Origin of the sequence: Paracoccus sp. R86501 (assembly GCF_042466435.1) — a bacterium.
In the GTDB taxonomy this organism is placed as follows: domain Bacteria; phylum Pseudomonadota; class Alphaproteobacteria; order Rhodobacterales; family Rhodobacteraceae; genus Paracoccus.
Genome location: NZ_JAXHPZ010000001.1, coordinates 1855000 through 1910881, shown reverse-complemented (window position 1 = coordinate 1910881; position 55882 = coordinate 1855000). Strand labels below are relative to the sequence as shown.

60 protein-coding genes, 1 other RNA gene and 1 pseudogene (2 of these 62 running past the window's edge) are annotated in these 55882 nt (G+C 64.6%); 36 read left to right on the top strand and 26 right to left on the bottom strand.

Annotated features, from left to right (window positions below; translation table 11 throughout):
- On the bottom strand, positions 1-1251 hold the 5' portion of the coding sequence (locus SJY40_RS09255; RefSeq protein ID WP_378945390.1) for a penicillin acylase family protein. The gene continues 1152 nt to the left of window position 1, outside the view; 1251 of the gene's 2403 nt are visible here — the first part of the coding sequence; its start codon is at positions 1249-1251; its stop codon lies beyond the left edge, outside the window.
- Between the two features lie 142 nt (positions 1252-1393).
- On the opposite strand from SJY40_RS09255, the gene SJY40_RS09250 reads away from it, so the two are divergent.
- From SJY40_RS09250 to SJY40_RS09240, 3 genes are all read left to right on the top strand, one after another.
- Positions 1394-2257 carry an NAD(P)-dependent oxidoreductase gene (locus SJY40_RS09250; RefSeq protein WP_378945388.1) on the top strand — a complete coding sequence of 288 codons (864 nt, stop codon included), beginning with the start codon at positions 1394-1396 and terminating at the stop codon, positions 2255-2257.
- A 116-nt stretch (positions 2258-2373) separates the two neighbouring features.
- Positions 2374-2757, top strand: coding sequence for a PaaI family thioesterase (locus tag SJY40_RS09245; RefSeq protein WP_378945385.1), 384 nt, complete (start codon positions 2374-2376; stop codon positions 2755-2757).
- Positions 2758-2862: 105 nt separating this feature from the next.
- Positions 2863-4491, top strand: a complete 1629-nt coding sequence (locus SJY40_RS09240; protein WP_378945382.1) for a long-chain fatty acid--CoA ligase — start codon at positions 2863-2865, stop codon at positions 4489-4491.
- On the opposite strand, the gene SJY40_RS09235 is transcribed toward SJY40_RS09240, so the two are convergent.
- The 11 genes from SJY40_RS09235 to ectA all read right to left on the bottom strand — a co-directional run bounded on the left by SJY40_RS09235 (position 4488) and on the right by ectA (position 12496).
- Positions 4488-4922, bottom strand: coding sequence for an acyl-CoA thioesterase (locus SJY40_RS09235; protein ID WP_378945379.1), 435 nt, complete (start codon positions 4920-4922; stop codon positions 4488-4490). The two genes, SJY40_RS09240 and SJY40_RS09235, sit on opposite strands and share 4 nt — an antisense overlap.
- Positions 4923-4926: 4 nt before the next feature.
- Positions 4927-5163: a ribbon-helix-helix domain-containing protein gene (locus SJY40_RS09230; protein WP_378945377.1), complete on the bottom strand. Its 237-nt coding sequence runs from the start codon at positions 5161-5163 to the stop codon at positions 4927-4929.
- Complete coding sequence (locus tag SJY40_RS09225; protein WP_378945375.1) at positions 5156-5332, bottom strand: DUF4169 family protein; 177 nt, start codon at positions 5330-5332, stop codon at positions 5156-5158. The genes SJY40_RS09230 and SJY40_RS09225 overlap by 8 nt, the downstream gene beginning before the upstream one ends.
- 55 nt (positions 5333-5387) lie before the next feature.
- Positions 5388-6782, bottom strand: coding sequence for a class II fumarate hydratase (gene fumC / locus SJY40_RS09220; RefSeq protein ID WP_378945372.1), 1395 nt, complete (start codon positions 6780-6782; stop codon positions 5388-5390).
- An 85-nt stretch (positions 6783-6867) separates the two neighbouring features.
- Positions 6868-7746, bottom strand: a complete 879-nt coding sequence (locus tag SJY40_RS09215; protein WP_378945369.1) for a dihydrodipicolinate synthase family protein — start codon at positions 7744-7746, stop codon at positions 6868-6870.
- 17 nt (positions 7747-7763) lie between these two features.
- The gene (locus SJY40_RS09210) at positions 7764-8249 is read right to left on the bottom strand and encodes an SspB family protein (RefSeq protein WP_378945366.1); all 486 of its coding nucleotides are present in this window, start codon (positions 8247-8249) and stop codon (positions 7764-7766) included.
- Positions 8250-8324: 75 nt separating this feature from the next.
- Positions 8325-8681: a transfer-messenger RNA gene (gene ssrA / locus SJY40_RS09205) on the bottom strand.
- Positions 8682-8768: 87 nt separating this feature from the next.
- Complete coding sequence (locus SJY40_RS09200; RefSeq protein ID WP_378945364.1) at positions 8769-10208, bottom strand: aspartate kinase; 1440 nt, start codon at positions 10206-10208, stop codon at positions 8769-8771.
- A gap of 3 nt (positions 10209-10211) precedes the next feature.
- On the bottom strand, positions 10212-10604 hold the full coding sequence (locus SJY40_RS09195) for an ectoine synthase (protein ID WP_378945361.1): 393 nt from the start codon (positions 10602-10604) through the stop codon (positions 10212-10214).
- A 4-nt stretch (positions 10605-10608) separates the two neighbouring features.
- On the bottom strand, positions 10609-11904 hold the full coding sequence (ectB, locus tag SJY40_RS09190; protein WP_378945358.1) for a diaminobutyrate--2-oxoglutarate transaminase: 1296 nt from the start codon (positions 11902-11904) through the stop codon (positions 10609-10611).
- 55 nt (positions 11905-11959) lie between these two features.
- Positions 11960-12496 (bottom strand): diaminobutyrate acetyltransferase, encoded by a 537-nt coding sequence (gene ectA, locus SJY40_RS09185; protein WP_378945355.1) that lies wholly within the window; start codon positions 12494-12496, stop codon positions 11960-11962.
- Between the two features lie 228 nt (positions 12497-12724).
- Here ectA and SJY40_RS09180 point away from each other — a divergent pair, with 228 nt between their 5' ends.
- The gene (locus SJY40_RS09180; RefSeq protein ID WP_378945352.1) at positions 12725-13228 is read left to right on the top strand and encodes a MarR family winged helix-turn-helix transcriptional regulator; all 504 of its coding nucleotides are present in this window, start codon (positions 12725-12727) and stop codon (positions 13226-13228) included.
- Positions 13229-13243: 15 nt separating this feature from the next.
- On the opposite strand, the gene gndA is transcribed toward SJY40_RS09180, so the two are convergent.
- From gndA to SJY40_RS09165, 3 genes are all read right to left on the bottom strand, one after another.
- Positions 13244-14644, bottom strand: coding sequence for an NADP-dependent phosphogluconate dehydrogenase (gene gndA / locus SJY40_RS09175; RefSeq protein ID WP_378945349.1), 1401 nt, complete (start codon positions 14642-14644; stop codon positions 13244-13246).
- Between the two features lie 39 nt (positions 14645-14683).
- Positions 14684-15157, bottom strand: a complete 474-nt coding sequence (locus tag SJY40_RS09170) for a PaaI family thioesterase (protein WP_378945347.1) — start codon at positions 15155-15157, stop codon at positions 14684-14686.
- A gap of 154 nt (positions 15158-15311) precedes the next feature.
- Positions 15312-15857 (bottom strand): biotin transporter BioY, encoded by a 546-nt coding sequence (locus SJY40_RS09165; RefSeq protein ID WP_378945344.1) that lies wholly within the window; start codon positions 15855-15857, stop codon positions 15312-15314.
- A 250-nt stretch (positions 15858-16107) separates the two neighbouring features.
- On the opposite strand from SJY40_RS09165, the gene SJY40_RS09160 reads away from it, so the two are divergent.
- The 8 genes from SJY40_RS09160 (at position 16108) to rnd (ending at position 23093) form a co-directional block, all read left to right on the top strand.
- Positions 16108-18396, top strand: a complete 2289-nt coding sequence (locus tag SJY40_RS09160; protein WP_378945342.1) for a putative monovalent cation/H+ antiporter subunit A — start codon at positions 16108-16110, stop codon at positions 18394-18396.
- Between the two features lies 1 nt (position 18397).
- The gene (locus SJY40_RS09155; protein WP_378945339.1) at positions 18398-18817 is read left to right on the top strand and encodes an MnhB domain-containing protein; all 420 of its coding nucleotides are present in this window, start codon (positions 18398-18400) and stop codon (positions 18815-18817) included.
- A gap of 2 nt (positions 18818-18819) precedes the next feature.
- Positions 18820-19182, top strand: coding sequence for a Na+/H+ antiporter subunit C (locus SJY40_RS09150; RefSeq protein WP_378945336.1), 363 nt, complete (start codon positions 18820-18822; stop codon positions 19180-19182).
- The gene (locus SJY40_RS09145; protein ID WP_378945333.1) at positions 19179-20678 is read left to right on the top strand and encodes a Na+/H+ antiporter subunit D; all 1500 of its coding nucleotides are present in this window, start codon (positions 19179-19181) and stop codon (positions 20676-20678) included. Before SJY40_RS09150 ends, SJY40_RS09145 begins: the two co-directional genes overlap by 4 nt.
- Entirely contained in the window at positions 20675-21151 is a 477-nt protein-coding gene (locus SJY40_RS09140; protein WP_378945330.1) for a Na+/H+ antiporter subunit E, read from the top strand. Before SJY40_RS09145 ends, SJY40_RS09140 begins: the two co-directional genes overlap by 4 nt.
- Before the next feature lie 5 nt (positions 21152-21156).
- Positions 21157-21471 carry a cation:proton antiporter gene (locus SJY40_RS09135; RefSeq protein ID WP_378945328.1) on the top strand — a complete coding sequence of 105 codons (315 nt, stop codon included), beginning with the start codon at positions 21157-21159 and terminating at the stop codon, positions 21469-21471.
- Positions 21468-21824, top strand: coding sequence for a monovalent cation/H(+) antiporter subunit G (mnhG, locus tag SJY40_RS09130; RefSeq protein WP_378945325.1), 357 nt, complete (start codon positions 21468-21470; stop codon positions 21822-21824). The genes SJY40_RS09135 and mnhG overlap by 4 nt, the downstream gene beginning before the upstream one ends.
- A gap of 102 nt (positions 21825-21926) precedes the next feature.
- Positions 21927-23093: a ribonuclease D gene (rnd, locus tag SJY40_RS09125; RefSeq protein WP_378948342.1), complete on the top strand. Its 1167-nt coding sequence runs from the start codon at positions 21927-21929 to the stop codon at positions 23091-23093.
- Between the two features lie 6 nt (positions 23094-23099).
- On the opposite strand, the gene SJY40_RS09120 is transcribed toward rnd, so the two are convergent.
- Positions 23100-23846, bottom strand: coding sequence for a PAS domain-containing protein (locus SJY40_RS09120; protein WP_378945322.1), 747 nt, complete (start codon positions 23844-23846; stop codon positions 23100-23102).
- A 260-nt stretch (positions 23847-24106) separates the two neighbouring features.
- On the opposite strand from SJY40_RS09120, the gene gmk reads away from it, so the two are divergent.
- From gmk to SJY40_RS09065, 11 genes and pseudogenes are all read left to right on the top strand, one after another.
- On the top strand, positions 24107-24736 hold the full coding sequence (gene gmk, locus SJY40_RS09115; RefSeq protein WP_378948339.1) for a guanylate kinase: 630 nt from the start codon (positions 24107-24109) through the stop codon (positions 24734-24736).
- Complete coding sequence (locus SJY40_RS09110; protein WP_378945319.1) at positions 24736-25257, top strand: gamma carbonic anhydrase family protein; 522 nt, start codon at positions 24736-24738, stop codon at positions 25255-25257. Before gmk ends, SJY40_RS09110 begins: the two co-directional genes overlap by 1 nt.
- Positions 25257-26360, top strand: coding sequence for a sensor histidine kinase (locus tag SJY40_RS09105; RefSeq protein ID WP_378945316.1), 1104 nt, complete (start codon positions 25257-25259; stop codon positions 26358-26360). The genes SJY40_RS09110 and SJY40_RS09105 overlap by 1 nt, the downstream gene beginning before the upstream one ends.
- Before the next feature lie 68 nt (positions 26361-26428).
- Complete coding sequence (gene rpiA / locus SJY40_RS09100) at positions 26429-27184, top strand: ribose-5-phosphate isomerase RpiA (RefSeq protein ID WP_378945313.1); 756 nt, start codon at positions 26429-26431, stop codon at positions 27182-27184.
- A gap of 4 nt (positions 27185-27188) precedes the next feature.
- The gene (gorA, locus tag SJY40_RS09095) at positions 27189-28568 is read left to right on the top strand and encodes a glutathione-disulfide reductase (RefSeq protein ID WP_378945310.1); all 1380 of its coding nucleotides are present in this window, start codon (positions 27189-27191) and stop codon (positions 28566-28568) included.
- 107 nt (positions 28569-28675) lie between these two features.
- On the top strand, positions 28676-29869 hold the full coding sequence (hflK, locus tag SJY40_RS09090) for an FtsH protease activity modulator HflK (protein ID WP_378945308.1): 1194 nt from the start codon (positions 28676-28678) through the stop codon (positions 29867-29869).
- A pseudogene (gene hflC / locus SJY40_RS09085) lies at positions 29869-30742 on the top strand (protease modulator HflC); the annotation flags it as partial. The gene hflK and the pseudogene hflC, both read left to right, overlap by 1 nt.
- Before the next feature lie 370 nt (positions 30743-31112).
- Positions 31113-31280 (top strand): hypothetical protein, encoded by a 168-nt coding sequence (locus tag SJY40_RS09080; protein ID WP_378945305.1) that lies wholly within the window; start codon positions 31113-31115, stop codon positions 31278-31280.
- Positions 31281-31456: 176 nt separating this feature from the next.
- Positions 31457-32872, top strand: coding sequence for a Do family serine endopeptidase (locus tag SJY40_RS09075; RefSeq protein WP_378948336.1), 1416 nt, complete (start codon positions 31457-31459; stop codon positions 32870-32872).
- A gap of 102 nt (positions 32873-32974) precedes the next feature.
- Complete coding sequence (locus SJY40_RS09070) at positions 32975-33298, top strand: 2Fe-2S iron-sulfur cluster-binding protein (protein ID WP_378945302.1); 324 nt, start codon at positions 32975-32977, stop codon at positions 33296-33298.
- A gap of 208 nt (positions 33299-33506) precedes the next feature.
- Complete coding sequence (locus SJY40_RS09065) at positions 33507-34430, top strand: bile acid:sodium symporter family protein (protein ID WP_378945300.1); 924 nt, start codon at positions 33507-33509, stop codon at positions 34428-34430.
- Between the two features lie 7 nt (positions 34431-34437).
- Here SJY40_RS09065 and SJY40_RS09060 read toward each other — a convergent pair whose 3' ends face one another.
- From SJY40_RS09060 to SJY40_RS09030, 7 genes are all read right to left on the bottom strand, one after another.
- The gene (locus SJY40_RS09060) at positions 34438-35262 is read right to left on the bottom strand and encodes a RibD family protein (protein WP_378945297.1); all 825 of its coding nucleotides are present in this window, start codon (positions 35260-35262) and stop codon (positions 34438-34440) included.
- Positions 35263-35264: 2 nt separating this feature from the next.
- Positions 35265-36035, bottom strand: a complete 771-nt coding sequence (locus SJY40_RS09055; protein WP_378945295.1) for a class I SAM-dependent methyltransferase — start codon at positions 36033-36035, stop codon at positions 35265-35267.
- Between the two features lies 1 nt (position 36036).
- Positions 36037-36429, bottom strand: a complete 393-nt coding sequence (locus SJY40_RS09050; RefSeq protein WP_378945292.1) for a 6-pyruvoyl tetrahydropterin synthase family protein — start codon at positions 36427-36429, stop codon at positions 36037-36039.
- A gap of 15 nt (positions 36430-36444) precedes the next feature.
- Entirely contained in the window at positions 36445-37392 is a 948-nt protein-coding gene (locus tag SJY40_RS09045) for a zinc-binding alcohol dehydrogenase (RefSeq protein WP_378945291.1), read from the bottom strand.
- Positions 37389-38513 carry a GTP cyclohydrolase II gene (gene ribA / locus SJY40_RS09040; RefSeq protein WP_378945288.1) on the bottom strand — a complete coding sequence of 375 codons (1125 nt, stop codon included), beginning with the start codon at positions 38511-38513 and terminating at the stop codon, positions 37389-37391. Before ribA ends, SJY40_RS09045 begins: the two co-directional genes overlap by 4 nt.
- 109 nt (positions 38514-38622) lie before the next feature.
- Positions 38623-39414 carry an inositol monophosphatase family protein gene (locus tag SJY40_RS09035; protein WP_378945286.1) on the bottom strand — a complete coding sequence of 264 codons (792 nt, stop codon included), beginning with the start codon at positions 39412-39414 and terminating at the stop codon, positions 38623-38625.
- Positions 39415-39467: 53 nt separating this feature from the next.
- The gene (locus tag SJY40_RS09030) at positions 39468-40103 is read right to left on the bottom strand and encodes a GntR family transcriptional regulator (RefSeq protein WP_378945283.1); all 636 of its coding nucleotides are present in this window, start codon (positions 40101-40103) and stop codon (positions 39468-39470) included.
- 63 nt (positions 40104-40166) lie between these two features.
- On the opposite strand from SJY40_RS09030, the gene ggt reads away from it, so the two are divergent.
- The 9 genes from ggt (at position 40167) to SJY40_RS08985 (ending at position 52128) form a co-directional block, all read left to right on the top strand.
- Positions 40167-41771: a gamma-glutamyltransferase gene (ggt, locus tag SJY40_RS09025; RefSeq protein WP_378945281.1), complete on the top strand. Its 1605-nt coding sequence runs from the start codon at positions 40167-40169 to the stop codon at positions 41769-41771.
- Between the two features lie 14 nt (positions 41772-41785).
- Positions 41786-42772 carry a bile acid:sodium symporter family protein gene (locus tag SJY40_RS09020; protein ID WP_378945278.1) on the top strand — a complete coding sequence of 329 codons (987 nt, stop codon included), beginning with the start codon at positions 41786-41788 and terminating at the stop codon, positions 42770-42772.
- 117 nt (positions 42773-42889) lie between these two features.
- Positions 42890-43348 (top strand): MarR family winged helix-turn-helix transcriptional regulator, encoded by a 459-nt coding sequence (locus tag SJY40_RS09015; RefSeq protein WP_378945276.1) that lies wholly within the window; start codon positions 42890-42892, stop codon positions 43346-43348.
- Complete coding sequence (locus SJY40_RS09010; protein ID WP_378945273.1) at positions 43345-44985, top strand: MFS transporter; 1641 nt, start codon at positions 43345-43347, stop codon at positions 44983-44985. The genes SJY40_RS09015 and SJY40_RS09010 overlap by 4 nt, the downstream gene beginning before the upstream one ends.
- Positions 44982-46022, top strand: coding sequence for an HlyD family secretion protein (locus SJY40_RS09005; protein ID WP_378945271.1), 1041 nt, complete (start codon positions 44982-44984; stop codon positions 46020-46022). The genes SJY40_RS09010 and SJY40_RS09005 overlap by 4 nt, the downstream gene beginning before the upstream one ends.
- Positions 46023-46096: 74 nt before the next feature.
- Entirely contained in the window at positions 46097-46621 is a 525-nt protein-coding gene (locus SJY40_RS09000) for a 2Fe-2S iron-sulfur cluster-binding protein (RefSeq protein ID WP_378945268.1), read from the top strand.
- Positions 46618-47580 carry an FAD binding domain-containing protein gene (locus tag SJY40_RS08995; protein WP_378945265.1) on the top strand — a complete coding sequence of 321 codons (963 nt, stop codon included), beginning with the start codon at positions 46618-46620 and terminating at the stop codon, positions 47578-47580. Before SJY40_RS09000 ends, SJY40_RS08995 begins: the two co-directional genes overlap by 4 nt.
- Positions 47581-47583: 3 nt before the next feature.
- On the top strand, positions 47584-49785 hold the full coding sequence (locus tag SJY40_RS08990) for a molybdopterin cofactor-binding domain-containing protein (protein ID WP_378945264.1): 2202 nt from the start codon (positions 47584-47586) through the stop codon (positions 49783-49785).
- A gap of 78 nt (positions 49786-49863) precedes the next feature.
- Positions 49864-52128: an FdhF/YdeP family oxidoreductase gene (locus tag SJY40_RS08985; RefSeq protein WP_378945262.1), complete on the top strand. Its 2265-nt coding sequence runs from the start codon at positions 49864-49866 to the stop codon at positions 52126-52128.
- Here the strand turns inward: SJY40_RS08985 and SJY40_RS08980 are convergent.
- The 3 genes from SJY40_RS08980 to SJY40_RS08970 form a co-directional block, all read right to left on the bottom strand.
- On the bottom strand, positions 52125-52610 hold the full coding sequence (locus SJY40_RS08980; RefSeq protein ID WP_378945259.1) for a MarR family winged helix-turn-helix transcriptional regulator: 486 nt from the start codon (positions 52608-52610) through the stop codon (positions 52125-52127). The two genes, SJY40_RS08985 and SJY40_RS08980, sit on opposite strands and share 4 nt — an antisense overlap.
- Positions 52611-52682: 72 nt before the next feature.
- On the bottom strand, positions 52683-53255 hold the full coding sequence (locus SJY40_RS08975; RefSeq protein WP_378945256.1) for a TIGR02281 family clan AA aspartic protease: 573 nt from the start codon (positions 53253-53255) through the stop codon (positions 52683-52685).
- Entirely contained in the window at positions 53252-53884 is a 633-nt protein-coding gene (locus SJY40_RS08970) for a MarC family protein (protein ID WP_378945254.1), read from the bottom strand. The genes SJY40_RS08975 and SJY40_RS08970 overlap by 4 nt, the downstream gene beginning before the upstream one ends.
- A 159-nt stretch (positions 53885-54043) precedes the next feature.
- On the opposite strand from SJY40_RS08970, the gene SJY40_RS08965 reads away from it, so the two are divergent.
- The 4 genes in view from SJY40_RS08965 to SJY40_RS08950 are tightly spaced (at most 21 nt apart) and all read left to right on the top strand, a layout consistent with a single transcriptional unit that may run on beyond the window.
- Positions 54044-54313, top strand: a complete 270-nt coding sequence (locus SJY40_RS08965) for a twin-arginine translocase TatA/TatE family subunit (protein ID WP_378945252.1) — start codon at positions 54044-54046, stop codon at positions 54311-54313.
- Between the two features lie 21 nt (positions 54314-54334).
- Positions 54335-54814: a Sec-independent protein translocase protein TatB gene (gene tatB / locus SJY40_RS08960; RefSeq protein WP_378945249.1), complete on the top strand. Its 480-nt coding sequence runs from the start codon at positions 54335-54337 to the stop codon at positions 54812-54814.
- A gap of 1 nt (position 54815) precedes the next feature.
- Positions 54816-55691, top strand: a complete 876-nt coding sequence (tatC, locus tag SJY40_RS08955) for a twin-arginine translocase subunit TatC (RefSeq protein ID WP_378945246.1) — start codon at positions 54816-54818, stop codon at positions 55689-55691.
- Positions 55688-55882: the 5' portion of an ATP-binding protein gene (locus SJY40_RS08950; RefSeq protein ID WP_378945244.1), read on the top strand. 648 nt of this gene lie beyond the right edge of the window; only the first 195 of its 843 coding nucleotides appear in the window; its start codon is at positions 55688-55690; the stop codon falls past the right edge of the window. Before tatC ends, SJY40_RS08950 begins: the two co-directional genes overlap by 4 nt.

The following is a 55882-nucleotide window of genomic DNA, read 5'->3' as shown; positions in this document are numbered from 1 at the left end:
CATCAGCGCCGACATGGTGGCATCCTGCCGCGACAGACCGGTCCAGCGCAGGGCCGGGACATGCCCGATGGGCGTCACGTCGCGAAGTCCGCCGTCCAGCGCCGGAACCACGGGACCGTTCTGCGTGTCGCGCAGCGTGATGGTGCGGGCAGGGGCGTCCAGCACGCGGATCACCTCGGTCCGGGTGCGGAAACTGGTCCAGCCCTGAGGCCCGCGATAGCGGTCGGCATTGCCCGGCTGGACCTCTTCGATGGCGATGTCGGCGTCGTCGATGGCGGTCGGGGTCACCGCCCATGACAGCTTGGACGACCGGCCCGACAGGACCAGCGGCATGCCGGGGATGGTCGCACCGATGATACCGCCCGAAGACAGCTGCACGCGTGCCAGATAATAAAGCGACGGCGCCGTCAGCCCGGCATGCAGGTCATTGGCCAGCAGCGTTCCGCCCGCGGCCGTACGATCGGGGGCTGCGGCAAAGGCATTGCCGCCCAGCACCATGCCGGGTCGCAGGAAGCCAAGCGGATGATCCGCATCCACCCGCTGACGGCGTTCGGGCGTTCCAAGACGCGCGCCGGGAAACAGCGAGGCATAGCTGGGCAGCGGATTGGCGGACACCACCTCGGGGCCGTGATCGGGCCATGCCAGCGACAGGCGGGCACGCAGGATCTCGGATTGGGCGGCCTCGCTGCTGGCGGCGGCGATCAGCTTCAGGATGGCCAGCGAATCGGCGGGCTGCCAATAGGCGATGGTGTCGGGGAACAGGAAGAACTCGGGCGCGCCGCGTCCCATGGCGCCGTCGTTGACGATGCGGATCCATTGGTTCACCCCCGCCGCATAGGCCGAGAGCGCCGCCTTGGTCGCATCGTCCTGCGACGGCAACGAGGCCTGCGCGTTGCGATACAGCCCCAGCCTGCGGACCAGATCGTCGGCGGCGATGGCGCGCGGGCCATGCACCTCGGCCAGACGCCCTTGGGCGGCGCGGCGCAGCAGCGTCATCTGGAACAGCCGGTCCTGCGCATGGGCCAGCCCCAGGGCGAAGAACACGTCCTCATCCGTTTCGCCGAAGATATGCGGCACATCCTCGGTCGATCGCACGATCTCGACGGGGGCCGAAATGCCCTCGACCTGATACGATGCATCGTAATCGGGCAGCGACCGGACGGCGAAATACCAGATCAGGGTGACGGTCAGGACCAGCAATACGATCAGCGCGACAGTCAGCCTGAGAAGCCAGCGGAACATGGTCAGCATGCGGGGGCGGTTCCTTGGGCAGGGTGGCGCGGCACGGGTTGACCCCGGGGCGCGCGGGTGATGGTGTGCTGCATAAGACAGGTCAGCGGCCAGTTCAACGCGCCGAGACCATCTGCAGCATAGCGACAGGCAGGAGGACAGCGTGGCACGAACGGCGTTTCTGGGATTGGGCGTGATGGGTTACCCGATGGCGGGGCATCTTGCGGGCGCGGGACATGAGGTGACGGTCTTCAACCGCACGGCGGCCAAGGCCGCTGCATGGACGGACGACCATCAGGGCAGGCACCAGCCGACGCCCCGCGAGGCTGCCGAAGGTGCCGAATTCGTGATGGCCTGCGTCGGCAATGACGACGACCTGCGGCAGGTCTGCCTTGGCCCCGATGGCGCATTCGCGGGCATGTCCAAGGGCACGGTCTTTGTCGATCACACCACAGTCTCGGCGCAGGTGACGCGCGAACTGGCGGAAAAGGCCGCCGAGGTGGGCATCGGATATGTCGATGCGCCGGTTTCGGGCGGGCAAGCGGGCGCGCAGAACGGTCAGCTGTCGGTCATGTGCGGCGGCGCGCAGGATGACTTCGACCGCGCCGCGCCGGTGATCGATGCCTATGCCAAGATTTGCCGCCTGATGGGCGAGGTCGGCGCGGGTCAGATGACCAAGATGTGCAACCAGATCGCCATTGCGGGTCTGGTGCAGGGCCTGTCGGAATCACTGGCCTTCGCACAGAAGGCGGGCCTTGATGTGTCGCAGGTGGTCGAGGTCATCAGCCAGGGCGCCGCAGGCAGCTGGCAGATGGTTAACCGCCATCAGACCATGGACAAGGGCGAATTCGAACACGGCTTTGCCATCGACTGGATGCGCAAGGATCTGGGGATCTGTCTGGCGACGGGGGACCAGATCGGGGCCTCGTTGCCGGTGACGGCATTGGTGGATCAGTTCTACAAGGATATCCAGAAGATGGGCGGCGGCCGGTGGGACACCTCGGCGCTGATCGCGCGTCTGGGATAATGCAACCGGAATGACCTGCCATGGACGCAATTTCGCGCAGGCAGGGCGGACCGATCGGCCCTTGGGGAACGTTGGGTTCCCAGCAGGCCCAAAGGCCCGGAAAAAGGAGAACCGGCATGGCAGAGCGCAGCCTATCAGGACAGATCCAGTTCGACATCATCGGTGTCAGCGATACCGAGGCGGAAGGCGAGATGCAGGTCCAGTCGGGCATTCTGAACCCCTTCGGCACCATCCACGCGGGCGCGCTTGTGTGGTTCGCGGATGTCATCGCCACCAATCTGGTGCTGGGCGGCGAACAGGTGCGCGAGGGCATGGATAGCTTCCCCGTCGCCGTGACCCTGAACGGTCAGCTGCTGGCCAACCGGCGTGACGGCGTGCTGACGGCCACGGCCCGATGGGTAAAACGCGGACGCCGAATGTCCACCGTGCGCACCGAGGTCCGCGATCAGGAGGACCGGCTACTGCTGGACCTGACCTCGACCCACATCAGCGCGACCTGACATCGGATTGACCCTGCGACATTCATGGGCGGCCCGCGCTTTGTCGGGTTGCACCCTGCGTCATTCCCGCCATCATGCGTCCCGAGGACGAAGGAGGAGACGCCCATGGATGGCATGATGATGAACCGCCCGCTGCTGCAAAGCAGCCTGCTGGATTTCGCCGCAGAGAGCTTCCCCGGATCAGAGATCGTCTCGCGCCGGGTCGAGGGCGATGTGCATCGTCAAAGCTGGGCGCAGACGCGGGGGCGTGCCGTACAGCTGTCGCTGGCCTTGCAGGATATGGGCGTCGGCATGGGCGACCGGGTGGCCACGCTGGCATGGAACGGCCATCGCCATCTGGAAATCTATCACGCCGTTCCGGCCATCGGGGCCATCTGTCACACGATCAATCCGCGGCTGTCGCCCGAACAAATGTGCTTCATCGCCCATCACGCGGGCGACGGGATGCTGTTCACCGATCTGACCTTTGTGCCGCTGCTGGAAAAGCTGAAGGACCAGCTGCCGCCGATGCGTTTCGTCATCATGACCGACCGCGCGCATATGCCGGAAAACACCCTTGATGCCCTATGCTACGAAGACCTATTGGAGGGGCGGGCCACCGACCGCGAATGGCCGGATTTCCCCGAAACCACGGCCTCGGGGCTGTGTTATACTTCAGGGACGACGGGTGATCCCAAGGGCACGCTTTATACCCACCGTTCCAACATGCTGCATTCGCTGGCGACGGCGGCGGTTCTGGGGCCCGATCTGGGCATCCAGCCGCGCATTCTGCCCGTGGTGCCGCTGTTTCACGTCAACGCTTGGGGGCTGCCCTTCACCGCGCCCCTGATCGGGGCCAGCCTGATCATGCCGGGGCCGAACCTCGACGGCGCCAGCCTGTGGGACCTGTGCCAGGCCGAGGGCGTGCAAAGCGCATGGGGCGTGCCGACCATTTGGCAGGGGCTTTATGCCGAGATGAAGGTCCGTGGTGCCAAGCCCGACGCCCTGCGCCACATCGTCGTCGGCGGCAGCGCCATGCCCCGCAGCCTGACCGAGGGCTTCGAGAAGCTGGGCATCGACGTGAACCACGCCTGGGGCATGACCGAGACCTCGCCCCTTGGCAGCCAGGGATCGCTGACGGCCCAGCAGCGCGAACTGCCCTTCGATCAGCGCATGGACCTGAAGCAAACCCAAGGCCGCCGCGTCTTCGGGGTCGAAATGAAGATCATCGGCGATGACGGCACCCGCCAGCCGCATGACGGCGAGGCGATGGGCGAACTTTACGTGCGGGGCAACACCGTGGCCGCCGGCTATTACAACAATCCGCAGGCGGGGGCCAAGGTCATCGACAAGGACGGTTGGTTCGGGACGGGTGATATCGCCTCGATCGCGTCGGACAGCACGCTGACTCTGCACGATCGCGCCAAGGACCTGATCAAGTCGGGCGGGGAATGGATCAGCTCGATCGACGTGGAAAACCTGGCGCTGTCGCATCCGGGCGTGGCGCAATGCGCGGTGATCGCCATGCCGCATCCGAAATGGGACGAACGCCCGCTGATGGTGGTAAAATGCGCCGGTGAGGCACGCCCCACGTTGCAGGAAATCTGCACGACGCTGGAACGACATCTGGCCAAATGGCAGTTTCCCGACGATGTGGTCTATGTCGATGAAATGCCGATGACCGCCACCGGCAAGATCAGCAAGCTGACCCTGCGCAAGCAGTTCAAGGACCACGTGCTGCCCGACCTGCGTTAGGGTGCGCGCATCGTTTCCAGCATGGCGCGCTGTTCGTCCGGAATGGGGACGGGGCGGCGCGTCGTGTTGTCGACGGTGACCATCACGAAATGCGACCGCGCCAATTCCGTCGGGTCATCGGCGCGGAACATCCCCATCTCGAACCGGGTCGAGGTCCGGCCGATGTGGGCCACCCGCAGCCCGATGGTCAGGCGGTCGGGATAGGCGACCTCGCGCAGGAACTGGCAGCCGTTTTCCACCACCACCATGATCGGCCCGTCCGAGGCATGGTCCAGAAAACCCTTGTCGATCAGCGACATGTTCATCGCCTCGTCGAACAGCTCCAGATAGGTCGCGTTGTACATATGGCCGAACTGGTCGTTGTCCCGCCAGCGGGTCTGCATGGGTTGGAAGACGGCATAGGCGCTGCGGTCGCGGGCAGGTTCCTGCATCAGGTCAGTCCTTCTTCGTTAGGCAATGCAGGACGAACAAGCGCAACGCCGTGGCAAGACCGACATCAGGCGGGCGGCCATGGTCGATCTGTCCGATCAGCGCGGCGCGGGTGATATTGCGGGCGCTGGCCTGCACGCCGATTTCCTTCCAGAAGGGGTCCTCCAGCGAAACCGAGGTGCGGTGCCCGTCGATGGTCACCGACCGTTTGGCCGGTTGCGACATGGGCGGCAGGTCAATCATCCTTGCGATGCCCGTCCAGCTTGCGGGCATCCTGTTCGGCCAAGGCCTTGCGCAGATCGGCGACGGGCTTTGCCTCGCCATGTCTTGCGGCATTGGCGTCACCCTCGGCCCGCTTGGCGTCGCGGTCGCGTTGCTTGCGGGCGGTGCGCAGGTTGATGACGCGGGCCATGGGCGTTGCCTTTGCAATAGGGACGGGACCATGATGGCCCCGCCCGGTCAGGCGATCAACCCTTGGGGCTGATCATGTCCTCGGGGCGGACCACGCGGTCGAATGTCTCGCCGTCGACGAAGCCAAGGTTGATCGCCTCTTCGCGCAGGGTGGTGCCGTTCTTATGCGCGGTCTTGGCGACCTTGGTGGCGTTGTCATAGCCGATGGTGGGGGCCAGCGCCGTGACCAGCATCAGCAATTCCTTCATCAGCTTTTCGATGCGGGGCAGGTTGGCCTGCGTGCCGACAACCATATTGTCGGTAAAGCTGCCAGCCGCATCGCCCAGCAGCTGCATCGACTGCATCAGGTTATAGGACATCATCGGGTTATAGACGTTCAGTTCGAAATGACCCTGCGACCCGGCGAAACCGATGGCCGCGTCATTGCCCATGACATGGGCGCAGACCATGGTCAGCGCCTCGGCCTGGGTGGGGTTCACCTTGCCCGGCATGATGGACGATCCGGGTTCGTTTTCCGGCAGGATCAGCTCGCCCAGACCCGAACGCGGACCAGACCCCAGCAGGCGCATGTCGTTGGCGATCTTGAACAGCGATGCAGCCACCGTCTTCAACGCGCCCGAGAACATGACCATCGCGTCATGGGCGGCCAGTGCCTCGAACTTGTTCGGGGCGGTGACGAAGGGCAGGTCGGTGATCTTGGCGATTTCCGCCGCGATGGCCGTGTCCCAGCCCTTCTTGGTGTTCAGACCGGTGCCGACCGCGGTACCGCCCTGCGCCAGTTCATAGATGTCGGGCAGGCAGGCTTTGACCCGCTGGATGCCCTTGGCGACCTGATGGGCATAGCCGCCGAATTCCTGACCAAGCGTCAGCGGCGTTGCATCCTGCGTATGGGTGCGGCCGATCTTGATGATGTCCTTGAATTCTTCCGACTTGGCGACCAGTGCTGCATGAAGCTTTTCCAGACCGGGCAACAGCACGTCACGGGCCATCATGCCGATGCCGACATGCATCGCCGTCGGGAAGGTGTCGTTCGAGGACTGGCCCATGTTGCAATGGTCGTTGGGATGGACGGGCTTTTTCGATCCCATCTCGCCGCCCATGATCTCGATCGCGCGGTTGCTGATGACCTCATTGGCGTTCATGTTCGATTGGGTGCCGGACCCGGTCTGCCAGACAACCAGCGGGAAGTTGTCGTCGAACTTGCCCTCGAAGACCTCGGTGGCGGCCTGTTCCATCGCCTCGGCCAGATCGGCAGGCAGATCGCCATTGGCGCGGTTCACGCGGGCGGCGGCCAGCTTGATGGCACCAAGCGCGCGGATGATGGCGACGGGCTGGCGTTCCCAGCCAATGGGGAAGTTGATGATGGACCGCTGCGTCTGAGCGCCCCAGTATTTCGACGCATCAACGTCCAGCGGGCCAAAGCTGTCGGTTTCGGTACGGATATTGGTCATCGGGTCGCTCCCTCACGATTTTCATGCGTGTTCTAGCCGCGATGCCCCGGATTCGCAATCGGTATGCAACGGTATGCTGGCGCCTTCAGCCGCCCAAAGTGGCGATGGCGGCCTTGATCTGCGGCGTCACATGGTCGGGCAGCGGCAGCAGCGGGCGCTGGGGCAGGGCGGTTGTCAGTCCCATCAAACGGGCTGCAGCATGCACGACACGCAGGCTGCCATGGGCCTGAAACAAGTCCCACATGGGTTGGAAACGCGCCTGCCACGTCTGTGGATCACCCGCCTGCGCCGCGCGGGTCAGCATCAGCGCCTGTTCGGGCCACAATCCAGCTGCGACACTGAACCAGGCATCGGCGCCCTGCTGCAGCGCGGCCGCACATCCCCAATCGCCGCTATAGCCGATGGTAAAGCCGTCAGGCAGGTCGCGTTGCAGGGCAGCAATCTGGCTGGCGAAATCACCATCGCCGGGCAGGGGCATCTTGACCGCCTGCACGGTCGGCAGGGTCGCCAGACGCGCCAGCAGGTCGATGCTAAAGGTGAAATGCGTGGTCGAGGGGTTGTTGTAGATGCAGATCGGCAGATCCGAGGCATCGGCTACAGTCCGGAAATGCTGAAAAACCTCATCATCGGTCAGCGGCGTATAGGACATGGGCGCCAGCAACAGCCCCGCTGCACCCGCATCCGCTGCATGACGGGCCAGCATCGTCGAGACGTCGCTGCGCAGTGCCCCGACACCCACGATGACCGGCGTGTCACCGGCAGCTTGGATGGCCATGCTGGCAACATCGCGGCGCTGGTTGGGTGTCAGATAGGCATAGCTGCCAGTGGACCCCAGCACGCCGATGCTGTTAACGCCAGCCGATGCGATGCGCGCCACGATCCGCGTCAGATCATCGGCGCGCGGGGTGCCGTCATCGTCCGCAGGTGTGATCGGAAAGGCCGACAGTCCATGCATCACGGTCATCGGCCTTTTCCCTGAACCTACTTGCGCCAGCGGTCCAAGCTGACGACCTCGCCGCCGCCCGACGGGGGCGTATCGTCGCCATCGTCTTCGGCGTTCAGGTCGAATTCGGCGTCGCCGTCTTCATCCTCGTCCTCATCATCATCGCCGTCCTGCGTTTCGAAGCGCAGGCCGAATTCGACGGATGGATCGACGAAGGTACGCAGCGCATCGAAGGGGATGTGCAGCGGCTCGGGCTGGTTGCCGAAATTCAGGGTGATGGTGAAATGGTCGTCGGCCACGGTCAGGTTGTCGAACCAGTTCTGGACGACGATGGTCATTTCCTCGGGATAGCGTTCGCGCAGCCAGTCGGCCATCTCGACGCCATCGTCGCGGGTGTCGAAGGTGATGAAGAAATGATGTTCGCCCGGCAAGCCGTCGCGGCCAACCTTGCGCAATACCTCGGCAATCAGCCCCTGCATCGCGCGATGCATCATTCCGCCGTAATCCAATTCAGACCGCGCCATGGTTCAACCTTTCATCTTGCGCGCCAAGCATAGGGATATGGGCGTCGATGAAAAGGGGGGCATGCGGGGAAATGAGGTGCAGGATTCTGTTGCCAGGCTCCTGCGGGCCCCGCCTTACGCTGCTAGGCGCAAGGGCTTAGGTTTCGATCTTTCGGACTGCTTACGCAGCCAGAGCGACCGGAGCACGGTTGTCATTGGCAACTGTACGTTTTGCACCGATAACGGTAGTAGCTCACCGAGACAAAGCATAACCCCTTTAGACGTTCGTCGATCCTGTTTCGGCCCCATTCGCCCCCAATGAAGGGTGTCTTGGTGGAGCCGCCGGGTACCGCCCCCGGGTCCGATCCGCTTATTACGAGCGCGTTTATGTCCATAGTCCGAATTGCTCCGGACAGGACCGATATAGGACGGGGGCCTTGGCACTGCAAGGGGGCCAGGTGAGGGCAGGGGGTTGTTCCGGCCACGAAAAAGGGGCGACCCTTGCGGATCGCCCCCTTTGTTTCGATGCTGCCTGCGGTGTCAGGCGGCTTTCCGGACCGGCTGCGCCTGATCTTCGACCAACGCGCGGTGCAACGCCTTGATGACGCCTGCCAGCGCGTCGCGTTCGACGATGAACTGCACATCGACCGGACGCGGGCCCTGAGTCGCACCTATCGCCTCCAGATCGGCGGCGGCCAAGGCGTTTAGGCCACGGCTAAGGACTGCCAGACCGTTCAGATCACGACCAACGGCCGCGGCCATTGCGACTGCGCGAGACGAGACATCCGCCGAGGGATAGCGTTCCGTCAGGTCTTTTTCGACGCGGCGCAGAACCTTCAGGCTGCTGTTAACGTAATGCGTGATCGTATTGGCGTTCGACACCTTGCTGACGATGCGAACCTTGTGACGGGTCAGCACTTCCAGAATGAAGGCGTCATAGCCCTTGGCACCGACCATATCCTGTTCGAACAGCTCCAGCGCGAAGACATCCAGACCGGTGACGATCTCGACCGCCGGTTCGGTGGCGGGCTGGTCGTCGATCAGGGTACCGGGGTCATGCGGCTCGAACGCGTTGGTCACGCGCAGGGGAACGCCGGACTGGCGCAGGGTCTTGGCGGCTTTCGGGTGGATCGCCTCCATCCCCAGGTTCGACAGCTGGTCGGCCACGTCGTAATTCGTGCGGCCCAGCTTGCGGACGGCATCCGCGCCGACAAGGTTCGGGTCCGCCGAGGACAGGTGGAATTCCTTGTGGATGATCGCCTCGCGCGCGCCGGTCAGGGCGGCCAGCCGCGAGAATGTCACCTCGGAATAGCCGCGGTCGAATTCGCGCATCAGACCTTCGCGGCACTGGGCATAGCCGGTGACGATCGGGATTTCCGTCTGCGGATCGACACCCTGCATCGCACCGGTAATGCGTTCGTCGAGGCTTACCTCGCCCTCGTCACGCCAACCCGACAGGTTGACGAAACGCGCCTGAACGCCAGCGCGCTGGATCATCAGCGTGGTGACAAAGGCGGAATGCGCTTCGCCCAGGCCGGACAGCAGTTCGCGGGTCTGCAGCATATGTTCGGACAGGCGGAAGTGGCCATAGGAACACAGGCGTTGCAAATCGATCAGGCAGTTGCGGGCGCCCAGCACGCGATCGCGCACGAAGGCATCGGCGTGTTCCAGATCACCCGGATGGGTCAGGATCGTGCGATGCGCCTCGATCATGGCATCGGCGACGCGGTCCAGCGCCTCCAGCCAGCCGTGATCGCCGTCGCCATTGGCAAAGGCTGCATAGACGCCGGGCTTGCCCGACTTCTTATGCTCCAGCAGCAGGTTCGTGATGCCACCGAAGGCCGAGACCACGAAGATCCGACCATAAAGGTCGGTCCCCGTGCGGTCGCCGATCAGCAGCGTGTCGCGCAATTCATGGACCCGCGACATCGACGTGCCACCGATCTTTTCGACGGTGTGAGTTTTGTTCGGGTCTGTCATGATTTACGCCGTTTCTGCGGCAGGTGCATAGCTGCCGTCTTCGCGGTGAACCTCGGTCCCGGTCACCGGCGGGTTGAAGCAGCAGGCCATGACCAGCGTTTCTTCAGCACGCAGGATGTGCTTGTCATGCAGGTTCAGCGCATACATCACACCCGGCGTGATTTCATGCGTTTCGCCGGTGCCCAGATCGGTGATCGAGCCTTTGCCCTGCATGCAGAACACGCTTTCGAAGTGATGCTTGTAGTGGAACTGGTGTTCCGAGCCTGCGTGCAGGGTGGTGATGTGGAACGAGAACCCCATTCCATCATCAGCCAGCAGCATGCGGACCGAGTTCCACTGGGCGTCCGAAACCGAACGGTCGGTGTCTTTGAGTTTGTTGAAATCGCGAACAATCATAATATTACTCCGCTGCAATTTTGGTCGTGGAAAGAACGTCGCGGGCCGCATCAAGAAGGATGTCGAAGCCCCTGTTGAAAACCTCGGTGGGCGTGGTCAGCGCGGCCAGAACCTTGACCACCTGATCCTCATTGCCAGAGGTTTCGATGATCAGGCCGTTTTCAAAGGCACGTGCACAGATAGCAGCTGCCAGTTCACCGGTGCCGACATCGACGCCGCGCATTAGGCCGCGACCCTTCAGATAGGCGCCGGGGACCAGATCGGCCAGTTCGGTCAGGCGGGTCTCGATCAGCTTGGCCTTTTCGGCCAGCTCGGCCTCGAAGGCCTTGTCGGACCAGAACTTTTCGATGGCGACACGGGCGGTCACGAAGGCATGGGTGTTGCCACGGAAGGTGCCATTGTGTTCCGCAGGTCCGAAGATGTCATGTTCGGGACGCACCAGAACCATCGCCAGCGGCAGGCCAAAGCCCGAGATTGATTTGGCCATCGGCACCAGATCCGGCACCACGCCCATATCTTCGAACGAGAAGAACTTGCCCGAACGGCCGCAGCCTGCCTGAATGTCGTCCAGGATCAGCAACGCGCCGTGACGCTTGGCGATATCTGCCAGCTTCTGCACGAATTCTGTCGATGCTGCGTTCAGGCCACCTTCGCCCTGGATCGTCTCCAGCATGATCGCGGCAGGGGCATCGATGCCGCCCGAGGCGTCCGACAGCATCTGGTCCAGCAGCGCTGCGCTGTCCAGTCCGTCTGCATAGCCGTCATAGGGCATACGCGTCACGCCGGTTGCATCCATACCAGCGCCGCCGCGGTGGTAACCGTTGCCGGTTGCGGCCAGCGCGCCCATGGTCACGCCGTGGAAACCGTTGGTGAAGGCCACGATATTGGTGCGCCCCGTGGACTTGCGGGCGATCTTCATCGCGGCTTCGACGGCATTGGCGCCGGTCGGGCCCATGAACATCACGCGGTGATCCATGTCGCGCGGTTTCAGGATATGCGTTTCGAAGGCGTTCAGGAAGTCTGCCTTGGTCGTGGTGTGCAGGTCCAGACCATGCGCGATGCCGTCGTTGGTGATGTGGTCGACCAGCGCCGCCTTCATGTCGGGATCGTTATGGCCATAGTTCAGCGACGAACAGCCAGCCAGGAAATCGATGTATTCGGTGCCGTCTTCGGCGCGCATGATCGATCCGCTGGCCGAGGTGAAGACATTCGGGATGCCCCGGCAATAGGACCGCGCTTCGCTTTCGCGACGGGTGAAAATGGACTTGTCGGTGTCAGTCGTCATCATGTCGTTGGACATAGGATATCCTTTCGCATCAAGATGCGTTCTGAATTGCTTAGATAGCTGAATGAACTTAGGCGGCTTTCGCCTGCATCGCGTCCGAGGGCAGGGTGATCGTCACCATATGCTCGGTCGCGTGATGGCCGGCGAAATGCCGGTGGCGCATGAAATGGGGGTCATCGCTCAGCTTACCGCCGGCATGGCGGGCAAAGCTGCGGAACAGACCCCAAGATGCGTCGTTATCCAGCGTAATTGTAGTATTGATGCGGGTCGCGTCGGCGCATTCCTTGCGTCCGACCAGATATGTCAGCATCTTGCGTCCCAGCCCCAAACCACGGGCTTTCTTGCCAACTGCGACCTGCCACACGAACAATGCGTCCTGGTTCGGGATCATGTGACCCGAAATCCAGCCCACCACTTCCCCGTCCAGCTCCGCCAGCACGCAGGTGTCGCGGAAATGTTCGGCCTGCACCAGATTGCAGTACATCGAGTTTTCGTCCAGCGGCTTGCAGCTGCGCACCAGATCCCAGATGGCGGCGCCATCGGTTGCATCAGGCTTGCGCAGGGTCAGCTGCTGGGGGCGTTCGATGTCTTGCATGTCTTTGGGCATGTGCGGCTAGGTCCTCAGTTGCTTCGACGGTCTAACTAATGAACTTCACCTAAGGTTGCAAGAGAATCGCAAATATTTGGGGCTTTTCAGCTAAGTAACTTAGATTTAAAGGCTTATTCGCGCTTTTCGACACGGGTCCGTGATGAAACCCATTCGTCAAGCAAATTATTTAGCAGACAAAGCAATCGGCATTGCCCTGCCGCACCCCCGAATGGCATGATGGAACCCATGACCCAGCCCACGCCCTATCCCCGCACGGATGACGCTCTGATCGCGCTTCGACGCATTCTGAGGGCCACCGAACAATACGAACGAGAGCTTGCGCAATCGGCCCGCTTGACGCCTGCCAAGCTGCGCGTGTTGCAGATCCTTGCGGGGGCCGAGGGCAAGCGGGCCACGCCCACGACGCTGGCGGGGCGGATGGGTGTCAGCCAAGCGACCGTGACGGCGTTGGTCGATCAGTTGAACAAGCTGGGTCTGACGTCGCGCGAAAGATCGGTGACCGACCGGCGACAGCTGCACGTGATCCTGACGGATGGTGGCGCCGAGGCGCTGCGCGATGCCCCCGACGCGCTGCAGCAGCATTTCGTCACGGGGTTCCAAAGCATGGAAGACTGGGAACAGTCGATGCTGGTGGCTGCGCTTGAGCGTGTGGCCGCCATGCTGAACGCGCAGGGCATCGATGCCTCGCCCGTACTGACCTTGGGCGAGATCAGCCGCCCGCGCGGCTGATCCCTGGATCGTCGGTCAGGCGTTGCTGCCCCAGGGGCCATGCGCGTCCTGAACCTCGTCCAGACGCTCGAACCCGTGGGCGCCGAAGAAGTCGCGCTGTGCCTGCAGCATGTTGGCCGTGCCGCGCGCCGTGCGCATCATGTCGAACCACATCAGCCCCGAGGCCAGCGCGGGCAGCGCATGTCCGGCGGCGATGCCCTGCGACACGACCTGGCGCAGGGCGGGCACGCCCTTTTCGATCAGATCGGCAAAGAAGGGCGCCATGATCAGGTTGCGGTCGGGGTTTTCGCCCAAGGCATCAGCCATGTCGTTCAGCATTGAGGACCGGATGATGCAGCCCGCGCGCCAGACCTTGGCGATCTCGGGCAGGTTCAGGGTCCAGCCGAAACGGTCCGAGGCACCCGAGATCATCGTGAAGCCCTGCGCATAGCACATGATCTTGCCGACGATCAGCGCCTGTTCCAGCGCCTTCGGGTCCAAGTCGCAGGGCTGGGGGGCGGCGCCGAAGCGGTCCTGACCGGCCTTGCGTTCGTCCAGACGGGCCGAGACATTGCGCGCCATCACGGCGGCCTCGATCACGGGGATGGGGGCGGACAGGTGCTGCGCCTCGATCGCGGTCCAGCGGCCGGTGCCCTTCTGGCCCGCGCGGTCCAGAATGACATCGGGCATCGCCTTGCCGGTATGCTTGTCAGCGGCCGCGGTGACCTTGGCCGAGATCTCGATCAGATAGCTGGACAGCACGCCCTCGTTCCAGCCGCTGAAGACGTCGGAAATGGCAGCAGCGTCCATGCCCATGCCGTCGCGCATCAGGCCATAGACCTCGGCGATCATCTGCATGTCGGCGTATTCGATGCCGTTATGGACCATCTTGACGAAGTGACCGGCACCCGCGTCGCCCATGCGGGCCGCACAGGCTTCGCCGTCATCAGCCTTGGCTGCGATCGCATTCATCACGCTGGACACACGGTCCCAGTCCGCTGCATCGCCGCCGCCCATGATGGCCGGACCGTGACGCGCGCCTTCTTCGCCACCCGAGACGCCCATGCCGAGGAAGTGGAACGGCAGGCCCGCATCGCTGCGGCGGTTGGTATCGTGGAAATCGGCATTGCCCGCGTCGATCACCAGATCGTCCGCGCCCAGCAGCGGGGTCAGCGCCTCCAGCTGCGCATCGACGGCGGGACCTGCGGGGACCATCAGGACGATGGCGCGAGGGGGCGTGATGGCGGCAACGAAATCGGCCAAGGTCTCGGTCGGGATGACGCTCTCGGCCAGATCGCCCGCGGTTGCGTGGAACTTGCGCGTCACCTCGGTGGTGCGGTTCCAGACGGCGATGGGGAAGCCCTTCTCGGCGATGTTCAGCGCCAGCGCCGCCCCCATGGTCCCCAATCCGATCAGTCCGATATTAGCCTGTGCCATCAATCCACCCTTCGCGGTTCACATCAGTTTCGCGGTTGTCTACGACAAGCCGGGGGTGGTGTCACGAGGGGGCGCCGCGTCCCGCATGCAGATTAGGGTCTGCAGGCCCGTCGCCACATGGGTGCGGTCATCGCCGTGATGGGCATGGACGTCCAACTGGCAAACGGTCAGCGTCCGGCCTGACTTGATCACCCGCCCCACCGCCTGCAGCCAATCGCCGCGGGCCGGGGCCAGCAGGTTCATCTTGAATTCGGTGGTCAGGACGGTGCTGCCCTGGGGGAACTGCGTAAAGCCGGCAAAACCGCCTGCCGTATCCGCCAGCGCCGAGGTCGCACCCGCGTGGAAGAAGCCGTGATGCTGGGTAAGCTGCGGCCGATAGGGCATGCGCAGCGTGACCTCTCCGGGGCGGATGCAGGCGATTTCGACGCCCAGATGTTGCATCAACCCTTGGGCGGCAAAGCTTTCCTCGACCCGGCGGATGATGTCGGCGTGCAGGGGTTCGTTGTCGGGCATGTCGGTCGCGTCCTTTCACGGGAACGGTTGCGTGACGCCCGACAGCTTGCACATCGTGCAGCGGTGGCGATAGCGCAAATGCCCGTGATGACGCAGGGTCAGAATGCGCGAAGGGGGCCGATGGCGGCCCCCTTCGTTGTCGTTGCGGGTTGGCTCAGCCGCGAAGGCGGCGACTGGCCTGCAGCATCATCGTCCCCAAGGCGATCTTGACCATGTCGCCCAGGATGAAGGGGGCCACGCCCACGGCCAGCAGTTTGTCCGACGGCACGAAGCCCGACAGCCAGATCAGCCCCGGGACATAGATGGCGACGGTCCCGGCGATCAGCGCCACGGCCTGCATCCCCAGGCCCCGGCCGCGTGCCAGAACGCCGGTCACGACCATGGCCAGCGCCATGCCGATCAGGAAGCCGGTCGTCGGTCCCGCCAGATAGGCCAGCCCCAGCCCACGTTCGGGCGATCCGGCAAAGACCGGCAGCCCCGCGATGCCCGCCGCCATATAGGCCCCCATGGCCGCCAGCCCCAGACGCGGCCCAAGCCCCGCCGCGATGACCAGCACGGCCAGCGTCTGCATGGTCATCGGGACGGGCCAGAAGGGCACCTGCACCTTGGCGCCAAGCGCGATCAGCGCCGCCGCCGCCAGCGTCAGGCCGATCTGCATGGCCGGGTTCCGGGTGTCGATAAGCGTCTTGGCGTGCTGCATGGGATATCCTTTTCATGTCTGTCGAATCACGACGGGCGGACCGCCGCTTTCGCGCGCCATTGTGAAACCAAGGTTGCCCCTGCGGCAAGTGCGCGCCCGCGATCGCCCGTGCATTTCCGTCCGATCATTCACGGATCGCGGATCGTTTTCGTGATGTTCAGGACGATTAGCGGCGGTGGGCGTCTGTTTTCCGCCCGGAAAGGGTGCTAAGACCCTGCGCCAACTGCATGCCGCGACAGAGGTTCGAGACATGGCTGACGACTATATCAAGGTGCCCCGTGTCATGGGCGGACCTGCTGGCTGGATCTCGATCGTGTTTCCGGCGGCACTCTTCATCTATTTCGCGGGTCTGCTGCCGCAGATCGCCGAGGCGCCCATCCTGCGTGGCATCGACTGGGTGCCATCGCTGGGCATCCGCCTGTCGGTGATTCTGGACGGGCTCAGCATGACCTTCGCGTTGCTGATCACCGGAATCGGAACGGCGGTGACGCTTTATTCCTCGAAATATCTGGGCGATCACCCGCATTATCCGCGCTTTGTCAGCTATCTGCTGATCTTCATGGTGGGGATGCTGGGGCTGGTGTTGGCCGACAACCTGATCTCGGTCTTCGTCTTCTGGGAGGTGACGACGATCTCCTCCTACCTGCTGATCGGTTTCAATGCCGACAAGGCGGCATCGCGGCGTTCGGCCTTGCAGGCGCTGCTGGTCACCGGGGCAGGGGGGCTGATCCTGCTGGCGGGCATCATCGTTCTGGGCAACATCACCGGCAGCTATGAGCTGTCCCAGATCCTGACGCAGGGCGAGATGATCCGCGCCCATCCCTGGTATCTTGCGATCCTGCTGATGTTCCTGGCAGGGGCATTCACCAAATCGGCGCAGGTGCCCTTCCACTTCTGGCTGCCCAATGCCATGGCCGCGCCGACGCCGGTTTCAGCCTATCTGCACAGCGCCACGATGGTGAAGGCGGGCGTCTTTCTGATGGCGCGCATGAACCCCGCGCTGGGCGGCACCGACGTCTGGTTCTGGGTGCTGACCATCTTTGGCGGCGTGACGGCGGTCTTCGCCTCGGTCATGGCGCTGCGTCAGACGGACATCAAGCAGGTGCTGGCCTATACGACGCTGATGGCCCTTGGCACGCTGACGATGTTCATCGGCGCGGGCACGCATTACGCGATCTCGGCGGCGATGCTGTTCCTGGTGGTGCATTCGCTCTACAAGGCGGCGCTGTTCCTGATGATCGGCATCGTGGACCATTCGACGGGTACGCGCGATGCGACGGTGCTGCGGGGCCTGGGCCGTGCGATGCCGCTGACCGCGCTGGCCGCCGCACTGGCGGCGCTCAGCATGGCGGGCATCCCGCCGCTGGTGGGCTTCGTCGGCAAGGAATATATGTACAAGGCCAGCCTTGGTCTGGATCAGGGCATGATATGGGTCACGGCAATGACCTTTGCCGCCAGCGCGCTGATGTTCGTGGCGGGGGGCATCGTCGCGCTGAAGCCCTTCCGCGGGCAGCTGGCCGAAACGCCGCACAAGGCGCATGAAGGTCCGTGGCAAATGCTGGCCGGTCCGCTGGTTCTGGGCACGATGTCGCTGACCTTCGGCCTGATGCCGGACTTGCTGGGCGAATACATCGTCGGCCCCGGCGCACGTGCCGTCTATGGCCCGCATGAGGATCTGCACCTGCATCTGTGGGGCGGCTTCAACATGGCGCTCTATCTGTCGCTGGCGACATTCGCGGCCGGTCTGCTGATGTACCTGGTCCACACCCGCATCCGCGGTGTCCTGACCCGCATCGAGACCCGCAATCCGATCGATTTCGATGCCGGATGGGACCGCCTGCTGGACGGCTTCAAGGCCTTCGCCGCATGGCAGACGGCGCTGATCCAGACGGGCAGTCTGCAGCGCTATATGGCGGTGATCTTTGGCGCCTTCATCGTGATGGTCGGCGGTACCTATGTGGTTAAGGGCGCCTTTACCGGCCTTCCCGGTCTGTCGCAGGCCGAGGCGCATCCCGTGCAATGGACCGTGCTGGCGCTGATCGCGGTCGGGTCCATTCTGGTGGTCTGGACGCACAGCCGGATGACGGCGGTGGCGGGCATGGGCGTGGTGGGCATCGGCGTGTCGCTGATCTTCATCATCTTCAGCGCCCCCGACGTGGCCATCACCCAGCTGCTGGTCGAGGTTCTGGTCGTCGTGCTGGTCAGCCTTGTGATGCTGCGCCTGCCCTATCTGCCGCGCCGGTCGTCCAAGACCTTCCGCACCGGACATGCGATCATCGCAGGCGGGGTGGGGGTCGTGACGACCTTCCTGATGATCTCGGTTCTGGGCAGCGATTTCGATCCGCGCCTGACGCAGTTCTTCGAAAAGGCTTCCTATCCCGATGCCCATGGCCGCAACATCGTGAACGTGATCCTGGTCGATTTCCGCGCCTTGGATACCTTCGGCGAAATCACCGTGGTCACCATGGCGGCCATCGCGGCCTATGCCCTGCTGCGCGGCGTCAAGAAGGCCGTGCCGGACGACGAGAGGGAGACATAAGATGCAGTCGCTGATCCTGACCACGACCACACGCCTGCTGGTCGCCCTGCTGCTTGTGTTTTCAGTCTATGCGCTGCTGCGCGGGCATAATTTGCCGGGCGGCGGTTTCATCGGCGGGCTGATCGGGGCCACGGCCTTCATCCTCTATGCCCTCGCGGCTTCGGTCGAGGATGCAGCACGCGCGCTGAAGGTCGATCCGGCCAATCTGGCCATGCTGGGTGTCGGCGTCGCCGGGCTTGCAGGCCTGTCGGCAGGTCTGATGGGCCAGCCGTTCTTCACCGGCCAGTGGCTGTTCCTCTTCGCCGAGGATGGCGGCAAGGGAATCCCGATCTCATCGGTGCTGTTCTTCGACATCGGCGTCTACATGGCCGTCTTCGGCGGTATCCTGACGCTGGTCTTCGCCTTGGAACGGGAGATCTGATCGTGGAGCTGTTGCTTGCAATCACCATCGGCATCGTCGTTGCCACATCCGTCTATCTGATGCTGGACCGCAACGTGCTGCGGTTCCTGTTCGGGCTGGTTCTGCTGTCGAATGCGGTCAACCTGGTGATCTTTGCCGCCGGACGCCTGACCGCGGGCAAACCGCCGCTGATCCCCGAAGGGGCCTATGCCCCCGAGGGACAGGTCGCCAACGCCCTGCCGCAGGCGCTGGTGCTGACGGCCATCGTCATCGGCTTCGGCCTTCTGGCCTTTGCGCTGGCGCTGGTCTATCGCACCTACAAGTCCCTTGGCACCGTCAACAGCGACGAAATGCGCCTGGCCGAGCCCGAGGATACCCATAAATGAGCTGGCTTCTTGTCTATCCGATCATCATTCCGATGATGACCGCCGTTGCCTCCTATCTGTTCCGCCGTTCGCCCGCCGGGCGCTGGATTTCCCTTGCGGGTACGGGCGCGCTGTTGCTGGCCAGCGGGCTGCTGATGGCGAACGTGTTGCAGCAAGGCGTGATCGCGGCGCAGATGTCGAATTGGGACGCGCCCTTCGGCATCACGCTGGTCGCCGATTACCTCAGCGCAGTGATGGTGGTCATCACCGCCATCACCGGCTTTGCCACCGTGGTCTATTCCTTCGCCGAAATCCCGCGCCGCCTTGAGCAGCTGGGCTTTCACGCGCTGTTGCAGGTGCTGCTGGTCGGCGTCTGCGGTGCTTTCCTGACGGGCGATCTGTTCAACCTCTATGTCTGGTTCGAGGTGATGCTGATCGCCAGCTTCGGCCTGCTGGTCCTTGGCGGATCGCGCGAACAGCTGGACGGCGGCATCAAATACGTGACGCTGAACCTGATCTCGACGATCATGTTCCTGACCGGTATCGGCCTGCTTTACGGCATCACCGGCACGCTGAACATGGCCGACCTGCATCTGGCCGTGCGCAATGTCGAAAACACCGGCCTGCTGACCACCATCGCCGTGATGTTCATGGTGGCCTTCGGGGTGAAGGCCGCGATGTTCCCGCTGTTCTTCTGGCTGCCCGCATCCTATCACACGCCGCCCGTCGCGGTTTCTGCGATCTTCGCGGGGCTGCTGACCAAGGTGGGGGTCTATGCGCTGATCCGCGCCTTCACGCTGATCTTCGATCAGGACATCGGCTTTACGCATACGATCCTGCTGTGGCTTTCGGTCATCACCATGGTGACGGGCGTTCTGGGCGCCGCGGCCATGAACGATTTCCGCCGCATCCTGTCCTTCCACATCATCAGCCAGATCGGTTACATGATCCTGGGGCTGGCGCTTTACACGCCGCTTGGCCTGATGGGGGCGGTCTTCTATCTGGTGCACCACATCATCGTGAAGGCGAACCTGTTCTTCGTGGCGGGCGTCGCCAAGCGCATCGCCGGATCGACCGAGCTGTCGCGCATCGGCGGGCTTTATGCCCATGCGCCGCTGCTGGCCTTCCTGTTCCTGATCCCGGCGTTTTCGCTGGCGGGCTTCCCGCCGCTGTCGGGCTTCTGGGCCAAGTTCATCGTCGTCAAGGCGGCGCTGGATCTGGACATGTGGGTCGTCGGTGGCCTTGGGCTGGCGGTCGGCCTGCTGACGATATTCTCGATGACGAAAATCTGGGGGGCGGCCTTCTGGCCCGACCACCCCGACGGGATCAAACCGCGGCTGTCGGATATTCCGATGGGACACCGCATGGCGCTGATGCTGCCCATCGCGACGCTGGCCGCCATGACCTGCGTCATCGGCATCTTCCCCGAGCCTTTCGTCCAGTTCGCCGAACATGCCGCCGGCCAGTTGCTGGACCCGACCGCCTATCTTGAGACAGTTCTGGGGGTGCAGCCGTGAACCTCTTTGCCATCAACATGTTCCTGGCCTTCGCTTGGGTCGCACTGACGGGCGGGGTCACCCTGTCGGGTCTGATCACCGGCTTCCTGCTGGGGCTGGCCGCGATGTGGCTGGTCAGGCCGCTGTTCCCGTCGTCGCGCGGCTATTTCATGCGGCTTTATTACTGGACGCGGCTGGTGGTGATGTTCATCTATGAACTGGTCGTCAGCTCGTTCTCGGTTATCAGCGACGTCTTCACGCCCGGTCAGGACAGCAAGCCCGCGCTGATCGCCATTCCGCTGAACGTCACCACCGACCTGCAGATCACCATGCTGGCGAATTTCATCTCGCTGACGCCGGGCACCCTCAGCCTGGACGTTTCGGATGACCGCAAGACGCTGTATATCCACGCGATGTTCGGCGACGACCCCGACGCGATCCGCGCACAGATCCGCGACCACTTCGAGGTCTGGGTCCGCGAGGCAACGGAGTGAGCACCATGAGCCTTCTTGACGACGCAATCCTTCTTGGCTTCGCCCTTGTCATCCTGGGCGTGACCCTGGCCGCCATCCGGCTGATAAAGGGGCCGACGCTGGCCGACCGGATCGTGGCGCTGGACCTGATGACGATCCAGCTGGTGGCCTTTGGCGGTCTGGCGGCACTGCAGGCCGACAGCGCGGCGTTTCTGGACGTGGCCGTTGTGCTGGCGCTGGTCGGCTTTCTGGCGACGGTCTGCCTTGCCCGTTATCTGGAGCGGCGGATCACGCTGAAATCCATCGACCTGCAGAAGGCCAAGGAAAGGGAAGAAGCATGATCATGGATCTGATCATCGCGGCATTGACCGTGGGCGGGGGGTTCTTCTGCCTTGGCGCGGGCCTTGGCGTGCTGCGCCTGCCGGACCTGCTGAACCGGATGCATGCCTCGACCAAGGCGGGGACGCTTGGGGTGGGGATGATCCTGCTGGCCGTGGGCCTTGCCTTCGACGAGGCGACGGTGCTGGCGCGTGCCATGGCGGCCTTCCTGTTCGTGCTGCTGACCGCCCCGGTGGCGGCGCATCTGATCGGGCGGGCGGCCTTCCGGACCGGCGTTCCGATGAAGCCCGGCACCGCCTGCGAACCCGGCGTGGCCGAAGCGTTGCGTTCGCGTCCCGCCAATACCGAGGATTAGGGCCGCGCGACGAACGGGGGTTTCCAAACCTTCGGGGCGGGCGTAAATCTGGCTGAAAGGCGGACGAACCGCCGCATCTGAAAGACCCGCATGAGCCAAGACATCCCCACGATCACCCGCACCGAAGACCTTGCCCGCTTCTGCGAGGCCGCGAAATCCGCCCCCTATGTCACCGTCAACACCGAGTTCCTGCGCGAGCGGACCTATTGGTCCAAGCTGTGCCTGATCCAGCTGGCGGTGCCGCCGGCAGGTGGTGCCAAGGCCGAAGGCGGCGAGGCCGTGCTGGTCGATCCGCTGGCCGACGGGCTGTCGCTGGAGCCGCTTTACGATCTGTTCCGCCACACCGGTACGGTCAAGGTTTTCCATGCTGCCCGTCAGGATCTGGAAATCTTCTTCCACGACGCGCAGATCTTCCCGACGCCGCTGTTCGACACTCAGGTCGCCGCCATGGTCTGCGGCTTCGGCGAACAGGTCGGATACGAGACGCTGGTCCGCAAGATCGCCAAGGCGAACCTCGACAAGTCCTCGCGCTTTACCGATTGGTCGCTGCGGCCGCTGTCGGATGCGCAGAAGGCCTATGCGCTGGCCGATGTGACGCATCTGCGGGTCATCTATGAATATCTGGCCGCCGAACTGGCCAAGACCGGCCGCGAGGCATGGGTCGCCGAAGAAGTGGCTGTTCTGGAAAACCCCGAAACCTATATCACCCGCCCCGAGGAAGCTTGGCTGAAGGTGCGCACCCGCACCAATTCGCCGCGTTTCCTGGCGATCCTGCGTGAGCTGGCCAAGTTCCGCGAATCCTATGCGCAGGCCCGCGATATTCCGCGCAGTCGCGTCTACAAGGATGATGCGATGATCGAGGTCGCCTCGACCAAGCCGCAATCCGAGGGCGATCTGGGCCGGTCCCGTCTGTTGCTGCGCGAGGCGCGCAAAGGCGACATCGCCGCCGGTATCATCGCCGCCGTCAAGGCCGGTCTGGAAAGCAAGGATCTGCCCCAGCCCAAGGGCGAGGAACCCGGCAAGCCCGGCAATGCCGCGCTGTCGGACCTGCTGCGCGTGTTGTTGAAGGCCAAGGCCGATGCGGCGGGCGTTGCGCCCAAGCTGATCGCGTCGTCAAGCGATCTGGATGCCATCGCCACCGGCGATCGCGATCTGCCTGCGCTTGGCGGCTGGCGGGCGACCGTCTTTGGCGACGATGCCCTGCGGCTGGCCGCGGGCGAGATTGCGCTGTCGGCCCATAATGGTGCGGTCAAGGTCGTCACGGTCTGAAACGACCTACCCCTGGTCGCCCGAGGGTGGCCGGGGCGCGATGACACGGAACATGGCGCGACGTTCCTCGGGTGTGCTCTCGGCCAGCTTGGCGGGCGGGGCAGGAGTGAAATCGCGCGCGCCTTCGGCAAAACCCATGGCCGAGGGCGAAGGCGCAAGGGTCGTCCCCCCTTCGATCACCGGCATCACCTCGTCTTCGATCAGGTCGAAGCGGCGCGGGGCCACGCCCGCATCGCCGACGGCAATCAGGCAGCCGAGCGCCCGCGTGACATCCCCCAGATCCGACCGCAGCGGCAGCAGCAGCATCTGCGCCTTGAGTTCGGGGCGCGCATATTCCGATTTCGCCCCCAAGGTCAGATGCGCGATCTGCGGCGCCTTGAAGACGCTTTCCAGCACATCCGAAAACCGGCCCCGCGAACTGGTGTTCAGGAAGGCGCAGATCGGCATGCCGCGCACCTCCATCCCCATCAGGTCAATTAGATGCCGTCCGGCAAGGCGCAGTCGCCCCGCGCCGGGTGCGATGCGTTCCAGAATGAAGGCGTAATCCAGCGCCCGCGCAATTCCGCGCGGGTCAACATCCGTGCGGGCAGGAACCGCGCGGCCCTTGCGCAACCCGTCCCAATAGGCGCGGATGTCGCGCAGGGTGCGTTCCGGATTGCAGCCCTCATAGTCCTGCATATGCAGGACGCGGCCCGCATTCAGCGGCGTGATATTGCCCGGGGGCGTCTGTTTCGTATCGTCGCGATCCGGCACCGATGACCTCTGACCAGTTTGCCGGGCATAGCCTGTGCTGCCCGATCCGCATGACTTGAATACCCCCAAGGCGGCAATTCGCACAGTCCTTTCATGAACGGATGGTTAAGCGGGATTGTTGCATCTGTTTCAAATGTCCCTGATTTTATTGCGGATGGCCGTTGCATGACGGTCGGATGATCCGGGGTTGACCGATGGACGCGCTTTGGGCCATCCCCGTGCAAAAGCGCCGGGACACGAAGGAAGGACCCTTGAAGATGATGAACCGAACGGGCCTGATGATCATCCTGTCCTCGCCCTCGGGGGCCGGAAAATCGACGCTGGCGCGGCGGTTGATGGATTGGGATCCGACGCTCAGTTTTTCGGTGTCGGCGACGACCCGCCCCCCGCGTGAAGGCGAGATCGACGGGGTGCATTACTATTTCAGCTCGCGTCAGCAGTTCCAGACGCTGGTCGAAACCGATCAGATGCTGGAACACGCCGAGGTCTTTGGCAACTTTTATGGCAGCCCGCGCGGGCCGGTGGAAAAGGCCATGAACGACGGGCGCGACACGCTGTTTGATGTCGATTGGCAGGGCGGGCAGCAGATCCGCGCCTCGGCGCTTGGCGGGCATGTCGTTTCGATCTTCGTGCTGCCGCCATCCCTGCCTGAACTGGAACGCCGCCTTCGCAGCCGCGGGCAGGACAGCGAGGAGGTCATCGCCGGTCGCATGCTGAAGAGCCGGGACGAGATCAGCCATTGGGCCGAATACGATTACGTCCTGGTCAACGACGATCTGGACCGGACCGAGGCCGACCTGCGCGCCATCCTGACTGCCGAACGCCTGCGCCGCGACCGGCAGGCGGGCCTTGGCGGCTTCGTCAAGAAGCTGATGGCCGAGGAGGCGTGATGATCTGGACGCTGGACGACATCACCCCGCAGATCGCCGCTTCGGCTTGGGTGGCCCCTGACGCGCAGATCATGGGCAATGTCGTGCTGGAGGATCAGGCCTCGGTCTGGTTCGGGGCCGTCCTGCGTGGCGACAATGAAGAAATCCGCATCGGCGCGGGCAGCAACGTTCAGGACCTGTCGTGCCTGCACACCGATCCCGGCCATCCGCTGCGCATCGGGCGCGACTGCACCATCGGCCACCGCGCCATCCTGCATGGTTGCACCATCGGTGACGGCGCGCTGATCGGAATGGGGGCGACGGTCCTGAACGGCGCCACGATCGGCGAAGGCGCATTGATCGGCGCCGGAGCCCTGATCGCCGAGGGCAAGAAAATCCCCGCGGGCGCCTTGGTCATGGGCGCGCCGGGCAAGGTGATCCGCATGCTGGATGATGATGCCATCGCCGGACTGCGGGCCTCGGCTGCGCGCTATCGCGCGAATGCGGCGCGGTTCCGTGACGGGCTGAGGGCCGCGGACTGATGGGCGCGCTGCGTCGCGTGTCGGGGTTTCTGGACGGCGTGCCGGTGCCGATGCTGGCGGTCGATCAGACGGCCCGCGTCGTCGCGGCCAACCAGCAGGCGGTCGCGATGTTCGGCAATGATCCGGTCGGCCGCCCCTTTGTCACCGTGCTGCGCCAGCCCTTTGTCGTGCAGGCCGTCGATTGGGTCCTGAACCCGGATGCCGCCCCCGCGCCCGTTCCCGACCCGGCCCTGCCGACCGTGCCTGAAGGCGTAGTGACCCTGCGCGCGCAATTCGCCGCTGACGGGCGCGACATCGTGGCCGAGGTGACGGTCGCGCCGCTGCCTTCGGCCCTTGGGCGGGGCGCGACGATTGCCGTCATCGACCGATCCGTCCAGGAAGAGGCCGAACAGATGCGCCGCGATTTCGTGGCCAACGTCAGCCATGAACTGAAGACGCCTCTGACCGGCATGATCGGCTTCATCGAGACGCTGCGCGGCCCTGCGCGCGACGATGCCCGCGCCCGCGACCGCTTTCTGGACATCATGCAGCGCGAGGCGGGGCGCATGAGCCGGCTGATCAGCGATCTTCTGTCGCTGAGCCGCGTGCAGGCCGAGGAACGGCGCAGGCCCTCGGGGCAGGTCGATCTGGCATCGCTGCTGCAAGGCGTTCTGGCGATGATGACGCCGCGCGCCGAGGAAGCCGGTCTGCGGGTCGTCGCCCAGGGGCTGGACGATGCCATCCGCCTGCCGGGCGATCCCGACCAGCTGACGCAGGTTTTCCAGAACCTGATCGAGAACGCCATCAAATACGGCGCCGCGGGGAATGAGGTCGGTATCACCGTCAGCCGCATCGCGCATGAACCGTTGTTGCGGGGCCCGGGCTGGGCGGTTGCCATTTCCGATCAAGGCGAGGGCATCGAGGAACAGCATCTGCCGCGCCTGACGGAACGCTTCTATCGGGTGGACACGCATCGCGCGCGGGCGCAGGGCGGGACGGGTCTGGGACTGTCGATCGTCAAGCATATCGTGAACCGCCACCGTGGTCGCTTGCGCATCGAAAGCACCCGCGGAGAGGGCAGCCGCTTCACCGTGATCCTGCCCGAAGGATTGGCCCGCGGCTGACGTCCCCCCCTCGCGCTTTGGGCGGCCATGACCTATAAGCGGGCCATATCATCCAAGAGGAAACCGTCATGTCGCAATCGTTGCAGGTCGATCCGGCCAAGCTGGCCGCCTCGAAGGCCGCCGTCGCCCTGGTGCAGGACGGGATGCGCCTTGGTCTGGGCACAGGGTCCACCGCCAGCATCATGGTGCGCGTGCTGGCCGAACGCGTCAAGGCCGAGGGTCTGACGCTGCGCTGCGCCGCCACATCCAAGGCGACCGCCGATCTGGCGACTGAACTGGGGTTGCAGGTGGAGACGCTGGACCAGATCGGCTGGCTGGACATGACCATCGACGGCGCCGATGAGGTCGATCCTCATCTGCATCTGATCAAGGGCGGCGGGGCGGCGCATCTGCGCGAAAAGATCGTCGCCTATGCCAGCGACCGCATGGTCGTCATCGCCGATCCCGGCAAGGTCGTGGAGACGCTTGGCGCCTTCCCCCTGCCGGTCGAGGTTCTGCAATTCGGCTTCGAAACCACGCGCAAGCTGATCCGCCGCGCGTTGGAGGGGCTGGACCTTGGTGCCCATGACGTGCTGCAGCGGCTGGACGGCAGCGACGCGCTGATCACGGATGAAGGCAATTACATCCTGGACCTGAATCTGCAGGTCATCCCCGACGCGGCCGGTCTGGCCCGCGCATTGGCGGCCATTCCCGGCGTCGTCGAGCACGGGCTGTTCCTGGGCACCTGCGACCTTGCGATCATCGGCCGCGCCGATGGCACGGTTGTGGAACTGGCCCGCGATGCCGATATCGACGCCGACATGCTGGCCCACGAAGGAGAATGAACGCGTGACTTTCGACTATGATCTGTTCGTCATCGGTGGCGGCTCGGGCGGTGTGCGTGCGGCGCGCATCGCGGCTGGTGAACATGGCGCCAAGGTCGGTCTGGCCGAGGAAAGCCGCCTTGGCGGCACCTGCGTCATCCGTGGCTGCGTGCCCAAGAAGCTGATGATCTTCGCATCCCAAGCCGGCAACATGCAGGCCGAAATGCAGGGCTATGGCTGGCCCGACGCCAAAACCGGCGATTTCAGCTGGGAGATCTATCGCGAAAAGCAGGATGCCGAACTGACGCGGCTGGAGCTGATCTATCGCGCCGGTCTGGAACGCGCGGGCGTCGAGGTCCACGACCAGCGCGCCAAGCTGGCCGACCACCACACGGTCGAACTGGCCGATGGCACGCGCATGACCGCCAAGCATATCCTGATCGCCACGGGTGGCCGCCCCGCCAAGATCGGCGTTCCGGGCGAAGAGCACGCGATGATCTCGGACGATCTGTTCCTGATGGACAAGCTGCCCAAGCGGGTTCTGCTGGTCGGCGGCGGTTTCATCGCCTGCGAATTCGCGACCATCCTTGCGGGATTGGGTGTGGACACCGTGCAGGCCTATCGCGGCGATGCGGTCCTGCGCGGTTTCGACCGCGAGGCGCGCGATCTGGCGACGCTGCAACTGTCGCATCAGGGCATCGACCTGCGGCTTGGCATCACGCCGACGCGGCTGGACAAGGGTGCGGACGGCATCACCGTGTCTTTCGACGACGACAGTACCGACCGCTTCGACGCGGTGATGTTCGCCACCGGCCGCGACCCCTACAGCTGGGGCCTGGGTCTGGAGAATACGCAGGTCAAGACGCAGCCCAACGGCGCGATCATCGTGGACGAATGGTCGCAGACCAGCGTGCCCTCGGTCTATGCCGTGGGTGATGTCACCAACCGCGTCAACCTGACGCCGGTGGCGATCCGTGAAGGCCACAGCTTTGCCGACACGGTCTTTGGCAACAAGCCCCGCACCGTCGATCACAGCATCGTCGCCAGCGCCGTCTATCTGCGCCCGCATGAATTGGGCAGCGTCGGCCTGACCGAGGAAGAGGCCGTGCTGCGCGGTCCCGTCGATGTCTATTCCACCGTCTTCCGGCCGATGCGGTCGATGTTTGCGGGCAGCGATGCGCGGATGATGATGAAATTGCTGGTCGATCCCAAGACCGACAAGGTGCTTGGCTGCCATATCTTCGGCCCCGAGGCCGGCGAGATGATCCAGCTGTCCGCCATCCCCATCGGCATGGGCGCGACCAAGGCGCAATTCGACGCCACCATTGCCGTTCACCCAACCGCAGCCGAGGAACTGGTGACAATGCGCCAACCCTCGCGGCGTCACCACGGGGTGCCCGGCTAGGGGGCGCGGCCCTAAGCCGCAGTGGCAGGGGGCTGACGGGGTTGACATTTCCCCCGCCAGCCCCAGTTTTCAAGTAACGGAATTTACAACGAAAGAAGGTCGATCGGATGGCTAATCAGGGCCCCTGGGGCGGAGGCGGCGGAGGAAACGGCGGCGGTGATGATGAGGATCGCGGCAAGCGGCCTTCCGATCGTCCATGGGGCGACAAGCAGCCCCCCAACGGGCCGCGTCGTCCCGGACAGGGTGATCCCCAACGCCCCGAGATCGACGAACTGATGAAGAAGGGCCAGGAACGCCTGCGCGTGCTGATGGGCGGTCGCGGGAATGGCGGCGGCACCGGTGGTGGCGGACGTGGTCCCTCGGGTCCGAATTTTGGCCTGAACCGTACCACGATCGCCGTGGCGGGTCTGGCTGTCGTGGCGCTCTGGGCCTTTTCCAGCTTCTATCGCGTGCAGACGAACGAACAGAGCGTCGAGTTCCTGTTCGGGCGCTCCGTCGCTGTTGGCACCGAGGGTCTGAACTTTGCCCCCTGGCCCTTCGTCACCGCCGAGGTCGTGGCCGTCACCAACGAACGCACCACGGAAATCGGCACCGGCCGTGCCGGTCCGACCGACACCGGTCTGATGCTGACGCGCGACCAGAACATCGTGGACATGGAATATCAGGTCGTTTGGAACATCCGCGACCCCGAGATGTATCTGTTCAACCTGGCTGACCCTGCCGACACGATCCGTGCCGTGGCCGAATCCGCCATGCGCGACATCATCGCGCGCAGCGAACTGGCGCCGATTCTGAACCGCGACCGTGGGTCCATCGCCACCGATCTGCGCGAAGCCGTGCAGTCGACGCTGGACGAATACCAGTCGGGCATCAATGTCATCCGCGTCAACCTTGACCGAGCCGACCCCCCCGAGGAGGTCATCGACGCCTTCCGCGAGGTTCAGGCAGCCCAGCAGGAACGCGACCGCCTTGAGAAAGAGGCCGACGCCTATGCCAACCGTGTTCTGGCTCAGGCCCGTGGTGACGCGGCGCAGACGTTGGAACAGGCCGAAGGTTACCGCGCTCAGGCCGTCAACAACGCCTCGGGTGAGGCCGCGCGCTTCAACTCGATCTATGAGGAATATGTGAACGCCCCCGAAGTGACCCGTCGCCGGATGTATCTGGAAACGATGGAAGAAGTCTTTGGTGGCATCAACAAGATCATCATCGGTGAGGGTCTGAACGACGGTTCGGGGCAGGGGGTCGTGCCCTATCTGCCGCTGGATCAGCTGCGATCCAACAACTCCGGAGGGACGAACTGATGGCATCCGCTAAGAAAGCTCTCTCGGTTCTGGCACTTCCTGCGCTGGTCGTCGTGGCTGTCGTCGCCGCATCGTCGCTGTTCATCGTGGACGAACGCGAAAAGGCGCTGGTTTTGCGCCTTGGCCGAGTCGTCGATGTGCAGGAAACGCCGGGATTGGGCTTTAAACTGCCCTTCATCGACAATGTCGTGAAATATGACGGTCGTATCCTTGGCCTGCCGACCAGCCCGCTGGAAGTCACGCCGCTGGATGATCGTCGTCTGGTCGTAGATGCATTCGCCCGCTGGCGCATCACCGATCCCGTCCGCTTCCGTCAGGCTGTCGGTGCTGCCGGCGTGCAGGCTGCACAGCAGCGTCTGCAGCCGATCGTGGTCGATGCCATCCGTGGCGTTCTGGGTACCGTACCGTCAACAACTGTGCTGTCTGACGACCGCACGACGCTGATGAACCAGATCCGCGACGAGGCCCGTGACAATTCGGGTGGTCTTGGCGTTGAAATCATCGACGTCCGTCTGACCCGCACCGACCTGCCCGAGCAGAACCTGAACGCCACCTATGGCCGGATGCGTGCTGAACGTCAGCGTGAAGCCGCGGACGAAATCGCTCGCGGTGGCGAGGCTGCACAGCGCGTTCGCGCCGCAGCCGACCGGACCGTAGTCGAGTTGACCTCGGAAGCCAGCCGCCGCGCCGAGATTGCCCGAGGCGAGGCTGATGCACAGCGCAACGCCATCTATGCCGATGCCTATGGCCGCGATCCGGAATTCTTTGCCTTTACCCGGTCGCTGACATCCTATCAGCGGGCGCTTGGCGGGGAAAACAGCTCGATGGTTATCCAGCCGGACAGCGAGTTCTTCACCTATCTGTCCAATGATGGTGGCGCGAACGCCAATCCGGCCTCGACCCCGGTGCCCAAGGGCAATTCGGCGCAGAACGTCACCGCGCCGAAGCCCGAAGCCGAAGCCGAGGACGAGGATCTGGTCACCCCCGAGGTCACCGACCGCGAAGGCAACCGTTTGGGCGAGGCTGCAGGCGTGCGTCTGACGCCGGTTCCCGAAAGTCTGGCCACCCCGCCGCAGGAACCATCCGAAATCGTCGCCCCCGAGACGCCGATTCAGGATCAGCCCGCGGATCAGGGTGCGGATCAGGACGCCGAAGCCGTGTCCGATCAGGAACCTGCCGCCGAACCTGTGCCCGACGCGGCCCCCGAGGATGCCGATCCGCAGGAAACGGCCCCCGCGAATTGATGGAAGACAACAGCGGGCGGAGGGAAACCTTCGCCCGCTTCTGCAACAAAAATCACGATCAGTTCACAAAGCGAGAGCGTGGTTCATTTGCAACTTGCCATGGATTTGCGTTCAACTTCTGCCGCAGCTTCGCGGTCACGCGCTGCCCTGCTGCTTTCGAAACATGAGGACGTTCAGCATGAAATCGCTCTTTCCGCGCCATCTGATGACCGCATCGGCGCTGGCCCTTGCGGTGGGCCTTGGTTACGCAGGCGCGCAGCAGGTCGAACCTGCCAATGACGATGTATCCCCGCAGGTCAGCCAGCAGGCGCAGGATGCCGCCGACAAGAACCAGCCGCTTGGCATGGATGCCGCAACCGCCGAACCCGCGCAGGTGATGCCCGGCAGCTTTGCCGATCTGACGGAACAGGTCTCGCCTGCCGTGGTAAACATCACCACCACATCGGTCGTGTCCCAGCCAACCGGTGGCGGCCCCGCTTTCCCCGAAGGCAGCCCGTTTTCCGACCTGTTCCGCGAGTTCGGCTTTCCTGGTGGGCCGGGCGGACCCGATGGCGGACAATCGCCCCGCGCACCGCAGCGCTCGAACGCGCTTGGGTCGGGGTTCGTGGTGTCGGCTGACGGCTATATCGTGACCAACAACCATGTCATCGACGGCGCTGACCAGATCGAGATCGAGTTCTATTCGGGCGAAACCCTGCCCGCCGAGGTTGTCGGCACCGACCCCAATACCGACGTCGCCCTGCTGAAGGTTGAAAGCAAGAAGGCCATCCCCTTCGTCGGTTTCGGCAATAGCGATAATGCACGGGTCGGTGACTGGGTTCTGGCCCTGGGCAACCCTCTGGGGCAGGGCTTCTCGGCCAGCTCGGGGATCGTGTCGGCGCGGAACCGCGAACTCTCGGGCACCTACGATGATTACCTTCAGACCGATGCCGCCATCAACCGTGGCAACTCGGGCGGGCCGCTGTTCAACCTGAAGGGCGAAGTCATTGGCGTGAATACCGCCATCCTGTCGCCCAACGGCGGTTCGATCGGCATCGGCTTTTCCATGGCGTCGAACGTCGTGTCACAGGTCGTCGATCAGCTGCGCGAATTCGGTGAAACTCGTCGCGGTTGGCTGGGCGTCATGATTCAGGACGTCACCCCCGAAATGGCCGAAGCCATGAGCCTTGACGCCAAAGGCGGCGCGATGATCACGGACGTGCCCGAAGGTCCGGCCCGCGATGCGGGTCTGGAAACCGGCGATGTCATCATCGGCTTTGACGGTCAGACGGTCGAAGACACCCGCGGCCTTGTGCGCCGCGTGGCCGAAGCGCCCTCGGGCGATACGGTACAGGTTGAAGTGGTGCGCGACGGCAAGGCGCAGCAGATCGACGTGACGCTTGGCCGACGCGAAACCGCGCAGGGCGAAGGCGGCAGCCCCGCCCCATCCGATGAACCAACCGAGACCGATTTGCTGGGCATGTCCCTGACGCCCCTGACGCCGGAAATGGCGCAGGAACTGGGCGTGTCGCCCGACGCCAAGGGCATTGCCATCACCGATGTCGATCCCGAAGGCGCTGCCGCCGACAAGGGTCTGGCGCCCGGCGATGTCATCACCGATGTGAACCAGCAGAAGGTCACCACCATCAAGGACCTGCAGGACCGTGTCGCCGAGGCACGCGATGCGGGCCGCAAGTCGGTGCTGATGCTGATCCGCCGCGGGGGCGAGCCGCTGTTCGTGGCGCTGACCCTGTCGGATGAGGACAAGCCCTCCGAATGACGCCACGGCGGTGAAGCGACAGGGGGGCGGTCCTTCGGGGCTGCCCCTTTTCAAATCGGTGACGATTGGCTAACCCGACCATGAAACAAGGGAACAAGCGACATGGCGAAGATTACCTACATCGAACATAACGGCACCCATCACGACGTCGAGGTCCGCCCCGGCATGACCGTGATGGAGGGTGCGCGCGACAATGGCGTTCCGGGCATCGACGCCGATTGCGGCGGGGCCTGCGCCTGTTCGACCTGCCACGTCTATGTCGATCCCGCCTGGCTGGACAAGCTGCCCGCCCGCGACCCGATGGAGGAGGACATGCTGGACTTTGCTTTCCAGCCCGACCCCGAACGGTCGCGCCTGACCTGCCAGATCAAGGTCACCGAGGCGCTGGACGGTCTGGTCGTCCAACTGCCCGAACGCCAGATCTGACCGCGGCGCCATAGCGCCACGACAGGCCGCGCCCCCGATGACGGGGCGCGGTCTTGTCATGTCGGGTGATGCGGGTGGGGCACATGACGGTGGAAAAACTTTCCGACTTGTTGGTCGAGGCGGCATCACCGGTTGTACCTGCACCGTCACCCCGCTAAGCGCGGCGCCGAATGGATGGCGCAGTTTTCATGCGCAACAGGAGGATGACTTGAAGATCCTGACACGAATTTCACGGTTTGTCGGCAATACATTTGCGGTCTGGGTTCTGCTGTTCGCGGTCCTGGGGTTCTTCATGCCCCAGACCTTCCGCCAGCTGACGCCTTGGATCGTGCCGCTGCTGGGGATCATCATGTTCGGGATGGGTCTGACCATCTCGGGCCGCGATTTCGCCGAAGTCTTCCGCCGTCCCGTCGATGTGGGCATCGGCGTGGTGTCACAATTCGCCATTATGCCGCTGCTGGCGGTTTTGCTGACCCGCGTCATCCCCATGTCCCCCGAGGTTGCCGCCGGTGTCATCCTGGTCGGCTGCTGCCCCGGCGGGACGTCCTCGAACGTGATGACCTATCTGGCCAAGGGCGACACGGCGCTGTCGGTGGCCTGTACCAGCGTCACCACGTTGCTGGCGCCCATCGTCACGCCCTTCCTGATGCTGATGCTGGCCAGCGAATACTTGCCGGTCGATGCGGGTGCGATGTTCGTCTCGATCCTGAAGCTGGTCCTGCTGCCGCTGGCGCTTGGGTTCCTGGCACAGCGGCTGGTGCCGGGGCTGGTGCGCACGGCGGTGCCGGTGCTGCCGCTGGTCAGCGTCACGGGCATCGTGCTGATCGTCGCGGCGGTCGTCGGGGCCTCAAAGGGGGCGATCGCGGAATCGGGGCTGATGATCCTGGCGGTCGTCGTGCTGCACAATGGTCTGGGATATTTGGTGGGCTTCCTTGCGGCACGCGCGGCGGGGCTGACCCTTGCGCGGCGCAAGGCCATCGCCATCGAGGTCGGCATGCAGAATTCGGGATTGGCCGCGGCACTGGCGACGGCCTATTTTTCGCCGGTGGCGGCGGTTCCGGCGGCGATCTTCAGCGTCTGGCACAATATCTCGGGTGCCATCGTGGCCAGCGTTTTGGCGCGCCTGAAGTAAGACGCAATCAGCAGGCGGCGCTGTGACCCTGTCGGTGGACGGGTTCCTGCGCCGCAACGGCATGCGCGCCCAAGGCGCAGTCGAAGACGATGTCGCTGCCCAGACCGAAAATGCGGGTCTGGGGGCGATAGGCTTGCGACAGGCTTTGCACCTGCGTCTGCGTCGTTAGACCCTGCGGCCCAGACCCGATGATCAGCGGTGCGACCGAGACCTGTAGCAGGTCCAGCAGGCCAGCCTCCAGAAAACCTGTGATGGTCAGCCCGCCACCTTCGATCAGCAGATGCCCCAACCCCATGCCACGAAGACCATCGAGGATCTGGCGGGGATCGACGCGGCCATCTTCGGCGTTCAGCCGCAGGACCTCGACCCCGGTGGGGCGGGGGCGGTCAACGGCCTGAACGATGATCCTCCGTGCCCCGCAATTCGTCAGGACCGGCGCGTCGTCGGGCAGGCGACCACGCGGGTCGATGACGATGCGCGCGGGATTGTGGCCGTTGCACAGCCGGACCGTCAGGCGTGGATTGTCATGCAGCGCCGTTCTGACACCGATGACTACGCCATCGACCAAGGCCCGCAACCGGTGCAGATGCGCCAGACCGTCCGGCCCGGACACATCGCGCGCGTCGCCGCTGACGGTGGCTATGCGACCGTCCAGCGATTGCCCGACCTGCGCGATGGTGATCGGCCCAAGGTCACGCCGCGCGATGGGGCCATAGATCTGCAGGGCGGCACGCTCGGCCGGGGAAAAGCTGCCGCAGCAGGCACATGCGACGCCCTTGCGGATTGCCAGAAGCCGGTCCCATACGCGGCTGGAAACGTCGATGCTGTCCATGTTCACCCCTTCCCATCCTTTGGCGGCAGCGCCAGCAGGTCCTGATGGCCTATAGTGCACAGGCCACCGGCGGTGATCCGGTCACGTGCCCAATCGTCCGCCTGCGCGACACCTGTTTCCGTCGCGGCAGTGGCGATCCCCTGCACCAGCATTTCGTGCATCTGCGCGTGTCGGGCATCGATCTGCCACGGGCTGTTCGCAATGACTGTATCGAAGCCCGCTTTGCAGCACGCCATCTGTGCGAATTCGCCCGCTTCGGGGCCAAGCGCCGGGCCCAGACCCTTGTCGCTGCGCTGGTGGCTGTTGAAGGCCTGTCCGATCGCATGGTCGGCGGGCAGGGCGGGATCCCATCGCATGATGCCATCATAAGACAACGCGGCATAGAAACCGATGCCACGCTGCGCCAGCAATTCGGCCAGCGCCTGCACCCATGTCGCGGGCATCAGATCCAGCAGCGCCGAGGCCGTGACCAGCGTCACCCCCTGCAGCGGCAGGGCGGACAGCTGCCCCAAGTCCAGCACATGGGTCTGCGCGTCGCGAACCTGATCGCGGGCGATCTGCAGCAGGGCGGGGTCGTTGTCGACCAGATGCCAACGGGTGCCGGAGGGCAGGTGATCGGCCATCGCCCGCAGGGTCGAGCCGGTCCCGCAACCCAGATCCATGATCACCGGCTGCGGACCTGCCGCCTGAACGGCGCGCTGCAGCAATGCGTCATCACGGGCCTGACGGTCCACGGGTTCGCGAAGTGACAGCCATTCCGGCGAAAACCCCATGTCAGATGTCCTGTTCGAACCAAGCCCGCGCGACATGGCTTTCGTGCAGGGTCACACGCAGGCGCTTGACCGGATGCTTGCCCAAGCGACCGCTGCGCGCGGCAGCGGCAAGGCTGTCGAAGATCTGCTGGCAGAGGAACTCGGTGGTGGTGAACTTGCCTTTGAAGGCCGGAACCTCGTCCAGGTTCTGATAGCGCAGGGGCGACAGCGCCTCGGACAGGGCCTGCGTGGCAAGACCCATGTCAACGACCAGACCTTCGGTGTCCAGCTTTTCGGCGAAGAAGGCGGCATCGACGGTGAAGGTCGCGCCATGCATCCCCTGCGCCGGCCCGAAGGTCGGCGAGGGCAGCGAATGGGCGATCATGATGTGGTCTCGGACTTCGACAGCGAACATGTGGGCTCCTTAGGATCAATATGCGATGCGGTGGCAAACTGTGGCGGGATCGGCCAAGATACCGGGATAGGCTGGCGCGATTTTGGTGAATGGCGTTTCCCCCGAAATCAGATGGTCCAGCCGGTCGTCGGCCAGCAGGTCCAGCGCCTTGGTCAGACGGCGGCGCAGGCTCCAACGCGGGGCGCGATCGACGGGCACCGACCCCACCTGCGAACTGACGATCCGCAGGCGCCGGCTGTGAAACGCGCCGCCCAAAGGCAGGGCGACCTGCGTTGAGCCGTGCCAGCTGGCCTCGGTCACTGTGGCTTGGGGTGCGGCCAGGGATAGGGCCTGCACAAGGCCCGCCTGACTGGCGCTGGTGTTGATGACGACATCCTGTTCGTCGGCGGCTTGGTCGGGGGCTGCAAAAGCGGCGCCCATCTGCGTGGCGATACCGGCGCGGGTGGCTTGGGTATCGATGATGGTCACCTCGGCCCCCGGCAGGCGTGCGGCAAGATGGGCGACCAGCAGGCCGACCAGACCTGCGCCGATGACGGTGATCCGGTCACCCGCCCCCGCGCCGCTGTCCCACAGGATGTTCAACGCCGTCTCCATGTTGGCGGCCAAGACCGCGCGTTCCGGCGGTAACTCGGACGGCAGCGGGATCAGCGCATCATCGGGCAGGCGGAAGATGTCCTGATGGGGAAACAGCGCGAAGACGTGGCGACCGGCGTGGGCGCCTTCGGTGGCACGGCCGACGTTGGCATATCCGTATTTGACCGGAAACGGAAAATCACCCTGCTGGAACGGCGCGCGCATCCGGTCGTATTCGCTGGCGGGGATTTTGCCTGATGATACCAGACGTTCGGTCCCGCGGCTGATGCCGGTGAACAGGGTCTCGACCCGCGATCCTTGGCCCATCTCGGCGGCACGAATGTCGGCCTGATCGCGGCCCGTAATCCAGAGTGCAGTGGCTTCGGTCACATCATATGTCCCGATTTGCTGGCCTTGATGTCCAGATAGCGGGAATTTTCAGGACCACGACCGACTTGCAGCGGCACGCGTTCGACGACGGAAATGCCGTCGCTGGTCAGACGGGCGATCTTGGCGGGATTGTTGGTCATCAGCCGCACCTGATGGATGCCCATCTGCCGCAGCAGGCTGGCACCGATGCGAAAATCGCGTTCGTCATCGTCAAAGCCCAGATGGTGGTTCGCCTCGACCGTGTCCAGGCCCTGATCCTGCAGACCATAGGCGCGCATCTTGTTTGCCAGACCGATGCCGCGGCCTTCCTGGTTCAGGTACAGCAGAACGCCGCTGCCCGCCGCATTCATTGCTGCCAGCGCGGCCTGCAACTGGGGGCCGCAATCGCATTTCAGGCTGCCTAGAACATCACCGGTAAAACAGGCGGAGTGCAGGCGGACCAGAACGGGCTGATCGGGATCGGGGGTGCCGATCTGGATGGCGTAATGTTCGGCCCCACCGTCCGGCGCGCGAAACACCCGCAACCGTCCGGCGCTGGCCGCCGCCATAGGAACGCGTGCGTCGGACACGGGCTGCATGTCGCGGGCGGCATCCAGCTGAGCCAGTATTTCGGCGGCAGGCAGGGTATCAAGACCATTGCGGGTGATGCTTTTGGCAACCTGTGTCCCCGTCATGACCAATGCAGCGGGGACCAACTCGGCCCGTTTGACCAGACGGATGGCGGCACGGTGGATATCGTCGGCAGTTTGGGTGTCGCCTGACAGCGCGGGTGCTTCGCCTACGTGGCGCGGATCGGCGGCGGCTTTCAGCCATGTCAGATCAGCTTGGGCCGGTAATGCGATCACCGTCACATCCGGTACGTTGTCAGACAGACCAAGCGCCAAGGCTCGATGAGCGGTCAGCACCAGTTGCAGATCACCGGAAAGCGCAGCAAATCGGGCAGCGGTCAGCGTCTCGACGGGCAGAATCATCGCGTGATCGGCGCCTTGCGACAGGACGGCAGGCAGGCCCAGCCTCAGGTCGGACACCATTCTGGCCACACGTTCGGACAGGTCGGGTGCGAAGGGATCGGTCGTCTGCGCAGCTGTATCTGCGAAGGTGAACGGAGCATAAGCGCGCATGATCTACCGTCATCCAAGTTACAAGGTCACGGAAACGGGAACGACGGGGGATCGTGCCCGGTTCCGGCAATTGACTTTTGTGTGGCGCTTTGTCGCGATCAGGGGTCGCTTAGCCGCCCTGCCGCAACAGCTTGGCGAAGCGGTCGAAATGGGGATCGCGGGCGGTGATGACGGTGCCGGTTTCCTCGGGCGGGGCGTCCTGGGTCCAACCCTCGGCGCGGCAGTTGGCGGCGCGCAGCAGGACCAAACCGGCGGCGATATCCCATGGCCGCAGGTGGCGTTCCCAGAACCCGTCCAGCCGTCCCGCTGCGACATAGGCCAGGTCCAGCGCCGCCGCCCCCATGCGCCGCACGCCCGCCGATGTCGGCAGCACCCGGCACAGATCCTGCGCATGGTCGGGAATATGCGGCATGTTCCCGAAGGGCAGGCCGGTTCCGAACAGGCAGTTGTGGAACTCGGGCACCGGGGGCTGCGTCACGGGCTGACCGTTCAGCAGCAACGGCCCGCCGTCGAAGGCGCTGAAGGTCTGCGACTTCAGCGGGTCATGCACGACGCCCAGCACCAGCCTGCCGTCCTGTTCCAGCGCGACCGAGACCGCCCAATGTTCGATCCCGCGCAGGAAGTTCGTGGTGCCATCCAGCGGATCGACGATCCAGCGGCGGTTGCCCTGCAGTTGGTCGGTCTCTTCGCCCAGCCAACCGTCGCCCGGGCGGATTAGCTGGTCGCGCAGCAGGGCCTCGGCCTGATGATCGGCCTGCGAGACGAAATCGCCAGGGCGCTTTTCGTCGATGATCAGGCGGTCGCGATCGTTCCAGTGCCGCAGCAACAGATCACCTGCCTGATGGGCGGCGCGGGTGGCAAGGGTCAGATCGGATTGCAGGGTCGAAGATTTCGGCGTCACGGGCGGGCCTTTCGGTCGGGACAGTGGTGCAACGTCGCGATGCCCGCAGGGTTTCAGCCGCGCGTTCGGATCATCTGCAGGACCACCGCCAAGGATGTCGCCATGTGGTCGCGCATCAGACTGGCGGCCCGGTCGCCGTCCTGTGCGACGATGGCCTGCAGGATGGCGCGATGTTCCCGGCGAGAGCTTTCCATCCGCCGGGCGCTGGTCTGGAACTGGGCGTTGCGCCAAGGCATGCTGCGGCGGTTCAGATCCTCAAGCATCCCGGCCAGCACCTGATTGCCCGCCCCAAGCCGCAAGGCGTCGTGAAAGCGGGCGTTCAGCACGGCGTACCCGGCATGATCCCCGCTGTCGTGGTCGATGATCTGGGCCAGTTCAGCGCGGGCGATGGCGGTCATGCGTTGGGCAGCCAGACCGGCGCAAAGGGCCTCGATCTCGCCCAAGGCTTCGAAAAGGTCGCGCAGCGCCTCGGGGGTCATGCGGCGGACGACAAAGGCGCGACGGGGGCCGCGTTCGACCAGACCTTCGGCGGCAAGGCGCTGCAAGGCCTCGCGCACGGGGGTGCGCGACAGCGCAAACAGACCCGCCAGCGCGGATTCGCCCAAAGGGTCGCCGGGGCGCAGCTGCCCGCTGACGATCTGGGCAGAAAGCGCGGCGTGGATCTGGTCGGCGGAACGTCTGGCGGTCATCAACCCATCCGGTGATTGTATTTCTGTCCTGCCCATATGTATACATATCGCAAGCGCAAAGCCATGAGGTTTCAGATGAGCGGTTTCGATTTCCTTTCCGGGCGCAGGCCCTCGACCCTTGCGGGCAAGGCGATGGTGGCGACCTCGCATCCGCTGGCGACCTCGGCGGGGCTGGCGATGCTGGCGCGGGGCGGCAATGCCGTCGATGCGGCGATTGCGGCCAGCGCCGTGCAGGCCGTGGTCGATCCGCTGATGACCGGCATCGGCGGCGACTGCTTTGCGCTTTACGCGCCCGCAGGTGGCAAGGTGAAGGCGCTGAACGGGTCGGGCCGCGCACCTGCCGCCGCCACCATCGAGGCGCTGAAGGATGCCGGTCTGACCGACCACATCCCCCTGACCAGCCCCCATGCCGTGACGGTCCCCGGTGCAATCGCCGCTTGGTGCCGCCTGCACGCCGATCACGGCACGCTGCCGCTGGACCAGATCTTTGCCCCCGCCATCGACCATGCCCGCAACGGCTTTCCGATCACGCCGCGCGTTGCGCAGGATTGGGCCGAGGCCGAAGCGCTGATCGCGGGCGACGACCATGCCGCGGCGGTCTTCCTGCCGGACGACAAGGCACCCAAGGCCGGATCGCGCTTTGCACAACCCCTGCTGGCCGACCGCCTGTCCGAGGTTGCGGCCCATGGCGCCAAGGCCTTCTATCAGGGACCGACGGCGCAGAAGATGGTCGCGCATCTGCGCAGCCTTGGCGGGCTGCACAGCGAAGAGGATTTCGCCGATGCCACCGACGGTGCGGAATGGGTCCAGCCAATCAGCACGTCCTATCGCGGGTTCGACATCCACGAATGCCCGCCGAACGGGCAGGGGCTGGCGGCACTGCTGATCCTGAAGATCATCGAGGGCTTCGACATTGCCGCCATGTCGCCCGCCGACCGCATCCACCTGCAGGCCGAGGCGACCAAGCTGGCCTATCACCACCGCGACGAGTTGCTGGGCGATCCCGATCACTGCGCGGGGCTGGTCGAACAACTGCTGTCCGAACCCGCCATCGCGGCGCTGCGGGCGCGCATCGACATGACCCGCGCCATGCCGCCCGCCCTGTGGGACGAACCCGAACACAAGGACACCATCTATCTGTGCGTGGTGGATGAGCAGGGGAACGCGATCTCGTTCATCAATTCGATCTTCCACGCCTTCGGATCGACCCGACTGGACCCCGCCACGGGGGTGTTGTTCCAGAACCGGGGCGCGTCCTTCCGGCTGATCCCCGGCCATCCCAATGCCGTGGCTCCGGGCAAGCGTCCGATGCACACGATCATTCCGGGCATGGTCACCCAAGGCGACCGCGTCGTGATGCCCTTCGGCGTGATGGGCGGGCAATATCAGGCGGCGGGCCATGCGGCATTCCTCTCGGCGGTGATCGACCGCGGGCTGGGCTTGCAGCAGGCCATGGACGAACCGCGCAGCTTTGCCACCGAAGGGCGGCTGGATCTTGAACCGACGGTCCCGCAGGACGTCCGCGACGATCTGGCGGCGCGGGGGCATGCGATCAACCTGCTGGCCACGCCGATGGGCGGGTCGCAGGCGATCCGCATCCACGCCGACGCCGGCCTGCTGGAGGGCGGCTCGGACAGCCGCAAGGACGGCATGGCGTTGGGTTACTAGGGCAGGGGACGGACATGACACGATTTCTGAAACGCATCGGCATCGACAACTACATGTTGATGTTGCTGGGCACCGTCATGCTGGGGCTGTTGCTGCCCGCGCAGGGTATCGCCGCCGAGGCCCTGTCCCATGTCACCTATTGGGCGGTGGCGCTGCTGTTCTTCCTCTATGGCGCCAAGCTGGACCCCAGCTCGGTCAAGGCGGGGATGCTGAACTGGCGGCTGCAGGGGCTGACCTTCATAGCGACCTATGTGATGTTCCCGCTGGTGGGGCTGCTGATGGCGGCGGTCTTCGGCGATCTGCTGGGGCCGCAGGTGACGATGGGGCTGCTGTTCCTGTCGGTGCTGCCCTCGACGGTGCAATCGTCCATCGCCTTCGTCAGCATGGCGGGGGGCAATGTGCCCGCTGCCATCTGCGCCGCATCGCTGTCGAACCTGATCGGCGTCGTGCTGACGCCGACGCTGGTGGCGCTGGTCCTGCATGCCGGTGACGGCGGCGTCAGCATCGATGCCGTGCTGCGCATCGGCACGCAGATCCTGCTGCCCTTCATCGCGGGGCAGGTGCTGCGGCCTTGGGTCGGCAATTTCGTCAAATCGCGCAAGACGCTAACGCTGATCGTCAACCGGGGCGCGATCCTGCTGATCGTCTATTCCGCCTTCAGCGCGGGCACGGTGTCGGGTCTCTGGGCCTCGATCCCGCCGGCGGCGCTGCTGGCGCTTGTGGCGGTGATGCTGGTCTTTCTGGCGATCGTCTTCGGGCTGATGGTCGGGGCGGGGCGGCTGTTCCGCCTGCCGACGCAGGACCGCGCGGTGCTGTTCTTCTGCGGATCGACCAAAAGCTTGGCATCCGGCCTGCCGATCGCGGCGGCGCTATTCCCGCCGGAAACGGTGGGAGCGACCGTGCTGCCGGTGCTGGTCTATCACATGTCGCAGCTGTTGATCTGCGCGATGATCGCTCAGCACAGCGCGCGCCGGAACCAGCAACAGGCGCTGGTCGCCTGAGCCAGACGCAAGCCCGCCATTCGCGAATTGCATAACGTGCAATTTTCTTGGGTGGCGGGTGTTGACCGCGCAGGGCAACCTTCTTAGCTGGCTAATCAACCAGCGACAGGAGACCCCGTGCCCCGCCCCCCTCAGCCCAGCCCCGCCGATGACCAGCCGCATCAGATTCTGGATGTGATCCTGCATCTGATGCGCGATCTGCGGCGCTGCTATGACCGGCGGGCGCGGGACATGGGGCTGACGCTGTCGCGGGCTAAGGCGCTGACGACGCTTGCCCGGAACGAGGGCATCACCCAGACCCAACTGGCCGCCGATCTGGCCATCGAATCCCCCACGCTGAAACGCCAGATCGACGCGCTGGTGGCCGATGGCTTCATCCGCCGTGAACCGGCGCCGGACGATGCGCGCAAGAACGGGCTGTTCCTGACCGACCGGGGCCGCGACGCCGCCATCGTCGAATTCACCATGCGCCTGCGCCGCGATCTGCTGGAGGGCATCCCCCAGCAGGATCTGGATCAGGTGATGCGCGTTCTGGACCAGATCACCCGCAACATCCACGAATTGGACCGGACATGAGCGATCAGGCCGCCCCAGCCCAGACCGGTCCCGCCCAACCGGCACCAGCGCCGGCGGGACACCCGCCGCTGACGCTGCGGTGGGCGGTGGCCTATATGCTGGCGGCCACGATCATCGCGCTGTCGCAGGGGTTGCAGCAGGGGTTCGTGGTGGCGAACCTGTCGCCCTTGGCCGGTGATCTGGGGGTGACGACGGCGACCTCGGCCTGGCTCTATATCGCCTATACGGTGCCCCGCGCTGCGCTGCCGGTGCTGCTGATTAAGGTGCGCACGCATTACGGCCTGCGCCGCTTTGCCGAGCTGGGGATCGTGATCTATGTGATCGTGGCCTTTGCTTCGGTCTGGATCACCGATTTCCGATCGGCGGTGGTGGTGCAGGTGCTGTCGGGTGCTGCTGCGGCGCCGCTATCGACGCTTGGGTTCCTTTACATGCTGGAGGGTCTGGCCCCCGAGTGGAAGCTGCGGCTGGGGTTGCCGCTGGCGCTGACGGTCCTGTTGGGCGGGACGACCATCGCGCGGGTGGTGTCACCCTTCCTGATCGGCGACGGAGGCTTTCTCTGGGTCCACATGACCGGACTGGGGCTTGCGCTGGTATCGCTGATGTTGGTCTTCTTCCTGCCATTGCGGCCCGTGCCGCGCATGAAGGTGATGGAGGGGACGGATTTCCTCAGTTTCGGTCTGATCGCCATCGGCTTTGGCGGGCTGATCAGCGCCTTCGTCATGGGGCCGATCTATTACTGGACCGACATGCCGTGGATCGGCTGGCTGCTGGTCATGGGCATCACCGCGCTGACCCTTGGCGGTATCGTCGAGCTGAACCGCCGGAATCCGCTGCTGGACATCCGCTGGCTGGCATCGCCCGCCATCCTGCACCTGACGGCGACACTGTTCCTGTTCCGGCTGATCCTGTCCGAACAGGCAGCGGGGGCGCCCAAGATGTTCGCGGTGCTGGGCGTCGCGCCCGAACAGATGACCTGGCTGTTCGCCATCATCTTTCTGGCCAGCCTGATGGGCGGGCTGGCCTGCATCGCATGGATGCGCCCGACGCGGGTGGCGTGGTTCCATCTGGTCGCGCTGCTGGTCATCGCCTTCGCGTCCTGGCTGGACAGCCAGTCCTCGACCCTGACGCGGCCGATGCAGATGGTGGTGTCGCAATCGCTGGTCAGCTTTGCCAGCATGCTGTTCATTCCACCCGCGATGCTGACGGGCCTGCTGATCGCGCTGGCCAAGGGGCCGCAGTATCTGCTGTCCTTCGTCATCGTCTTCATCTCGACCCAGACCCTGGGCGGGGTGCTGGGGTCGGGGCTGTTTTCCACCTTCACCACGCAGCGGCAGGCGTTCCACATGCAGGGCCTGTCGGAACAGCTGACCGCCAGCGATCCGCAGACCATGCAGGCCATCGCCGGTGGTGCCGCATCGCTGGCCGGGCAGATCGCCGACAGCGGCGCGCGCACCGCGCAGGCCGCCAGCCAGATCGTGCAGGCCGCATCGGCCGAGGCCTGGGTGCGGGCCTATGACGACGCCTATCTTCTGACCGCCTTCGTCGCGCTGATCTCGGCGGCGATGTTGCTGCTGCACCTGCTGCGCGACTTGATGGCCCGCCGGGCCGAGACCGAAACATCTGGGGCAAAACCATGAAAAAAGAAAATCTTCTGCCGACTGCCATCGCCCTGGTCCTTGGGATCGCGGGGGTGATGCTGCTGCTGTTCGCCTGGCATCTGCCGCCGTTCCAATCCTCGGTGCCGACGACGCAGAACGCCTATCTGCGCGGCAAGGTCACCTCGATCGCGCCGCAGGTCTCGGGCTATGTCGCGGCGGTCGAGGTGCAGGATTTCGCCACCGTCAAGGCGGGCGACGTCATCGCGCGCATCGACGACCGCATCCCCCGCCAGAAGTTGGCGCAGGCCGAGGCGCAGCTGCAGGCCGCCAATGCGGCGCTGAAGGTGGCCGAACAGAACATCGTGTCCTCCGAAGCCTCGGCCCGCGCCAATCAGGCCTCGGTCGAGGCGGCGGCATCGGCGCTGGAAACCGCACGATCCGAGGCCGAGCGTTCGGGGCAGCTGCTGGACCGGGGCGTGGCCTCGCAATCCTCGACCGATCAGGCGCAACTGGCGCTGCAGCAGGCCTTGGCCGCCCAGACCCAGGCCAACGCCCAGCTGGACGTCCAGAACGAGACCATCCGTTCAGCCCGTGTCGCGCTGGATGCCCGCCGCGCCGATATCACCAGCGCCGAGGCCGCGGTGGAACTGGCCCGCATCGATCTGGACAACACCGTCATCCACGCGCCGACCGATGGGCGTCTGGGGCAGATCTCGGTCCGGGTGGGGCAATATGTGACGCCGGGAACGGCGCTGGTGTCGCATGTCGGGACCGACCTCTGGGTGATCGCGAACTTCCGCGAAACCAACCTGACGGGTCTGACCGAAGGGCAGGCGATCAGCTTTACCGTGGATGCGCTGCAAGGTCGCAGGTTCACCGGCAAGGTCCAGTCGTTCTCGCCGGCGACGGCATCGGAATACAGTCTGTTGTCGGGGACCAATGCGACGGGGAATTTCACCAAGATCGCGCAGCGTCTGCCTGTCCGTCTGTCCATCGATCCCAACCAGCAGGGGGCGGAAGGCATGCGCCCCGGCATGTCGGTGATCGTGCGTGCCGAAGGGGAAGCCGCATCTTAACATAAATTGGAAGGAACCCCCCGCGTCGCGCCACGTTGCCCCTGACCCAGCAAAAGCGGTTCAAGGAGCCTCACATGGCGCATACGCCCGCAGCCAGGATCGCCGTCAACGGCACCTATCACGATTACGACGGCGACCCGCGCCGCAGCCTTCTGGACTTCCTGCGCCTTGAACTGGGCATGACGGGAACCAAGAAGGGCTGCGACCACGGCCAATGCGGGGCCTGTACGGTCCACGTCAATGGCCGCCGGGTGAATTCATGTCTGTCTTTGGCCGTCATGCACGACGGCGACGAAATCACCACCATCGAAGGCATCGGCATGCCCGAAAAGCTGTCGGCGCTCCAGAAGGCCTTTGTCGAACATGACGGCTATCAGTGCGGTTACTGCACCCCCGGCCAGATCTGTTCCGCCGCCGCCATGATCGAGGAGCTGAAGGCCGACTGGCCAAGCGCGCTGACGGAAGACGTCGCCTCGAACCCTGTCCCCAGCGACGACGAACTGCGCGAACGCATGAGCGGCAACCTGTGCCGCTGTGGTGCTTATGACAACATCATCGCCGCCATCAAGGACGCGATGGGCAAAGAGGTGGCATCATGAAGGCATTCGATTACGCCCGCGCGACCGATCTGCCTGATGCCGTTGCATCCGACGCCAAGCTGATCGCCGGTGGCACCAACCTGCTGGACCTGATGAAGCTGGAGGTCGAGACCCCCGACGCCCTGCTGGACATCAACCGCATCGGTTTGAACCTGATCGAACCGGAAGGTGACGGTCTGCGCATCGGCGCGCTGGTTACCAATTCGGACTGCGCGGCCGATATCCGCGTACGCAAGGACTGGCCGCTGCTGTCCAAGGCCATTCTGGCCGGTGCCAGCCCGCAGCTGCGCAACAAGGCAACCACGGGCGGCAACCTGTGCCAACGGACGCGCTGCGGCTATTTCATGGACAACCAGTCGCCCTGCAACAAGCGCGAGCCGGGCACCGGATGCGCCGCGCAGGGTGGGTTCAACCGGATCCATGCCATCCTTGGCACCTCGGACGCCTGCATCGCCGCCTATCCCGGCGATATGGCCGTAGCGCTCTCGGCGCTGGATGCACAGGTCGTCATCGCAGGTCGTGGTGATGCCCGCACGGTTCGCGTCCGCGACTTCCACGTACTGCCCGGCGATGCGCCGCAGCATGAAAACGTCCTGCAACCCGGTGAAGTGATCACCGGCGTGACCTTGCCCGCACCCGTCGAAGGTGTGCAGATCTATCGCAAGGTGCGCGACCGGGCGTCCTATGCCTTTGCGCTGCTGTCGGTGGCTGCGGTGATCCGCATGGATCAGGGTCGTATCGCCCACGCCCAGCTGGCCTTCGGCAGTCTGGCCCATAAACCGTGGCACGATCCTCGCATCGAAGAGCTGCTGACCGGCGAAACGCCGACGCCCGCGCTGTTCGACAAGGCCGCCGATCTGCTGCTGGAAAACGCGCAGGGATACGGCGCCAATGATTTCAAGATCCCTCTGGCCCGCCGCACCCTTGCGGCCGTGCTGGCCGAAGCCACGGGAGTGTGACGGATGTTCGGAACATATGACCGCCCAGACCAGCGCAACATGCTGGACCAGACCCGCCAAGGCGTGATCGGCAAGCCGCTGGACCGTCCCGAGGGCCACCTGAAGGTCGCGGGCCAGGCCACCTATGCCGCCGAATACCAGCGCCCCAATTGTGCCGAGGGCGTGCTGGTCGGCGCGACCATCAGCCAGGGTCGTGTGACGGCCATCCACCGCGACAAGGTGATGTCGATGCCGGGCGTGCTTGGCGTCTATGCCGCCGATGCCATGCTGCGCCGCGCGGCCCAGGGCATGGCTGCCGAGGCACCCAAGCAGGATGTCCAGATCGTCGATTTCCCAATGCAGCCGGTCGCGCTGGTCGTGGCCGAGACGTTTGAACAGGCCACTGCCGCCGCCAAGGCGCTGCAAATCGATTACGAGGAAACCTCCGAGGTTCCCTTCAGTCCCAAGGGGCAGGAAACCGAACCGGGGTCCGAACCCGTCGAAAGCGGCGATATCGAAGCGACTATGGCGCAGATGGCCCATACCATCGACGTCAGCTATACCACGCCCGGCCACGCCAGCGCCGCGCTCGAGCCGCATGCCTCGATCGCCGAATGGGACGGCGACAAGCTGACGTTGTGGGGCAGCTTCCAGATGCTGCGCTACAACGTCAAGGAACTCTCCGACAGCCTTGGCGTCGCCTCGCGCAACGTCAAGATCATGTCGCCCTATGTCGGCGGCGGTTTCGGGTCCAAGCTGGGCATCTCGCATGATGCGATTGCTGCCGCAGTGGCTGCGCGCGATCTAGGGCGTCCCGTGCGCGTCGTTCTGTCCCGCCAGCAGGTGTTCCAGATCATCATGCGCCGGTCCGAGACCGAACAGCGCGTGCGTCTGGGGGCGGACGAAAAGGGTCGCCTGTCGGCCTTGGGCCACGAGGCTTGGGTCTCGAACCTGCCAGAGGAAAGCTTTGCCGAGCCTGTCGTGCAGGCGACACAGTTCCTCTATGCCGGGGAAAACCGCCGTCTGGCGGTGGAGCTGGCCCGTATCTGCCGCGTGACGGCAGGTTCGGTGCGTGCCCCGGGCGAGGCTGTCGGCATGCAGGTGCTGGAAGCCGCGATGGACGAACTGGCCTGCGAGATGCAGATCGATCCGGTCAAGCTGCGCAAGCGCAACATCCCCTCGACCGTGCCGGGTGACGACACGCCCTATGCCTCGCGCAAGCTGGCCGAGGCGCTGGACGAAGGCGCCAAGGCCTTTGGTTGGGACAAGCGCGCCAAGAAACCTTGCCAGCGTCGCGAAGGCGAATGGTGGATCGGCATGGGCATGGCCTCGGCCGCGCGGGTCAACATGATCATGCCGGCGCAGGCGCGGGTGACGATGCGGGCCGACGGATCGGTGCTGGTACAAAGCGACCAGACCGATATCGGCACCGGCAGCTATGCCATTCTTGGCCAGATCGCGGCGGAAATGCTGGGCCAGCCCATCGACCGCACTACGGTTGAACTGGGTGACAGCAGCCTGCCGTCGGGTGCAGGGTCGGGGGGCAGCTTCGGCGCGGCTTCGACCGGTTCGGCAGTCTTCCGGGCCTGCGAGGCGATCCGCGCCGTGCTGGCCGGTCGGCTGAAGTGCCGCCCCGACGATCTTCAGCTGCAGGACGGCAAGGCTTGGGCCGAAGGCATCGAGCCGCGCGACGTTACCGACCTGCTGGACGGCGACATTGCCAAGATCGGTCGGATCAAGCCGGGCAAGACCTCGAACAGCCATCAGCAGGCGACCTATGGCGCCTTCTTCGTCGAGGTCGCGGTCAATGCCTTCACCGGCGAAACCCGCCTGCGCCGCATGACGGGCGCCTTCGGGATCGGCCGCGTGCTGAACGAAAAGACCGCACGCTCGCAGTGCTTGGGCGGCATGGTCTGGGGCATCGGCAGCGCCTTGACCGAAGAACTGGCCTTCGACGAACGTGATGGCCATCTGGTCAACCATGATCTGGCCGAATACCACGTCCCCGTCCATCGCGACATTCCCCCGATGGAGGTGATCTTCGTCGAGGAACGCGATCCCGTCGCCTCGCCCATTCAGGCCAAGGGCGTGGGCGAGCTGGGCATCTGCGGGGCCGCCGGTGCCATCTCGAACGCGATCTATAACGCGTGTGGGGTGCGGTTGCGCAGCTTCCCGATGACGCCGGACAAGCTGTTGGCGGAACTGCCCGACCCCTTCAAGAAGTGACCCTCAGGCGGCGCGGCGAAAGCCCCGCCGCCTTTTTAATGCCGCCATTTTTCCATGCCGAAACCCGAGGGATATCCCATGACCGATGACAACCTGCCCCAGCCTGCGGAATATGACGGCCCGGTCGGGGGATGGGGGTCGGCCAAGGGCATGGCCGCCGTGGGCCGTGTAGCAAGGGCGGGGCCCGGAGCGCTGGAAACGCTGGCGCATCAGAACAAGGCGGGCGGAACGATGTGCAGTTCCTGCGCATGGGGCAAGCCTGCCCATCCCCATAGTGCCGAATTCTGCGAAAACGGTGCTAAGGCGACGCTGTGGGACCTGACCTCGGCGCGCTGCGGACCGGATTTCTTTACCAAGCACAAGGTCGCCGATCTGGTCACCTGGTCGGAATACGATCTGGAGCGGGCAGGGCGGCTGACCCACCCGATGCGCTATGACGCGGATCAGGACCGCTATGTCGAAACGACCTGGGATCAGGCGCTGGACGCCATCGGGGCTGAATTGCGTCAGATGGACCCGAAGAAGGTAACGTTCTACGCGTCCGGCAAGGCGGGGCTTGAGGCGTCCTATCTTTATGCCCTGTTCGCACGGTCCTATGGCCATACGAACCTGCCCGACAGCTCCAACATGTGCCACGAGACGACCTCGGTCGGGCTAACGCAGATGATCGGATCACCCGTCGGCACCTGCGTGCTGGAGGATTTCGACCATTGCGACATGATCCTGCATGTCGGCCAGAACCCCGGCACCAACAGCCCCCGCATGCTGCATCCCCTGCAAGAGGCCGCCAAGCGCGGTTGCCATATCGTCGCCATGAACCCCCTGCGCGAAAAGGGCCTGCTGGAGTTTGCAAACCCCCAAAGCCCGCTGCAGATGACCGTCGGTGCCCCCACCGAGATCGCCGACAGCTATCTGCAGGTCCGCACCGGCGGCGATATCGCGGCCCTGACCGGCATCGCCAAGCATGTGCTGGAGCTGGAAGATGAACAGGGCGGCGTGCTGGACCACGACTTCCTGAACGAACATTGCCACGGTCTGCAGGGCTGGATGGATTGGGTCGCCGAAACCCCATGGGACCGGCTGGAAAAGGTCAGCGGACTGACCCGCCAGCAGATGCAGCGGACTGCGGTCTGCTATGCGCAGGCCAAGGCGGTGATCGGCGTCTATGGCATGGGGCTGACGCAGCATGTCCACGGATCGGATGCGATCGGGGCGCTGGTCAACCTGCTGCTGCTGCGTGGCAACATCGGGCGCAAGGGCGCGGGCTGTTCGCCGGTGCGCGGCCATTCCAACGTGCAGGGCCAGCGTACCGTCGGCATCAGCGAAAAACCGTCTCTGGTCCCGAACGACAAGCTGCGCGAACTGTTCGACATCGAGCCGCCGATGGAGGAGGGCTGGAACACCACCGCCTTCGTGCAGGCGCTGCTGGATGGCGAAGCGCAGGGATTTGTCGGACTGGGGGGCAATCTGGCGCGCGCCGTGCCCGATCAGGACCGCGTGGTGCAAGCCTGGGGACAGATGCCGCTGACGGTGCATGTCGCCACACGTCTGAATCGCACGCATCTGATGCCGGGGAAGTCGTCCTGGATCCTGCCTTGCCTTGTCCGCGCCGAGGAGGACATGCAGAGCGCCACCAATCAGCAGATCACCGTCGAAGACAGCTTCAGCCATATCATGGCCTCGATCGGCAAGCGGACCCCGGCCAGCCCGCATCTGAAGTCCGAGGTCGCCATCGTCGCGGGCCTTGCCGCGGCCACGCTGGATGCGAACCCCAAGCTGGCATGGGAGGACTGGACCGCCGATTACAGCCGCATCCGCGCACTGATCGAGGCGACCTATCCCGACCAGTTCCACGACTTCGAAAACCGGATGACCCAATCTGGCGGCTTCTATCGCGGCAACGCCGCACGCGACCGCGAATGGCAGACCGACAGCGGGCGGGCGAATTTCACCCTGCCGCGCGATCTGGATGCCACCGGGCTGGGTGATGTGGACGGGGTGTTCCGGCTGATGACGCTGCGGTCGAACGACCAGTTCAACACCACCATCTATGGCATGTCCGACCGCCTGCGCGGGATCGAGGGTGACCGGATGCTGGTGATGATGTCGCCCGAGGATATGCGCGACATGGGGCTGCGGGCCGAACAGCGCATCACGCTGGGCGAACCCGATGGCGGGGCGCGGCGGGTGGCGGGGCTGCGGGTCGTGCCCTACGACCTGCCGCGCGGCTGTCTGGCGGGCTATTTCCCGGAACTGAACCCCTTGGCCCCGCTGGACCGCCACGACATGCTGTCCGACACCCCCGCCAGCAAGGGCATCCCCGTGCGTATCGTCGCGGGCTAACCGCTGCCGGGCATCGCCTGTGACTGATAGAGGCCGGGCCCCGAGACGACCTTGTGGCACAGTGTCAGCAGGGTCTGCCGTTCATCGGGGGTCAGAACGTCGAAGATCTCGGACTGGCGTTGCAGGATCGAGGCTCGGATGTCATGCGACAGCGCGATCCCTTCGGGGGTGGCGAACAACTGCTTGGCGCGCCCGTCCTCGGTCGAGGGGCGCTGGACCAGCAGGCCGCGCTTTTCCAGCAGGCTCACGGCGCGGCTGATGGTATTCTGCGGGCGCGGAAAGACCCGCATCACGTCCCTTGCGCGCAACCCCGGAAACAGAGCGGCGGCGTAAAGCGTCAACCAGCACTGCACCGGCATGTCATAGTGACGCTCGATATGGCGGTTGGTGACCTGGTTGTTGGCCAGCACGATATGGCTGATCGACAGAAGCTCGCTCAGTTCGGAATTCAGCAGCCGTGCCAAAAGCGGATCATTGTCCATGTCTTCCCCGTTTTTCCCAAGGATAGGCATGTTCCGGCGGCGCATACAAATGAACATTGCAGCGCATGCGATCTAGCGTTCCAAGATCAGCATGTCGCCCTGAAAGCTGATGGTGGTGAAGCGGCGCAGATAGGACATGCCCAGCAGCGAATCCTGCAACTGGCTGTCGATGACCACTGCAGGGACGTCGCGGTCCACGACCTCGCCTATGGCAAGGCGTTCGATGGTGACGGGGGCGGTTTTGACACGACCATTGGCGGTGACCGCCACCCCGCTGAAGCGCAGCCGGTCGGGGTCCAGCCCAATGGCCGCCGCGTCACGACGGCTGAGGGCGATATGCGTGGCACCGGTATCGACGATGAAGTCGATCGGTGTGCCGTTCAACGTCGCCTGCAGATGGAAATGGCCGCCGCGACCGGCAGGGATCTTGATGCGGGTGCCTTGGTCCATGACCTGCTGGCGGGGGGCGGTGGCATCCAGATACCAATCAGCCCCCAAGGCCACGCCCGCAAAGATCACCACCCAGACCAGCATCTGCCGCAGTGCGCGGCCACCTTTTCCCGACAGTTCGAACAGCATCGCACCGCCGATCACCACCAGCAGCAGGACATAGAAGGCCAGCCGGGCGATGTCGGTCTGGGTCATCCGAACAGACCCGAGCCCTGCAGCCCGTCGATGACGAATTGCACCGAAAGAGCCGCCAGCAGCATGCCCAGCAGGCGGGTGACGACCATCGTGCCGGTGCGGCCCAGCCCGCGGGCCAGCGGGGTGGCCAGCATGAACAGCACCATGGCGATGGCCAGCACCGACAGCATCACCAGATGCACCATGACGACATGGGCCACGCCCTCGCGCTGGCCGACCAGCAGGATCATCGAGGCCAGCGCCCCTGGACCCGCCAGCAGCGGCATGGCCAGCGGAAAGACCGAAGGGTCGTGGCTGGGGTCCATCGCGACCTCGTCCTCGTCGGCCTTGCCCTCGCGGCGTTCGGTGCGGCGTTCGAACAGCATGTCCAGCGCCGTCAGGAACAGCAGCAGCCCGCCCGCGATCCGGAAGGCCGAGATCGAGATGCCGATCCCCGACAGGATCGCGTCCCCCGCCAGCCCGAACAGCGTCAGCAGGACCGCAGCGATGCACAGCGCGCGAAAGCCGATGCGGCGACGATGCGCGGCATCCATGTCCAGCGTCAGCGCGATGAAGATCGGCGCCAGACCGATGGGGTCTATGATCACGAACAGCGTGACGAAAGCGGTGATATAGGTGGCCATGTCCATGCGCCCTTATCACCTGCCGCGCGGCGGCTGCCAAGCGCCGCAATCATGCCTGCGGAATGTAACGGTATTGCAACCCGCCCCGAAAGGGCTTTGCATTCCCGGCCCATGGGCATAAATATCGGGCGCGGGTGGCCGGACCACCCTGCATTGGAGTCTGTCATGCTGAACAACATCGGCCTTCCGGGCCTTCTTCTGATCGCGGTTGTCGTGCTGGTCCTGTTCGGACGCGGCAAGATTTCGTCCCTGATGGGCGAAGTCGGCAAGGGCATCACCTCGTTCAAGAAGGGCATCAAGGAAGGCACCGACGAAATCGAATCCGCCGCCGACGAACCCCGCAGCGAGCCGCGTGCCGTGCCTGGTGAAACCGCGCGCGACGTCACGCCGCACACCACGCCCACGGCCGGTTCGAACACCACCGACCGCAGCTAAGCCCGGAAAGGCGCGTCCCACATGTTGGACATCGGCTGGACCGAACTGCTGTTGATCGGCGTCGTCGCCCTGATCGTGGTCGGTCCCAAGGACCTGCCGCATCTGTTCCATACGCTTGGGCGTCTGACCGCCCGTGCGCGTGGCATGGCCCGGGAATTTACCTCGGCGATGGAGGATGCGGCCAAGGGGTCCGGTCTGGACGAGGCGGCGAATTCGCTGCGCGACGTCAAGAACCTGACCTCGAAGAAATCGCTTGGACTGGACGCGCTGGATCGCGCGACCGAAAAGTTCGAGAAATGGGACCCCAAGCGTCCCGCCCCCCAGAACAGCGCGCCAAAGGCAGCCGTTCCCGATCCTGCGGCCCCCGCGCCCCAGCAGGCAGCGACCCCGGATGCCGCCGTGGGCACCCCCGTACCTGCAGCAGATATGGCCGCGCCCGCACCCGATGCGCCGCAGCGTCAGCTGCACGCCGTGCGCCGCTCTGACATGAAAGACGACTGAATTGGCCAGCAAGACCCAACCCGATGAAAATCCGGACGACAGCTCGGCCCCGCTGATCGAGCATCTGACCGAGCTGCGCACCCGGATCATCTGGTCGATGGTCGCCTTCATCACGGCGATGGTCATCTGCTATACCGTCTGGAACCCCATCTACAACTTCCTGACGCAGCCGATCTGCCATGCGCTGGAAACGCGCAATCAGGAATGCGGTCTGATCCTGCTGAAGCTGCAGGAAGGCTTCTTCGTGGCGGTGCGGATATCATTGCTGGGCGGGTTCGTCATGGCCTTCCCGATCATCGCCTATCAGATGTGGCGCTTTGTGGCGCCGGGGCTGTATCGCAACGAAAAGGCGGCCTTCCTGCCGTTTCTGGTCGCATCGCCGGTGATGTTCCTGATCGGGGCGGCATTTGCCTATTATATCATCCTGCCAATGGCTTACGACTTCTTCCTTGGCTTCCAGCAGGGGCCGCTGAAGCTGCCGGATGACGGGGCGGGGGGCGTACCTGCGGTTCCGACGGACAACCCGCTGGCCGCCATCGTCTTCCAAGGGTCGGTCAACGAATATCTGTCGCTGACGACCAAGTTCATTCTGTCCTTCGGGCTCAGTTTCCAGTTGCCGGTGCTGTTGACCCTGATGGGCCGCGCGGGTCTGGTTTCCGCAGCCGGTCTGGCATCGGTCCGCCGCTATGCCGTGCTGGCCATCCTTGTGCTGGCGGCGGTGGCAACGCCCCCCGACGTGATTTCGCAGGTGGTGCTGTTCACCGTGGTCTATGGTCTCTACGAGGTCTCGATCCATCTGGTCCGCCGCATCGAGCGCAAGCGCGAAGCCGAACTGCGCGCCCAAGGCCTGTGGGTCGAGGATGAGGACGACGCATGACCCGTCCGCCGCTGGACCGTATCGCGGATGCATTGGAACGGCTGGCCCCGCCGCCCGTTCCGTCGCCCGATTTCGCTAGGGCGGACGCCTTTGTCTGGCACACCGACCCTGACCGCCTGCAGCCCGTGCCGGTGGTGGACCGCGTCGATCTGGCCCAACTGGTCGGCATCGAGCGGTCCAAGACGACGCTG

Coding starts and splice junctions, on each gene's coding strand:
- SJY40_RS09245 (WP_378945385.1), top strand. CDS start 2,374: ATGGCAGAGCGCAGCCTATCAGGACAGATCCAGTTCGACATCATCGGT.
- SJY40_RS09240 (WP_378945382.1), top strand. CDS start 2,863: ATGGATGGCATGATGATGAACCGCCCGCTGCTGCAAAGCAGCCTGCTG.
- SJY40_RS09235 (WP_378945379.1), bottom strand. CDS start 4,922: ATGCAGGAACCTGCCCGCGACCGCAGCGCCTATGCCGTCTTCCAACCC.
- SJY40_RS09230 (WP_378945377.1), bottom strand. CDS start 5,163: ATGATTGACCTGCCGCCCATGTCGCAACCGGCCAAACGGTCGGTGACC.
- SJY40_RS09225 (WP_378945375.1), bottom strand. CDS start 5,332: ATGGCCCGCGTCATCAACCTGCGCACCGCCCGCAAGCAACGCGACCGC.
- fumC (WP_378945372.1), bottom strand. CDS start 6,782: ATGACCAATATCCGTACCGAAACCGACAGCTTTGGCCCGCTGGACGTT.
- SJY40_RS09215 (WP_378945369.1), bottom strand. CDS start 7,746: ATGACCGTGATGCATGGACTGTCGGCCTTTCCGATCACACCTGCGGAC.
- SJY40_RS09210 (WP_378945366.1), bottom strand. CDS start 8,249: ATGGCGCGGTCTGAATTGGATTACGGCGGAATGATGCATCGCGCGATG.
- SJY40_RS09200 (WP_378945364.1), bottom strand. CDS start 10,208: ATGACAGACCCGAACAAAACTCACACCGTCGAAAAGATCGGTGGCACG.
- SJY40_RS09195 (WP_378945361.1), bottom strand. CDS start 10,604: ATGATTGTTCGCGATTTCAACAAACTCAAAGACACCGACCGTTCGGTT.
- ectB (WP_378945358.1), bottom strand. CDS start 11,904: ATGTCCAACGACATGATGACGACTGACACCGACAAGTCCATTTTCACC.
- ectA (WP_378945355.1), bottom strand. CDS start 12,496: ATGCCCAAAGACATGCAAGACATCGAACGCCCCCAGCAGCTGACCCTG.
- SJY40_RS09180 (WP_378945352.1), top strand. CDS start 12,725: ATGACCCAGCCCACGCCCTATCCCCGCACGGATGACGCTCTGATCGCG.
- gndA (WP_378945349.1), bottom strand. CDS start 14,644: ATGGCACAGGCTAATATCGGACTGATCGGATTGGGGACCATGGGGGCG.
- SJY40_RS09170 (WP_378945347.1), bottom strand. CDS start 15,157: ATGCCCGACAACGAACCCCTGCACGCCGACATCATCCGCCGGGTCGAG.
- SJY40_RS09165 (WP_378945344.1), bottom strand. CDS start 15,857: ATGCAGCACGCCAAGACGCTTATCGACACCCGGAACCCGGCCATGCAG.
- SJY40_RS09160 (WP_378945342.1), top strand. CDS start 16,108: ATGGCTGACGACTATATCAAGGTGCCCCGTGTCATGGGCGGACCTGCT.
- SJY40_RS09155 (WP_378945339.1), top strand. CDS start 18,398: ATGCAGTCGCTGATCCTGACCACGACCACACGCCTGCTGGTCGCCCTG.
- SJY40_RS09145 (WP_378945333.1), top strand. CDS start 19,179: ATGAGCTGGCTTCTTGTCTATCCGATCATCATTCCGATGATGACCGCC.
- SJY40_RS09135 (WP_378945328.1), top strand. CDS start 21,157: ATGAGCCTTCTTGACGACGCAATCCTTCTTGGCTTCGCCCTTGTCATC.
- mnhG (WP_378945325.1), top strand. CDS start 21,468: ATGATCATGGATCTGATCATCGCGGCATTGACCGTGGGCGGGGGGTTC.
- gmk (WP_378948339.1), top strand. CDS start 24,107: ATGAACCGAACGGGCCTGATGATCATCCTGTCCTCGCCCTCGGGGGCC.
- SJY40_RS09110 (WP_378945319.1), top strand. CDS start 24,736: ATGATCTGGACGCTGGACGACATCACCCCGCAGATCGCCGCTTCGGCT.
- SJY40_RS09105 (WP_378945316.1), top strand. CDS start 25,257: ATGGGCGCGCTGCGTCGCGTGTCGGGGTTTCTGGACGGCGTGCCGGTG.
- rpiA (WP_378945313.1), top strand. CDS start 26,429: ATGTCGCAATCGTTGCAGGTCGATCCGGCCAAGCTGGCCGCCTCGAAG.
- hflK (WP_378945308.1), top strand. CDS start 28,676: ATGGCTAATCAGGGCCCCTGGGGCGGAGGCGGCGGAGGAAACGGCGGC.
- SJY40_RS09080 (WP_378945305.1), top strand. CDS start 31,113: ATGGAAGACAACAGCGGGCGGAGGGAAACCTTCGCCCGCTTCTGCAAC.
- SJY40_RS09075 (WP_378948336.1), top strand. CDS start 31,457: ATGGATGCCGCAACCGCCGAACCCGCGCAGGTGATGCCCGGCAGCTTT.
- SJY40_RS09070 (WP_378945302.1), top strand. CDS start 32,975: ATGGCGAAGATTACCTACATCGAACATAACGGCACCCATCACGACGTC.
- SJY40_RS09060 (WP_378945297.1), bottom strand. CDS start 35,262: ATGGACAGCATCGACGTTTCCAGCCGCGTATGGGACCGGCTTCTGGCA.
- SJY40_RS09055 (WP_378945295.1), bottom strand. CDS start 36,035: ATGGGGTTTTCGCCGGAATGGCTGTCACTTCGCGAACCCGTGGACCGT.
- SJY40_RS09050 (WP_378945292.1), bottom strand. CDS start 36,429: ATGTTCGCTGTCGAAGTCCGAGACCACATCATGATCGCCCATTCGCTG.
- ribA (WP_378945288.1), bottom strand. CDS start 38,513: ATGCGCGCTTATGCTCCGTTCACCTTCGCAGATACAGCTGCGCAGACG.
- SJY40_RS09030 (WP_378945283.1), bottom strand. CDS start 40,103: ATGACCGCCAGACGTTCCGCCGACCAGATCCACGCCGCGCTTTCTGCC.
- ggt (WP_378945281.1), top strand. CDS start 40,167: ATGAGGTTTCAGATGAGCGGTTTCGATTTCCTTTCCGGGCGCAGGCCC.
- SJY40_RS09020 (WP_378945278.1), top strand. CDS start 41,786: ATGACACGATTTCTGAAACGCATCGGCATCGACAACTACATGTTGATG.
- SJY40_RS09010 (WP_378945273.1), top strand. CDS start 43,345: ATGAGCGATCAGGCCGCCCCAGCCCAGACCGGTCCCGCCCAACCGGCA.
- SJY40_RS09005 (WP_378945271.1), top strand. CDS start 44,982: ATGAAAAAAGAAAATCTTCTGCCGACTGCCATCGCCCTGGTCCTTGGG.
- SJY40_RS09000 (WP_378945268.1), top strand. CDS start 46,097: ATGGCGCATACGCCCGCAGCCAGGATCGCCGTCAACGGCACCTATCAC.
- SJY40_RS08995 (WP_378945265.1), top strand. CDS start 46,618: ATGAAGGCATTCGATTACGCCCGCGCGACCGATCTGCCTGATGCCGTT.
- SJY40_RS08990 (WP_378945264.1), top strand. CDS start 47,584: ATGTTCGGAACATATGACCGCCCAGACCAGCGCAACATGCTGGACCAG.
- SJY40_RS08985 (WP_378945262.1), top strand. CDS start 49,864: ATGACCGATGACAACCTGCCCCAGCCTGCGGAATATGACGGCCCGGTC.
- SJY40_RS08980 (WP_378945259.1), bottom strand. CDS start 52,610: ATGGACAATGATCCGCTTTTGGCACGGCTGCTGAATTCCGAACTGAGC.
- SJY40_RS08975 (WP_378945256.1), bottom strand. CDS start 53,255: ATGACCCAGACCGACATCGCCCGGCTGGCCTTCTATGTCCTGCTGCTG.
- SJY40_RS08970 (WP_378945254.1), bottom strand. CDS start 53,884: ATGGACATGGCCACCTATATCACCGCTTTCGTCACGCTGTTCGTGATC.
- SJY40_RS08965 (WP_378945252.1), top strand. CDS start 54,044: ATGCTGAACAACATCGGCCTTCCGGGCCTTCTTCTGATCGCGGTTGTC.
- tatB (WP_378945249.1), top strand. CDS start 54,335: ATGTTGGACATCGGCTGGACCGAACTGCTGTTGATCGGCGTCGTCGCC.